The 57,671-nt window shown below is 67.3% G+C and carries 48 protein-coding genes (1 of these 48 running past the window's edge); 19 read left to right on the forward strand and 29 right to left on the reverse strand.

The window, feature by feature from the left end; translation table 11 throughout:
- Nucleotides 1–75 precede the first annotated feature (75 nt).
- Nucleotides 76–1,476: a glycosyltransferase family 87 protein gene (locus QN350_RS02990; protein ID WP_323515709.1), complete on the reverse strand. Its 1,401-nt coding sequence runs from the start codon at nucleotides 1,474–1,476 to the stop codon at nucleotides 76–78.
- Between the two features lie 132 nt (nucleotides 1,477–1,608).
- Here QN350_RS02990 and QN350_RS02995 point away from each other — a divergent pair, with 132 nt between their 5' ends.
- Together QN350_RS02995 and QN350_RS03000 are read left to right on the forward strand one after the other, a co-directional pair.
- Entirely contained in the window at nucleotides 1,609–2,919 is a 1,311-nt protein-coding gene (locus QN350_RS02995; protein ID WP_323515711.1) for a molybdopterin-dependent oxidoreductase, read from the forward strand.
- A complete protein-coding gene (locus QN350_RS03000; protein WP_323515714.1) occupies nucleotides 2,916–3,413 on the forward strand; it encodes a hypothetical protein in 498 nt (165 codons plus the stop codon). The genes QN350_RS02995 and QN350_RS03000 overlap by 4 nt, the downstream gene beginning before the upstream one ends.
- 225 nt (nucleotides 3,414–3,638) lie before the next feature.
- Here QN350_RS03000 and QN350_RS03005 read toward each other — a convergent pair whose 3' ends face one another.
- Genes QN350_RS03005 through QN350_RS03015 form a run of 3 tightly spaced genes read right to left on the reverse strand, consistent with a single transcriptional unit; the run spans nucleotide 3,639 to nucleotide 5,724 of the window.
- Nucleotides 3,639–4,355: a class I SAM-dependent methyltransferase gene (locus tag QN350_RS03005; protein ID WP_323515717.1), complete on the reverse strand. Its 717-nt coding sequence runs from the start codon at nucleotides 4,353–4,355 to the stop codon at nucleotides 3,639–3,641.
- Nucleotides 4,352–5,059 (reverse strand): TIGR04282 family arsenosugar biosynthesis glycosyltransferase, encoded by a 708-nt coding sequence (locus QN350_RS03010; RefSeq protein ID WP_323515720.1) that lies wholly within the window; start codon nucleotides 5,057–5,059, stop codon nucleotides 4,352–4,354. The genes QN350_RS03005 and QN350_RS03010 overlap by 4 nt, the downstream gene beginning before the upstream one ends.
- Complete coding sequence (locus QN350_RS03015) at nucleotides 5,056–5,724, reverse strand: glycosyltransferase family 2 protein (RefSeq protein ID WP_281534090.1); 669 nt, start codon at nucleotides 5,722–5,724, stop codon at nucleotides 5,056–5,058. The genes QN350_RS03010 and QN350_RS03015 overlap by 4 nt, the downstream gene beginning before the upstream one ends.
- A gap of 120 nt (nucleotides 5,725–5,844) precedes the next feature.
- Between QN350_RS03015 and QN350_RS03020 the strand changes: the two genes are divergently transcribed.
- Nucleotides 5,845–6,687 (forward strand): response regulator transcription factor, encoded by an 843-nt coding sequence (locus QN350_RS03020; protein WP_323515723.1) that lies wholly within the window; start codon nucleotides 5,845–5,847, stop codon nucleotides 6,685–6,687.
- A complete protein-coding gene (locus QN350_RS03025; RefSeq protein WP_323515726.1) occupies nucleotides 6,684–7,823 on the forward strand; it encodes a HAMP domain-containing sensor histidine kinase in 1,140 nt (379 codons plus the stop codon). Before QN350_RS03020 ends, QN350_RS03025 begins: the two co-directional genes overlap by 4 nt.
- Nucleotides 7,824–7,877: 54 nt before the next feature.
- Here the strand turns inward: QN350_RS03025 and QN350_RS03030 are convergent, their stop codons facing one another.
- The 7 genes from QN350_RS03030 to QN350_RS03060 form a co-directional block, all read right to left on the reverse strand.
- A complete protein-coding gene (locus tag QN350_RS03030) occupies nucleotides 7,878–8,942 on the reverse strand; it encodes an NAD-dependent epimerase/dehydratase family protein (RefSeq protein WP_323515735.1) in 1,065 nt (354 codons plus the stop codon).
- Nucleotides 8,939–9,898, reverse strand: a complete 960-nt coding sequence (locus tag QN350_RS03035) for an MTAP family purine nucleoside phosphorylase (protein WP_322139058.1) — start codon at nucleotides 9,896–9,898, stop codon at nucleotides 8,939–8,941. The genes QN350_RS03030 and QN350_RS03035 overlap by 4 nt, the downstream gene beginning before the upstream one ends.
- A 199-nt stretch (nucleotides 9,899–10,097) precedes the next feature.
- The gene (locus tag QN350_RS03040) at nucleotides 10,098–11,579 is read right to left on the reverse strand and encodes a DUF5719 family protein (RefSeq protein ID WP_322139057.1); all 1,482 of its coding nucleotides are present in this window, start codon (nucleotides 11,577–11,579) and stop codon (nucleotides 10,098–10,100) included.
- Entirely contained in the window at nucleotides 11,569–14,877 is a 3,309-nt protein-coding gene (locus tag QN350_RS03045; RefSeq protein ID WP_322139056.1) for a glycosyltransferase, read from the reverse strand. The genes QN350_RS03040 and QN350_RS03045 overlap by 11 nt, the downstream gene beginning before the upstream one ends.
- A gap of 119 nt (nucleotides 14,878–14,996) precedes the next feature.
- A complete protein-coding gene (locus tag QN350_RS03050; RefSeq protein WP_134531668.1) occupies nucleotides 14,997–15,335 on the reverse strand; it encodes a WhiB family transcriptional regulator in 339 nt (112 codons plus the stop codon).
- 181 nt (nucleotides 15,336–15,516) lie between these two features.
- Nucleotides 15,517–16,485, reverse strand: coding sequence for a UDP-glucose 4-epimerase GalE (galE, locus tag QN350_RS03055; protein ID WP_322139055.1), 969 nt, complete (start codon nucleotides 16,483–16,485; stop codon nucleotides 15,517–15,519).
- Between the two features lie 109 nt (nucleotides 16,486–16,594).
- Nucleotides 16,595–16,735 carry a hypothetical protein gene (locus QN350_RS03060; RefSeq protein WP_322139054.1) on the reverse strand — a complete coding sequence of 47 codons (141 nt, stop codon included), beginning with the start codon at nucleotides 16,733–16,735 and terminating at the stop codon, nucleotides 16,595–16,597.
- A 93-nt stretch (nucleotides 16,736–16,828) separates the two neighbouring features.
- Between QN350_RS03060 and QN350_RS03065 the strand changes: the two genes are divergently transcribed.
- On the forward strand, nucleotides 16,829–17,809 hold the full coding sequence (locus QN350_RS03065) for a GlxA family transcriptional regulator (protein ID WP_322139053.1): 981 nt from the start codon (nucleotides 16,829–16,831) through the stop codon (nucleotides 17,807–17,809).
- Between the two features lie 168 nt (nucleotides 17,810–17,977).
- Here the strand turns inward: QN350_RS03065 and QN350_RS03070 are convergent, their stop codons facing one another.
- Complete coding sequence (locus QN350_RS03070) at nucleotides 17,978–18,955, reverse strand: hypothetical protein (RefSeq protein ID WP_322139052.1); 978 nt, start codon at nucleotides 18,953–18,955, stop codon at nucleotides 17,978–17,980.
- A gap of 254 nt (nucleotides 18,956–19,209) precedes the next feature.
- A complete protein-coding gene (gene manA, locus QN350_RS03075; RefSeq protein ID WP_323515739.1) occupies nucleotides 19,210–20,547 on the reverse strand; it encodes a mannose-6-phosphate isomerase, class I in 1,338 nt (445 codons plus the stop codon).
- A 150-nt stretch (nucleotides 20,548–20,697) separates the two neighbouring features.
- Here manA and QN350_RS03080 point away from each other — a divergent pair, with 150 nt between their 5' ends.
- Nucleotides 20,698–22,848: a hypothetical protein gene (locus QN350_RS03080; protein WP_323515741.1), complete on the forward strand. Its 2,151-nt coding sequence runs from the start codon at nucleotides 20,698–20,700 to the stop codon at nucleotides 22,846–22,848.
- Between the two features lie 116 nt (nucleotides 22,849–22,964).
- On the opposite strand, the gene QN350_RS03085 is transcribed toward QN350_RS03080, so the two are convergent.
- The 3 genes from QN350_RS03085 to QN350_RS03095 are packed head-to-tail and all read right to left on the reverse strand — an operon-like array spanning nucleotide 22,965 to nucleotide 25,367.
- A complete protein-coding gene (locus QN350_RS03085) occupies nucleotides 22,965–23,285 on the reverse strand; it encodes a metal-sensitive transcriptional regulator (protein ID WP_322139049.1) in 321 nt (106 codons plus the stop codon).
- Nucleotide 23,286: 1 nt separating this feature from the next.
- A complete protein-coding gene (locus QN350_RS03090) occupies nucleotides 23,287–23,589 on the reverse strand; it encodes a rhodanese-like domain-containing protein (RefSeq protein ID WP_322139048.1) in 303 nt (100 codons plus the stop codon).
- A complete protein-coding gene (locus QN350_RS03095) occupies nucleotides 23,586–25,367 on the reverse strand; it encodes an FAD-dependent oxidoreductase (protein ID WP_322139047.1) in 1,782 nt (593 codons plus the stop codon). The genes QN350_RS03090 and QN350_RS03095 overlap by 4 nt, the downstream gene beginning before the upstream one ends.
- Before the next feature lie 92 nt (nucleotides 25,368–25,459).
- Here QN350_RS03095 and QN350_RS03100 point away from each other — a divergent pair, with 92 nt between their 5' ends.
- Nucleotides 25,460–26,764, forward strand: coding sequence for an O-antigen ligase family protein (locus tag QN350_RS03100; protein WP_322139046.1), 1,305 nt, complete (start codon nucleotides 25,460–25,462; stop codon nucleotides 26,762–26,764).
- A gap of 68 nt (nucleotides 26,765–26,832) precedes the next feature.
- Nucleotides 26,833–28,137: an O-antigen ligase family protein gene (locus QN350_RS03105; RefSeq protein ID WP_322139045.1), complete on the forward strand. Its 1,305-nt coding sequence runs from the start codon at nucleotides 26,833–26,835 to the stop codon at nucleotides 28,135–28,137.
- 3 nt (nucleotides 28,138–28,140) lie between these two features.
- Here QN350_RS03105 and QN350_RS03110 read toward each other — a convergent pair whose 3' ends face one another.
- From QN350_RS03110 to QN350_RS03120, 3 genes are all read right to left on the reverse strand, one after another.
- The gene (locus QN350_RS03110; protein WP_323515745.1) at nucleotides 28,141–30,096 is read right to left on the reverse strand and encodes a hypothetical protein; all 1,956 of its coding nucleotides are present in this window, start codon (nucleotides 30,094–30,096) and stop codon (nucleotides 28,141–28,143) included.
- 198 nt (nucleotides 30,097–30,294) lie between these two features.
- Entirely contained in the window at nucleotides 30,295–31,281 is a 987-nt protein-coding gene (locus QN350_RS03115) for a glycosyltransferase family 2 protein (protein ID WP_322139043.1), read from the reverse strand.
- Nucleotides 31,282–31,289: 8 nt separating this feature from the next.
- Nucleotides 31,290–32,624: a hypothetical protein gene (locus QN350_RS03120; protein ID WP_323515751.1), complete on the reverse strand. Its 1,335-nt coding sequence runs from the start codon at nucleotides 32,622–32,624 to the stop codon at nucleotides 31,290–31,292.
- Nucleotides 32,625–32,811: 187 nt separating this feature from the next.
- On the opposite strand from QN350_RS03120, the gene QN350_RS03125 reads away from it, so the two are divergent.
- From QN350_RS03125 to QN350_RS03135, 3 genes are read left to right on the forward strand one after another with little or no spacing between them, the layout of a single operon-like run.
- Nucleotides 32,812–33,729 carry a glycosyltransferase family 2 protein gene (locus tag QN350_RS03125; protein WP_323515783.1) on the forward strand — a complete coding sequence of 306 codons (918 nt, stop codon included), beginning with the start codon at nucleotides 32,812–32,814 and terminating at the stop codon, nucleotides 33,727–33,729.
- Between the two features lie 14 nt (nucleotides 33,730–33,743).
- Nucleotides 33,744–34,481, forward strand: coding sequence for a glycosyltransferase family 2 protein (locus tag QN350_RS03130; RefSeq protein ID WP_322139041.1), 738 nt, complete (start codon nucleotides 33,744–33,746; stop codon nucleotides 34,479–34,481).
- Nucleotides 34,478–34,870: a DUF2304 domain-containing protein gene (locus QN350_RS03135; protein ID WP_281534067.1), complete on the forward strand. Its 393-nt coding sequence runs from the start codon at nucleotides 34,478–34,480 to the stop codon at nucleotides 34,868–34,870. The genes QN350_RS03130 and QN350_RS03135 overlap by 4 nt, the downstream gene beginning before the upstream one ends.
- A gap of 39 nt (nucleotides 34,871–34,909) precedes the next feature.
- Here the strand turns inward: QN350_RS03135 and QN350_RS03140 are convergent, their stop codons facing one another.
- From QN350_RS03140 to QN350_RS03155, 4 genes are all read right to left on the reverse strand, one after another.
- Nucleotides 34,910–36,241, reverse strand: coding sequence for a hypothetical protein (locus QN350_RS03140; RefSeq protein ID WP_323502655.1), 1,332 nt, complete (start codon nucleotides 36,239–36,241; stop codon nucleotides 34,910–34,912).
- 105 nt (nucleotides 36,242–36,346) lie between these two features.
- Nucleotides 36,347–36,973 (reverse strand): hypothetical protein, encoded by a 627-nt coding sequence (locus QN350_RS03145; RefSeq protein ID WP_322139039.1) that lies wholly within the window; start codon nucleotides 36,971–36,973, stop codon nucleotides 36,347–36,349.
- A 48-nt stretch (nucleotides 36,974–37,021) separates the two neighbouring features.
- Entirely contained in the window at nucleotides 37,022–39,508 is a 2,487-nt protein-coding gene (locus tag QN350_RS03150) for a glycosyltransferase (protein ID WP_322139038.1), read from the reverse strand.
- 113 nt (nucleotides 39,509–39,621) lie between these two features.
- Complete coding sequence (locus QN350_RS03155; protein WP_322139037.1) at nucleotides 39,622–41,601, reverse strand: hypothetical protein; 1,980 nt, start codon at nucleotides 41,599–41,601, stop codon at nucleotides 39,622–39,624.
- A 225-nt stretch (nucleotides 41,602–41,826) separates the two neighbouring features.
- On the opposite strand from QN350_RS03155, the gene QN350_RS03160 reads away from it, so the two are divergent.
- The 8 genes from QN350_RS03160 (at nucleotide 41,827) to QN350_RS03195 (ending at nucleotide 50,753) form a co-directional block, all read left to right on the forward strand.
- Nucleotides 41,827–42,099: a hypothetical protein gene (locus tag QN350_RS03160; protein ID WP_322139036.1), complete on the forward strand. Its 273-nt coding sequence runs from the start codon at nucleotides 41,827–41,829 to the stop codon at nucleotides 42,097–42,099.
- Nucleotides 42,100–42,139: 40 nt separating this feature from the next.
- Nucleotides 42,140–42,922, forward strand: a complete 783-nt coding sequence (locus tag QN350_RS03165) for a rhamnan synthesis F family protein (protein ID WP_322139035.1) — start codon at nucleotides 42,140–42,142, stop codon at nucleotides 42,920–42,922.
- Nucleotides 42,923–43,126: 204 nt separating this feature from the next.
- A complete protein-coding gene (locus QN350_RS03170) occupies nucleotides 43,127–44,986 on the forward strand; it encodes a glycoside hydrolase family 99-like domain-containing protein (protein ID WP_322139034.1) in 1,860 nt (619 codons plus the stop codon).
- Between the two features lie 97 nt (nucleotides 44,987–45,083).
- Nucleotides 45,084–46,226 (forward strand): glycosyltransferase family 2 protein, encoded by a 1,143-nt coding sequence (locus QN350_RS03175; RefSeq protein ID WP_323515753.1) that lies wholly within the window; start codon nucleotides 45,084–45,086, stop codon nucleotides 46,224–46,226.
- 103 nt (nucleotides 46,227–46,329) lie between these two features.
- Entirely contained in the window at nucleotides 46,330–47,232 is a 903-nt protein-coding gene (locus tag QN350_RS03180) for an ABC transporter permease (protein WP_322139032.1), read from the forward strand.
- 20 nt (nucleotides 47,233–47,252) lie between these two features.
- A complete protein-coding gene (locus QN350_RS03185; RefSeq protein WP_322139031.1) occupies nucleotides 47,253–48,491 on the forward strand; it encodes an ABC transporter ATP-binding protein in 1,239 nt (412 codons plus the stop codon).
- 52 nt (nucleotides 48,492–48,543) lie between these two features.
- On the forward strand, nucleotides 48,544–49,389 hold the full coding sequence (locus tag QN350_RS03190; RefSeq protein ID WP_322139030.1) for a glycosyltransferase family 2 protein: 846 nt from the start codon (nucleotides 48,544–48,546) through the stop codon (nucleotides 49,387–49,389).
- On the forward strand, nucleotides 49,389–50,753 hold the full coding sequence (locus QN350_RS03195) for a glycosyltransferase family 4 protein (RefSeq protein WP_322139029.1): 1,365 nt from the start codon (nucleotides 49,389–49,391) through the stop codon (nucleotides 50,751–50,753). The genes QN350_RS03190 and QN350_RS03195 overlap by 1 nt, the downstream gene beginning before the upstream one ends.
- 19 nt (nucleotides 50,754–50,772) lie before the next feature.
- On the opposite strand, the gene QN350_RS03200 is transcribed toward QN350_RS03195, so the two are convergent.
- The 6 genes from QN350_RS03200 to QN350_RS03225 form a co-directional block, all read right to left on the reverse strand.
- A complete protein-coding gene (locus QN350_RS03200; RefSeq protein WP_322139028.1) occupies nucleotides 50,773–51,525 on the reverse strand; it encodes a hypothetical protein in 753 nt (250 codons plus the stop codon).
- 235 nt (nucleotides 51,526–51,760) lie between these two features.
- Entirely contained in the window at nucleotides 51,761–53,023 is a 1,263-nt protein-coding gene (locus QN350_RS03205) for an acyltransferase (RefSeq protein WP_322139027.1), read from the reverse strand.
- 168 nt (nucleotides 53,024–53,191) lie between these two features.
- On the reverse strand, nucleotides 53,192–54,064 hold the full coding sequence (gene rfbA, locus QN350_RS03210; protein WP_281534050.1) for a glucose-1-phosphate thymidylyltransferase RfbA: 873 nt from the start codon (nucleotides 54,062–54,064) through the stop codon (nucleotides 53,192–53,194).
- Nucleotides 54,065–54,066: 2 nt separating this feature from the next.
- Entirely contained in the window at nucleotides 54,067–54,675 is a 609-nt protein-coding gene (locus QN350_RS03215) for a dTDP-4-dehydrorhamnose 3,5-epimerase family protein (protein WP_281534049.1), read from the reverse strand.
- Between the two features lie 47 nt (nucleotides 54,676–54,722).
- Nucleotides 54,723–56,507 carry a cell wall-binding repeat-containing protein gene (locus QN350_RS03220; protein ID WP_322139026.1) on the reverse strand — a complete coding sequence of 595 codons (1,785 nt, stop codon included), beginning with the start codon at nucleotides 56,505–56,507 and terminating at the stop codon, nucleotides 54,723–54,725.
- An 81-nt stretch (nucleotides 56,508–56,588) separates the two neighbouring features.
- Nucleotides 56,589–57,671, reverse strand: partial view of a cell wall-binding repeat-containing protein gene (locus QN350_RS03225; protein WP_322139025.1) — the end only. Its footprint extends 1,281 nt past the window's final position; the window shows 1,083 of its 2,364 coding nt (coding positions 1,282–2,364); its start codon lies beyond the right edge, outside the window; it ends in the stop codon at nucleotides 56,589–56,591.

Genomic DNA, 57,671 nt, shown 5'->3' on the forward strand with positions numbered 1-57,671 from the left:
GTCACGACGAAGGTGCTTTGTCCGCAATTCGGCGTTAACCGGCCCGCTTCTGGGGACGGGTGCGCTGGCGGATGCTCAGCGCGGGGGGCGCAGGAAGCGCGCGGCGCGGAGGGGTGCTCCGAGCATCCGCGCCCGCACGGCGGGGTCGAGCCGGACGGCCGACCCTGCGAGAACGATGCCGAGTGCGGCCGTGATCGCCCAGGTGAGTTCGAGCGAGGGCAGGATCTGCCGGAGCGTCAGGGCGAGCGGGATGGCGAGCCACTCCCAGCGCCCGCTCAGCGCGACGAAAGGCAGCAACAGCAGCGCGTACCACGGGTACCGCGGGCTCAGGATGAGCAGGGTGCTGCCGATCATGACGAGCTGGCCGAGCCAGGGCCGGTCGGGGTCGGTCTTCCAGAACACGAGCGCCGCAATGATCACGAGCAGGCCGCCCGCGACAAAGATCGCGGCACTCCCGGGAACGATGAGCGAGACGAGCGCGAAGCGTTTGCCGTTGTCGTAGCCCTCCTCGCTGAGGTAACCGGGCAGGTAGCCGAGCACGCCGATCCCGGTCGTGAGCACGTACGGGACGTAGAGCGCGAAGAAGGTCACGACCGCGGCGAGGCCGACCTTCCAGCCCTGCCTGCGGAGCATCGCCGGGGCCGCGATCACGGGGACGAGCTTCACGGCGATCGCGATCCCGAGGGCGATGCCGCCGCGCCAATATCGCGCCCGGGTGACCAGGAGCGCCGCGGCGAGGGTGAACACCACGCCGAGCAGGTCGACGTGCGAATTCGTGATCGCCTCGGAGGCCACGAGCGGGCACCACGCCCAGTACGCGGCGAACCGCTGGTCGATGCCGCGGCGACGCATCCCGAGCAGCAGCAACACCGTCGTTCCGAGGCTGAGAACGAGCCCGCCGAGTTGCAGCGGCCAGTAGGTCGCCGTCGACGGAACCAGAAAGCGGATGCCCGCAAAGTAGAGTTCGGCGGCCGGCGGGTAGATCGTCGGGACCGTGGGCCGGTTGAGCGCGGTGCAGAGCACGGCGTCGGACGCGGTCTTGTGGGTTGCCACGATGCGCTGGCCCTGGCAGGTCTCCGGAACCGTGCCCGACGGCACCGTCGCCGGGAACAGCCACGTGGGCCGGAGCGGATCGAGCCGGTCGTCCGCGGGGACGTAGGCGTACGGCGAGATCCCGGCGTTCTGCACGATGCCGTCCCAGGCGTACCTCGCCGAGTCTGTGCTGGTGTTCGGCGGCCCGACCATCGCCGCGACCCCGATGCCGAGCGACCCGGCGAGCACGAGCACCACCACGGCGCGCCCGCGCACCCCGCGCAGCAGGAAAACAGCCGCGGCGAACAGCGCCCAGAGCACCCCGGTGCAGACCAGGAGGGGGACGGTGTCCCGCGTCGGTTGGAAGAGCGAGAAGACCAGGACGCAGTACCCGGTCAGCGTCGCACTCGCGGCCAGGAGGAGGGAGATGATCGTAATGCGCACGAGGCCATCCTGTCGGAGTTCCGCGGCGAGCGCCGCCGAATCCCGGTTCGGAGAGCAGAACGGACCCGCCCCGTCACGGAACCGTAAGGTGTCGACCCGCCCGCGGGCATCCGCCGGATGGTGCAATAGAACATGCGCCAAGTGATGTACGAAGCCCAGCGTGCGCTGGCCTCCCCCGTGCGAAACCCGCGGATGGCCACCGTGATCGGCCGGCTGCTCGGGCTCGCCTTCGTGCTGTGTTTCGGCACCGGGCTGTACAGCCATTTCCTGCAGGAGCCCCTGCCGGGCATGCACTTCGTCACCCGGCCGGAACTGCTGTACCAGTTCACCCAGGGCACCCACATCATCGCGGGCATCGCCTGCTTCCCGCTGCTGCTCGCCAAGCTGTGCATCGTCTTCCCCGACCTGTTCCAGCAGCCGCCGGTGCGGTCGTTCCTCAATTTCCTCGAGCGCGGCTCGATCGCGCTGTTCGTGGGCGCCTCGCTCGTGCAGATCACGATCGGCCTGCTCAACACCTACCAGTGGTACCCGTGGCCGTTCCCGTTCCGGGAGACGCACTTCGCGCTCGGCTGGGTGCTGATCGGCTCGCTCGCCCTGCACATCGGCATCAAGCTGCCGATCATCGCCCGGGTCTGGCGCAAGCAGGCGGACGACGGTTCCGGTCAGGACGACCACCTGACGGATGCCGTCTCCCGCGACCGCGCGGCGACGCCAGAGGCCGTTCGCCTGTTCGGTTCGAGTCGGCCGACCGGGGTCACCGGCCGACTGCTCGCCTGGATCGATGCGACGCCGGCGCTGCGCGTGACCGCGGCCCCGGCCCGGTCTTCCGAATCCGCCCGCCACCGGCTCAGCCGGCGCGGCTTCCTCACCACCGTGGGGGTGAGCGTCGGCACCATCGTCGTGCTGACCGCCGGGCAGACGGTCGCCCCGCTCGACGCGGTCAACGCCTTCGCTCCGCGGAAGAAGGGCGTCGGCCAGCAGGGGGTACCGGTCAACCGCACCTCGAAGCAGGCGGATGTGGCCGCCGATGCCCTCTCGGCCGGCTGGGTGCTGACGGTGGCCCACGCCGGAGTGGAGCGCAGCTTCAGCCGCTCCGAGCTCCTCGCCCTGCCGCAGACCGAGGTGGAGCTGCCGATCGCCTGCGTCGAGGGCTGGAGCCAGCTGGCGACGTGGCGCGGGGTGCGCCTGCGTGATCTGGCCGATCTGGTGTCTGCGGATGCCGCGGCATCCTTTCGCCTGACCAGCCTCGAGAAGAAGGGCGCGTACCGGCAGACCACGATGGGGTCGGAGTACGTGCGCGACCCGCTCACGCTCGTGGCGCTCGAGCTCAACGGCGAGACCCTCGACCTCGAGCACGGCTACCCGGCCCGTATGATCGCCCCCGGGCGGCCCGGGGTGCTGCAAACCAAATGGCTGAGCCGGATCGAGGCGATGGACGCATGAGCACCGCAGGTATTGCAGTGACTGGAAGCGGCGAAGCGTCCGGAGCCGACGGATTGGGTCCGGCGCTCCGCGTGACGCGGGTCGTGCTCATCGTGCTCGGACTCGCGGGCCTCGCCTGGGGTGCGTACGTGCTGCTGGACACCGTGAAGCCGGCACGGATCCCCGGCGTCGCCCTGTGGATGGGCGCGGCGATCGTGCTGCACGACGGGGTGATCTCTCCGCTCGTGTTCTTCTGCGGGATCCTGCTGCGCCGGGCCGGGCACCGGATCAGCGGCACGCTCATCCTCGTCGTGCAGGGCGCGCTCGTGGTCGGCTCGGTCATGACCCTGATCGTGGTGCCGTTGCTGATCGCGCAGTCGCGCGGCACCGGCAATCCGACCGTGCTGCCGCTCGACTACGGCGTGAATTTCGCGGTGTTCTGGGGCGTGCTCGCCGTGATCACCGCGGCCGTGTCGTTCGCGCTCTACGCGCGGGGCCGGAAGCGGCTGCGCTGACGCCCCGCGGCCTGGCGTCCTCGCGGCCGCGGCCCGCGCACGACGGCGCGCGCGAGATCCGAAAGGTCGGAGAAATTCGCGACACACCGCATCCGCTGCCGGAGGTGACGGCGTGTCGCGAAAAACTCCGACTTTGCACCGATGGGGACGCGAGACGGGCGCCCTGGCGCTGGTTCGGGTGCGAATTCCCGGCGAGCGCGGGTGTTGGTCGGGTCTCAGTCGGAACTAGGCGTGGTGGAGGCGAGCGAACCAGCGGCCGTCCAGGCGCCAGTCGTGGTCGATCCGGAGTCCGGCGTCGGTGGCGTGGCCGGCGAGGGCATCGACGCCGACCTCTGCCCAGGGGAAGACGTCGCTGAGCAGGCCGGAGGCATCCTCGAGCCTGCCGTCGTAGCGTTCATTGCGGGCCGGGTCGTGGCTGACCTCGACGAGGAGCGCGCCGCGGGGTGCGAGAAGCTCGGCGCAGCGGGTCAGGAGCGCGGTCACGTCGCCGCCGATACCGATGTTCCCGTCGACGAGGAGTGCGCCGGCCCAGCCGCCTTCGAGGGGCATCGGGTCGAAGACGCTGCGCTTGAGCACGCTGAGTCCGGCGTCGACGGCGATCCGCACGGCGGTCGGGGAGACGTCGATTCCGAGCGCGGACAGGCCGCGGTCCATCGCGGCACGCACCATCCGGCCGGGGCCGCAGCCGATGTCGAGCACGGGACCGGTCAGGCCGTCGAGAAGGCGCTGGTCGGTGTCGTCGGCGTCAGCGCTCCACCGGCCGGCGTCCATGGTCGCGGCGGCGGTGAGGCCGCCGTCCCGGGAGCGGCGCAGGTAGAGCACGTTGTCGGCGTTGCGGAGCGCGGCCGCGTACGGTTCCGCTCCGCCGGCGCCGAAGGTCGCGGGGGCGAGGCCGAGAAGGAGGTCCCGATCGCCGCGCCGGGCGGCCTCGACGGCGCTCACGAGCGCACCCGCGATCCGGCGGCGTGCATCGCGACACCGGCGGCCGGTGCCATCGCGGCGAGGGTGCGCGCGAAGCGCCCGTCCGGAACAGTGGCGGCGACGGAGTGCGCGTCGGCGATCGTATCGACATCGGTGAGCACGGGCAGGTGCCGCACCCGGAGGCCGGCCTCGTGCAGGCGATCGAGCTGACGTGCTCCCGTGTCGTCCATCGACATCGGGACGCCGCGAATCAGGTCCCCGCGCCGCGACTGGCCGCGCCCGGACTGGTCGAGGCGCACACTTTCGCGCGGCGCTGCGAGCGCGAGCGCCCAGAAGCCGCCGTCGTCCGCGAGGCCGAGCCAGGCATCCGTGTCGTCGGACCAGTCGGTGAAGACCGGCGCGAGCAGCTCGGGGGTCACCTGCGGGGTGTCCATGCCGATCAGGACGGTCGGTTCGTCGAGCCCGTCGAAGATGGCGGCGAGACGCTCGTCGAGGCCTCCGCCGACCTGGGGCAGGATCTCGAACTCCGCGGCCAGGCGCGGCGGGGTGACCCCGTCGAAGGCGAGGATGCGGCGCGAGGCAGGGAGGGCGAGCGCGGCGGTCAGGGTGTCGTCGAGGCTCGCGGCGGCGAGCTCGGCTGCCTGCTCGAAGGAGAGCGCCGGGTGCAGGCGGGTCTTGACCCGGCCCGGCAGGCACTCCTTGGCGATCACGACGAGGGCCGTCATTTCCGGGCCTCGCGCAGCAGGGCGGACATGTCGCCGATCGCGGTCACGGTGCCGCGGATCGTGCCGGTCACCTTGCTGCGCCCGACCCGCGGCGAATAGGCGGTGTCGACCTCGCGGATGCTCCACCCGGCGTCGGCCGCGCGCAGGAACATCTCGAGCGGGTAGCCGCTGCGTCGGTCCTGGAGGTCGAGGGACAGCAGCGCCGTGCGCCGCGCGGCCCGCATGGGGCCCAGGTCATGTATGTTCACACCGGTTATTCGGCGCAGGCGCCGGGAAAGACTGGAATTGGCCAGCCTGGCGTGGAGCGGCCAGGATCCCCGCGTCGTCGGGCGGCGGCGGCCGAGCACGAGATCGGCGTCGCCGGCGAGGATCGGGCCGACGATCCCCGGCAGTTCGGCTGGGTCCATCGAGGCGTCGGCGTCGCAGAACGCGACGATCGGGGCGGTCGCCGCGAGGAGCCCCGCGTGGGCCGCAGCGCCGAAGCCGCGGCGCTTCTCGTGCACCACGAGTGCGCCGGCCGCCTCAGCGACCTCGGCAGACCCGTCGGTCGAGCCGTTGTCGACGACGATCGCCCGGTAGCCCTCCGGCAGGCGCGAGAGCACCCACGGCAGGGCACCGGCCTCGTTGAGGCACGGGAGCACGAGGTCGACCTGGAACGGAGTCATCTTCCGACCCTAGAGGGGCACCCGCCCGGAACGGGCCCGAGAACATTACGGACTGAGGAAGAACGCCGGGACGTTCGCCGCGACGTTCCCGGCGGGGCGGAGCCACCGTATCCTGAGACCGTGACAGCCCCTTCCGCTTCCGCCTCCCCGGTCCCCCGCGCCCGCACGGAGGAGCGGCGCATCCTTGTGGTCGACGACGACCCGACCGTGCTCGAGATCGTCTGCCGATACCTGCGCGCCGCCGGGTTCCTGGTCGACGAGGCCCCGGACGGGCTGAGCGCGCTCCGCCTCGCCGAGGAGAAGCGGCCGCACCTCGTGGTGCTCGACCGGATGCTTCCCCTTCTGGACGGTATCGAGGTGTGCCGTCGGGTGCGCAGCACCTGGGCCATCCCCGTGATCATGCTCACCGCCCTCAACCAGGAGGACGACCGCATCGACGGCCTCGAGGCCGGTGCGGACGACTACCTCGCCAAGCCGTTCTCTCCGCGAGAGCTCGTGCTGAGGGTGCAGGCCGTCCTCCGGCGCACCGGGCAGGCCGCGGCCCAGGCGGCCGCAGACGCGGCCGGGCACGGCGAGGCTTCATCGGGCCTGCCGGCCGCGCCGCTCGCCATCGGCGACTTCACCCTCGACACCGCGGCGCACGAGCTGCGCCTGCACGGCGAACCGCTCGTGCTCACGGTGCGCGAATTCGACCTGCTCTCGCACCTGCTCCGGCACCCGCACACGGTCCTCGGCCGTGAGGACCTGCTCCGCTCGGTGTGGGGCTGGGAATTCGGCGACCTCTCGACCGTGACCGTGCATGTGCGGAGGCTGCGGGAGAAGATCGAGGCCGACCCGGCGCATCCGCTGCTGTTGCAGACGGTGTGGGGTGTCGGCTACCGGTTCGACCCGGTCCCGCTCGGCTCGGCGGGCACCCGCGGCGCACCGGATGCCGCAGCAACGGCAGACGGGACGGCCCTGTGACGACCGAGGTGCTCGTCATCGTCGCGCTCAACGCCCTCGCGTGCGCGGTCGTCACGGGCGCGCTCGGGCTGCTCGCGCTGCGGATGATGAAGCGGTCGTCGTTCGTGGTGCAGCTCATGCTCGTCGCCCTCGCGGCGATCGTCTCCGTCGTCGGGGGGATGTCGGCGGTCGCCACCCAGATGTACGTCTCGACCCACGACCTCGGCGTCTTCTACTCGGTCGCCGCCGTCGCCGGGCTCGTGTCGCTCGTGATGGCCGCGCTCCTCGGGCGCACCCTCGTGCGCGACAGCAGGCACCTGCGCAGCGCGGCCGAACGCCTCGGCCGCGGCGAATCGGTCGACGCCGCGGACGACGCGTCGGCGCCCCGGCACAGCACGACCGAGTTCAGCGACCTCGCCGGGGAACTCGCGGCGACGGGCGCCCGCCTCGCCGAGTCGCGGGCGCGCGAACGTCGCGTGGAGGAATCCCGGCGCGAGCTGATCGCGTGGATCTCGCACGACCTGCGGACCCCGCTCGCCGGCATCCGCGCCATGGCGGAGGCGCTCGAGGACGGGATGGTCGAGGACCCCGCCCGGTACTACCCGCGGATGCGCGACCAGGTCGACCGGTTGAGCGGGATGGTCGACGACCTCTTCGAGCTGTCGCGGATCCATTCGGGGACACTGCGCCTCGCGCTCGAGCCGGTCGCGCTCTACGACCTGATCAGCGACACCGTCGCGGGCTTCGGCCCCGTCGCCCACGCGAAGTCCCTCGACCTGCGGTTCGCGGGCGAGACGGGGTTGACGGTCCTCGCTGATCCGCGCGAGCTGTCGCGCGTGGTCGGGAACCTCGTGATGAACGCGATCCAGCACTCCCCGTCCGGCAGCCCGATCACGGTGTCGGTGCGGGAACGGGGGGACGGCGGGGCCGTGATCTCCGTCGAGGACGCGGCGGGCGGCATCCCGGAGCAGGACATCGCCCGGGTGTTCGAGGCGGGCTGGCGGGCGAGCGAGCCGCGCACCCCCGGTGGGGCCGGGCTCGGCCTCGCGATCGTGCAGGGCATCGTCACCGCGCACCAGGGCGAGGTGATCGTAAAGAACGTGCCGAACGGATGCCGCTTCGACGTGCTCCTGCCGCGGCGCGCGGTCGCCGTCTAGGCGCTGTCCGCTGCGACCGCAGTTGCCGGCAGTGTTCCGGCGCCCGGCGTCGGGTCAGCGGCGGACGGTGGCCCGGAGGGGAGCTGTCGCGAAGGCGCGCATGCCGTCCTCGAAGGTGACGGCGGGCATCCAGCCGAGTTCGGTGCGGAGCCGCTCGGAGGACGCGGTGATGTGCCGCACGTCGCCGAGCCGGTACTCCCCCGTCGTGACGGGGTCCGGGCCGCCGGCCGCGCGGCTGAGCGCCCCGGCCATGTCGCCGATCGTGTGCACGACCCCCGATCCCACGTTGAACGCCCGGAACAGGGCGGCGGGGGCCTCCCCGGTGTGCTCGAGCGCGGCCAGGTTGGCGGATGCGACGTCGGCGACGTGCACGAAGTCGCGCCGCTGCCTGCCGTCCTCGAAGACGCGTGGCGCCTCGCCGCGTTCGAGGGCCGACCGGAACAGGGACGCGACCCCGGCGTACGGCGTGTTCTGCGGCATCCCCGGCCCGTAGACGTTGTGGTAGCGGAGGGCGATCGCGCGCCCGCCCGTCGAGCGGGCCCAGCTGCTCGCGAGGTACTCCTGTCCGAGTTTGCTCGAGGCGTAGACGTTGCGGGGGTCGAGCGAGTCGTCTTCGGTGACGAGCAGCGGTTCGAGCGGCTCTCCGGTCTCCGGGTCGAGCGGGTCGAACCGGCCGGCGGCGAGGTCGGCCTCCCGGCGCGGGCCGGGACGGGTGAAGCCGTGCGGGCCGCGGAAGCTGCCTTCGCCGTACACGACCATGGAGGAGGCGAGCACGAGCCGGTCGATGCCCGCGGTGGTCATGCCGGCGAGGAGCACGGCCGTGCCGAACTCGTTGCTGCGCACGTAGTCCGGCGCATCGGAGAACGCGACGCCGAGGCCGACCTTCGCGGCCTGGTGGCAGACCGCGTCGACCCCGGAGAGAGCGAGGTCGACCGCCGCGGGATCCGTCGTGTCACCGACGAGCAGGTCGACCCGGGGGTCGACCACGGGCAGCCCGCCGTGCACGTCGGGGCGCAGGGAGTCGAGCACGCGGACGTCCCAGCCTTGATCGAGCGCCTGGCTCACGATGACGCCGCCGATGAACCCGGCGCCGCCCGTCACGAGCAGCCGGGGGCTCATCGGGCAGACCCGGGTTCGGTCGTCGGCCCGGGCACGGGATGCGGAACGGGCACCGGCCGGTCGAGCACGGCGCGGATCAGCTCGGGATCGATCAGGGGCCGCGGGGCGTATCCGGCGGGGATGCCGCGGAGGATGCCGTCGATGGCCGCGAGGATGCGGGGCTGCGCCGCGGCCAGCCGGGCGAACACGAGCTCGGCCGTGACGGCATCCGTCTCGGTTGCCTCGGGCAGGCGCGCCTCGAAAGCGGATGCCGCCGCGTCCGCGTCGGGTTCGGCGGGAGCCAGTCCGGCGTCGGCATCGGTGACGAAGGAGAGGTTCACCGTTCCGATGCCCAGTTCGGACGCGAGCACGACCTCGGGGTACTGGGTCATGTTGACGATGTGCGCGCCGGCCGCGCGGAACCAGAGCGATTCGGCCCGGGTGGAGAATCGCGGGCCCTGGATCACGACGACGGTGCCGGTGGGCGCGAACCACTCGCCGAGCGCGCCCAGGGCGGCGATCGCCGTGCGGCGGAGCACCGGGTCGAAGGGGTCGGCCGCCGCGAGGTGCGCGACGACACCCTCGTCGAAGAAGGTGTCGGCGCGACCGCTCGTGCGGTCGATGAACTGGTCGGTGACGACGAGCAGCCCGGGCGGGTACTCGGGGCTGACGCCGCCGACGGCCGAGGAGGAGATGATCGCGCGGACGCCGAGGGAGGCGAGCGCCCAGATATTGGCGCGGTAGTTGATCCGGTGCGGCGCCTCGGTGTGTCCCGCTCCATGCCGGGGCAGGAATGCGACCCTGCGGCCTGCGCGTTCGCCGACGGTGATCGGCGCCGAGGTCGGCCCGTACGGGGTGTCGACGACGAGCGAGCTGACGGTGCCGGCGTCGAAGAGCCGGTACAGGCCGGATCCGCCGATCACGGCGATCTCGACCGGGGCGTGCGCGAGCGGTTGCGCGGGAGTCTGCTCGGTCACTCGGTGCTCCTCGTTCGGCGGGCGGGGTGTCCAGTCTTGCATCCCGCGCGGCGCAACGCGCGGCGATGGCGCCCGCAGACTTCGCTAGGTCGGAGAAGTTCGCGACACGCGGCATCTGCTGCCCGCGAAGACGGCGTGTCGCGAAGAACTCCGACTTTGCGGCCCGTGGCAGGGCAGCAGTGGACCGGAACGGCGACGCTCAGTGGGCGTAGACGCGGATCGGCTCGGCGAGCGGGCCAGGTGGACGTACCGGGAACGAGGCGAGCATTCCGGCATTCGCATAGCCGACCGACGACACGGTCGCGGCGCCGCCGGACACGATATACCGCGTCGACGCGACCAACGGCAGGGCTCCGGCGGCTCCGGCCGCGACCTTCACGCTGCCGGTCGCACCGTTCTCGGCCGTCGCCGTGTACGTCACGTCCTTGGTGCCCTGGTTCAGCAGGCTGAGCAGCGGCGAGGGTCCGGGAGACGTGACGACGGCGAAGTCGCCGGTGAGCTGCGCCGAAGATGCGAACCAGGCGAAGTCGCGGCCGCTGGTTCCGGTGGCCGAGCTTTCGGCGGAGGCGACGACGGGCTGGTCGCTCGACACCCTCAGCGAATAGCTGCCGATGGCGAGCCCGGAGAGCGGCACGTCCGTCGCGAGTCCTGGCTGGAGCGTGACCTCGACGGAGGTGCCCGCCGCCTGGCCGTCCTCGCTCATCACGCCGATCTGAACGATCGCCGCCGTGTCGCCGGGGGCGAGCAGCCGCACCGACGGCGTGTCACTCGCGACCCCGCCCGCGTCGCTTCCGGCGTCGTCTGCCGGAAGATTCTCGACACGCAGGCCGGCGATGCTCTGCTCGAGACTGGGGTCGACGGATGCGCCGAGCAGGTCGACTCCGCCGGTCGCGAGACCGCGCACGATGCTCTGCTGGAGGGTGGCCACCACCTGGCCGCCCTGTGTCGTCACGTGCACGACGGGAGAGCGGAGGTTCGGCGCGAGGCCGGCGAGGGAGACGACACGCTGGGCGCCGGGTTGGACGAGGATCCCGGTGGAGCCGGGCGCGGTGACCCGGCCGGATTCGCCGAAGACGTCGAGGTTGACGGTTGCAACGACCGTTGTCGGGTTGCTGAGCATCACGAGCGTCGTGCGGCCGACATCCGTCGACCCGCCGACGAGCCAGGATTCGCCGCTGGCCTCGCCGCAGGCCGCGACGGCGAATCCGCCGAGGACCGCCTCCGCTGCGATGGACTGGGCCTGGCTGCCGCCCACGAGCGGCGCCGTGGACGCGCCGTTCGCGACCGGGATGTTGAGCTTGACGGGGGCTCCGTCTGTGGTCTTGCCGTTGTCGACGGCGCTGAGCAGGCTCGCGGACGGCGAGCTCCACTCGCCGGAGGGGACCGCGCTCTTCGACGCGGTCGAGGCGGGGGCCCAGGCGCCGGACACGGTGACCGGACGCCCGAGTGAGCTCGCGGCCTTCGCCTGGGTCGAGTCCTCTGCGAGAGTGAGCAGGGGACCAGGGCAGACCCGGACCTGCTCGCTCGGGACCGGCGAGACCGACAGGTAGGCCGGCGCGGTGCCGAAGGCGGGCCAGGGCACGACGACGGCGGCCGCTCCGAGCGCGCCGGCGACGCCGAGCACGCCGAAGGCGATGAGGAACCGGGCACCGGTCCGGGCGATGGCGCGCTTACCTGGCATTGTTCGGGTCCTCCTGTCCACTCGGACGGTCGGCAGGATCGGCGGGGTCCGTCGCATTCGCCTGGTCTGGCGCCCCTGCCGGCGGGACCGGCGAAGCGGCTTCGGGTGATGCCGCGCCGGCAGTCTCGTCGGCACCGTCGCCGTGAGGATCGTCGGGAGTGCGGCCGGTGGACTCGTGTACGCGGTCTGAGGTGTGCGCGAGTTCGACTGCGGCGGCGAGCTCGCCGGCCTCCGCGGCCTCCGCGGCCTCGGCGGCCTCGGCCGACTCGATCGCCTGGGCTGCCGGGGTGCCCTCTGCGGGCACGATCGCGCCGGCCTTGACACTGCGCTTGAGCGCAGCCCGAGCGTCGGACCGGGCCGTCCGCGCCTCGGACTTCGCACTGCGTTCCTCGCGGTGGAGGTCTCGTGCCTCGGCCTTGCGGTCCTGGGTGTCCGAGCGAGCCGAGCGGCGCATGGCGTCGCGGTTCGCCTGGCGCACGGCTTCTGGGCCCGCGCCGGTCGGGATCGACAGCAGCAGTGCCGAGCCGACCGTGATCGCGGCGAGGAGCAGGGCGGCGAGGGAGAAGATTCCCCCGGCATTGCCCGGGATCTCGCTCGCCGTGACGCCGGCGGCGGAGGCCGGCCCGTCATGGCGCCAGAGCCGACCGTATGCGGTGTCTCCGACGGGCACGAGTGCGGCCTCACCGTCGAGCGCGGTCGTCGCCCTGGCGAGGGTTTCCGTGGCCGCGACGCTGGCCTTCGCGGTTCCGCCTCCGGTGCCGGTGAGGGAGGCGGGCCGCAGCAGCACGAAGCGGATGCCGAGGTCGGAGAGTCCGGCCGAGGCATCCAGTCCGCTGCGCGAGGCCAGGTTTCCCGCGAGCGTGGCGAGCTCTTTGTCCGCCGCAGAGAGAGTGGTCGCGGTGTTGACCAGGGTGCTCTGCTCGTTGAGGGTGGTGCCCGCGCCGCGCACGATCGTGGCGAGGATGCCGCCGTTGGATTGCGGGACGATTTCGAGCGTCCCGACCCGGGCATCCGTCTGGGCCTCTGCCGTCACGAAAGCGGGCTGGGTGCGATCGCTGCTCTCTCGGACGGAGCTCAGGCCGAGCGGGAGCGCACCGGCGAGCGGCACGACGGCAACGGCGAGGAGTACCGTCGCTGCGACGGCAGGGGCGACGGCGAAGCGGCGCAGCTCGCGCAGGGCGAAGATGACGGCGCCGACGAGGCCGAGCCAGTAGAGGCTCAGGCCGGCGCCGGGCCAGATGACGACGCTTGCCGCTCCGGTCGTCGCGAGGCTCAGCTGCGTCGCTGCGATCGCGGTGCCGGCGCCGAGCAGGGCTGTCAGTACTGCAAGGCTCGCACTCCGGATGCCGGGCAGGAATAGCGAGAGCGCGGCGAGGATGGCGAGCGGGGCGAACAGGAACGGGATGATCCAGGCAAGCGGCAGGCCCTGCAATGCGGGAGCCTGGTCGAGAAGCGTGCTCCAACCGCCGAAGTCGCCGGTCGGGAAGCCGAGCAGCAGCTGCCAGTCCGGGGCTGGGCTGCTCGGCACCGGCACTCCGGGGTCGGCGAGGAGCGCGAGCCACGAGCCGCGGAGGCCCTGGTCGAGGATCAGCGGGAGCGCCAGGGCGAGGGCGGGCAGCGGGATGCCGATGAAGCGGAAGATGCCGCGTCCGCTCGCGACCGAGCAGAGCAGCCACGCGACGAGCAGCGCGGGCGTGAGGGAGGGGGCGCAGAACACCACCGCGGCGAAGAGCAGGGACGCGGTCGCTGAGGCGGACCACGACCGGCCGGCGGAATAGCCGGCGAAGAAGAGCCAGGGCAGCAGCAGGTGCGCAAGGATCGCGGCCGGGCGACCGGCCGAGAACGCTGCGAGGAAGGTCGGGGCGAGCACCCACAGCGCTGCGGCGGTGAAGCGGAGGAATCCACGGTCGGTCAGCCGGGTCGCCGCGAGCCACGCGCCGAGCGCGGCGAGCGGCAGGGCGAGGAAGTAGAGCAGCACGAGCGAGTACGACGGGGCCCAGAACGTGAGCGAGCCGAGCACGGCGAGCACCGCGGCGAAGGGATCCGCGGCGCCGACGAAGCCGAGGCCGAGGTCGCGCCAGCCGTAGCCGACGCTCGCCCAGAGTCCGGCCGGGGTGCTCGACAGCGGCAGCAGTCCCCCGCCGGCGATGTTCTGAGCGCCGAGCAGTGAGACGAACATGATGATTCCGAGGAGCGCTGCCGCGAGGACGGTCCAGGCGCCGCCGCTCGCGAAGAAGCGCAGCTCCGGCCGGTCGGCGCCGAGTCCGACGAGGACCGCTTCGCGCTTGAGGATGTTCCTGCGGCGGACCTCGGCATTCGTCAGGCGCAGGGAAGCGATCGAGCCCCAGCCGAGGGTGCGGGTCTCGGCGAGTCGACGGCGCGCGTTGCGCACCCGGGAGCCGCTGAACGCGGTGCGGAACGCGGCAGAGAACTCGCCGGGAATCGCGCCGGGCTCCTTCTGCAGCAGCGCTCCGACGGAACGGAAGAAGGCGAAGGGCACGAGCGCGATCCAGTGCAGCGGGATCAGCCACCCCGCGGAGTAGACGAGGCGACGGTGCAGCTGCGCGGCCCTGGCCACCCGGAGTCGCTTGCGGCGGGCGCGCCCGCGGGAGGACCCGCTGAGCCCGGCGACACCGTCGCCGGCAGAAGCGACGCGCGCCGCGGCGACGACGGACACCCGGCGGCCGGAGAGGCGCACGCGCACGCAGAAGTCGAGGGCGTCGTCTGCGGAGGGCAGGCCGGGGTCGAAGCCGCCGAGCTGGTTCCAGACGCTGTGGCGCACGAGCATGCCGCCGGCGTCGACGGCGAGCACGTCGCTCATGCCGTCGTGCTGGCCCTGGTCGAGTTCGCTCTCGACGAGGGTCACGGTCGCCCCGCCCGGGGTCATCGACAGGCCGACGTCGTGGATGTAGTCGTGGGCGCGCCAGTCCATGATCTTGGGCCCGGCGACCGCGACGGAGGGGGCGATCTCGAGCTCTCCGAGCAGCGCTTCGAGCGCGCCGGGTTCGGGGGCGCTGTCCTGGGCCAGCAGCCAGAGCATCTCGCTGTCGGATTCCGGCGGCGCCATCACGCGCACGGCGGCGGCGATCGCCTGCCCGAAGGTGAGGTCGGAGTCCGCCGAGATGAAGTGGGTGGGACCGTGCGCCGCGAGGAGCTGGGCCGTCGCGTCGCTGGATCCGCAGTCGACGGTGATGACGACATCCGGTTGACGGGTTTGCCGACTCAGAGCCTCGAGAGTGCGCTCAAGGTGTTTCGCGCCGTTGCGGGCGACAAGGATGGCTGTGACTCGTGCATGCATATCAAGCCAAGCCTAGGTTGCATCGTCGGTGGGCGGTTGCGCCTGGTCGGGCGTGCCCGATATGCGCGGTCGGATTCACACGGCCGATCTTGGTCGGGCTGATCGGCGTCGGAAGGGCGTCAGCTGGCGCGCTTGCGCAGTTTGCGCCGCTCGCGTTCGGACAGGCCGCCCCAGATGCCGAAGCGTTCATCGTTGGCGAGCGCGTACTGCAGGCACTGGGTGCGCACCTCGCACGAGGTGCAGATCTTCTTGGCGTCGCGGGTGGAACCGCCCTTTTCGGGGAAGAACGCCTCAGGGTCCGTCTGGGCGCACAGCGAGTCCGCCTGCCAGGCGAGGGCGTCGCCTTCGTCAGGAAGGGTGTGACCGGTGCTGTCTTTGCGAATTCCGGGAATGCCCAAGCGAACGGGATCGACGAACCAGTCCTCGGGTACTCCGGAACGATACTCGGCTTGCGGCATATCGTCTCCCACCCTTTGCAATAAGTGCCCAAATAACTCGTTCGCACTAATTACAGCCGTGTAATTCCCCCACGTCAAGTCGCCGATAATAAACCCTCAATGTCGGCTCGAGAGTTTCGACTCGCCCAAAGACAGAAAATGTGACCTTGCCGGGGGTCTTGACGAAAGTGCGGCGCACGGCCTATGAAACGGATGCCGCCTGCCGCGATTCCCAGGCGCTGCGCACCATTTCTTCGAGGCTGTGCCGCATCTTCCAGTCGAGGTCGCGGGCCGCGAGTGCGCCGCTCGTGACGATGCGGTCGGGGTCGCCGGCCCGGCGGGGACCGATGTCCGGCGTGAAGTCGATGCCGGTCACGCGGGCGACCGTCGCCATGATCTCGCCGACGGAGACGCCGTCGCCGCTGCCGAGGTTATACACGGGTTCGATCGCCGTGTCGGCGTCGAGGAGGCGCGCGGCCGCGACGTGCGAGACGGCGAGGTCGGCGACGTGGATGTAGTCGCGCACGCAGGTGCCGTCGGGGGTCGCGTAGTCGTTGCCGTTGATCCGCGGGGTGCGGCCGGCGAGGAGGGCGTCGAAGATGATCGGGAACAGGTTGTGCGGGCTCGTGTCGCGGAGCTCACGGGCGCCGGAGCCGACGACGTTGAAGTAGCGGAGCGCGGTGTAGCTGAGCCCGGCCGCGACGGCCTGGTCGCGGAGCAGCCACTCGCCGATGAGCTTGGTCTCGCCGTACGGGGACTCCGGGCTCTTCGCGGTCTCCTCGGTGACGAGCGAAGTCGTCGGGGTGCCGTAGACGGCCGCGCTCGAGGAGAACACCATCCGCTTCACGTCTGCTTCCTGCATCGCAGCGAGGAGGGTGGCCATGGCCGTGACGTTCTGCTCATAGGTGTGCAGCGGGCGCTGCACCGAGACCCCGGCGTACTTGAAACCGGCGACGTGCACGACTCCCGTGATCGGGTGATCGGCGAAGGTGTCGAGGAGAAGGGGGCCGTCGAGCAGGTCGCCGTGCACGAACGGCACGGACTCCGGGACGAATTCGGCGTGGCCGCTCGAGAGGTCGTCGACCACGACCACGTCGATGCCCTCGGCGAGGAAAGCGCGGACGATGTGGGATCCGATATAGCCGGCTCCGCCGGTGACAAGCCACGCCATGTTTACCCTCGCAGGATCGCTCGGCAACCCAAGCGATGCCGGTGCTGCCAGCCTAGCGTTCGGGCCGATTCCGGCGCAGGGGGCGCGAACGGCGCGAGGAGCGCGTGGGTCAGGGCCAGTCGTCGTCGAGTCCGTGGGTGCGCCGGGCCACCTGCGGGTCACCGTAGCCGTCACGGGTCACCGTGCTGAACGTCGCGACGGCGCTCCAGAGGGTGAGGAGGGCGAGAACGATTACCAGGAATGTCATCATGGCAGGAACTCTAGGCATTGCGATATCCTGCCGCGAGTGGCAGTCTTGCCAGTGTTCGACCATTTCCTGCCAACGCCTTTTCCGGAGGTTCGCATGCTCGCCGCGCCCGCCCCTGCCTCGCTCAACAAGGTCGTCTGCATCGCCCTGCCCGACATGGCGCCGTTCGAGTTCGGCGTGATCTGCGAAGTTTTCGGCATCGACAGGAGCGACACCGGCGGTCCCGTCTTCGACTTCCACGTCACGGCCGCAGAGCCCGGGCCGATCCGCACCAAGCTGGGCTTCGACATCATCGTGACGGAAGACCTTTCTGCGGCGGCCGATGCCGACCTGCTCGCGATTCCCGCCTTCGACAAGGGGACGCCGGTGCATCCCGCCGTGCTGCAGGCCGTGCGCGACGCCGAGGCCAGGGGCGCCTGGGTGCTGAGCGTCTGCAGCGGCGCGTTCGTGCTCGGCGAGGCGGGAGTGCTCGACGGCCGCCGCAGCACCACGCACTGGATGTACACGGATGCCCTCGCGCGCCAATTCCCGCAGACCCGCGTCGACCCTGACGTGCTCTTCGTCGAGGACCGCCGGGTGGTCACCGGAGCCGGCACCGCGGCCGGCATCGACGCGTGCCTGCACATCGTGCGGAAGGTGCTCGGGGCATCCGTCGCCAACAACATCGCCAGGCGGATGGTCGTGCCTCCCCAGCGCGACGGCGGCCAGTGCCAGTTCATCGAGGCGCCCGTCGTCGACTGCGACAGCGACTCGTTCGCGAGCGTGACCGCCTGGATGCTCGAGAACCTCGACCGCGAGCTCCCCGTCGAGGAGCTCGCCCGGCGTTCGCTGATGTCGCCGCGCACCTTCGCCAGGCGCTTCCGCGCGGAGCTCGGCACGACGCCGACGGCCTGGCTCAACCGGCAGCGCCTCCTGCGGGCCCAGCAACTGCTCGAGGAGAGTTCGCGCAGCCTCGAGGAGATCGCCGGCGACACCGGGTTCGGCGGGGCCGCGGTGATGCGGCACCACTTCCTCAAGGTGCTGCAGACCACCCCGACCGCGTACCGGCGCACCTTCGGGGCCCGCCGCGCCGGCTGACCGCCGGGCTCCTCCCCGCCCCGCCCCCTGACGAATTCGACGGAGATCTTGCCCGGAAAGCGCTTCAAACGCGTCTCAACGTGCCAAGAACTCAAAAAGTCCGTCGAATTGGTTACCACTCGACAACGGATGCCGCGGCGCGGGCCGGCCAGCCCTGCTCGCGCGAGGCTAGACGCGCGTTTCGCCCTCGGAAGACTCGGCGGATGTCCGGCGCGGCCGCATCCGCCCCGGGAAGGCCGGGAAACCCGTCACCCGGGAGAGCTGATAGTCATCGACGAGTGAGCACCGCATCGCGCGCTCGCAGAGTTCCCACTTGTGGCGCATCAGTTTGTAGCTGAAACGGAGCGTGCGCCCGTTCCGCGCAACCACCGCGAGGACTCGCTCGCGGTCGGCCTCGAATGCAGCCGAGTCGTTATGCCATTCCTCGCCGTCAACTTCGACGAATGTCGACGGGCCGATCTGACCGTCAAGGCGGCCGACTCCCACGACGACGGGTTGCGGCACGAAAGGGATGCCCGCGTGCAGGCATTTGAGTCGGAACTCTGTCTCGCCGCCCGCCTCGGCCCGCCCGTCGACCTCGGACCGCCACGATCGGGTGCGGCGCGGCGCCCTGGCAAAGATGACGTCGAGATCCTCCTCCGTGATACCGATCTGGTGTTCACGCGCACCATGCAGAGCCGCGTCGATACAGACAATCGCGGTCACCCGGTCGTGGGTGCAGAGGATGTGGACGAGCGTGTCGGTCAGGCTCGTTCGCCAGACGAAGGGGCCCCGGCGCGGGTTCGGCTCCTCGGTCCAGGTCACGCGGATGTTACTGTCGCCCACGTTCAAGCGAGCGCGCATATCGCCTGGCTGGCGCAAACCCCGTGCGGCGACCGGCACCGCAACGTGGAGCTTTCGCGTCTGCGGCGTCCAGAGGCCGTAACTGCGAAGTGCGCTCAGCCCAGTGAGCCGGCCACCGATCCGCACCGCCTCGACCGCGGACGGCGGTGCCCAGGGGACCGTGTACCAACCCTTGCGCACCCGGACGATCTCCCCGCGCAGCACCGCACCCCTCAGCACGCCATCGCCCCAGCCTCGGTCACGGAGCCAGGCCCGCTTGGCGAACAGGCCGAGGCCCACGATGTCGGCGGTGAGGGTGCCCATGCCGGAAGCCTGCAGTGCCAGGCGGACCCGGCCGCCGGCATCCGCCACTCTGTGGACAACCACGGACACCCACCCCCTGTCGAGGACAGCCGCGCCCGCCTTCCCCTAACGAATTCGACGGAGATTTTGACGGGAAAGCGCTTCAAACGCGTCCTAACGGGCCAGAAACTCAAAAAGTCCGTCGAATTGGTTGGGCGAATAGTCGGGGCGCCGGGGCACCTCGGAGCGGACCGAGGCTATGAGCCGAGCGGGGACTAGGGGGTGGTGGCGAGGAAGACGTCTCCCACACCCGCGAAGGTGAGGGTGCCCTCCTCGGGCGTGATGTAGACCGATTCGCCGCGCTTCAGGGCGACGGATGCCGTCGCACCGGCCACGAGGAAGCCTCCGGCCGTGCAGAGCGCGATTCCCGGTCCAGTGAGGGTGAACTGGCGCATCGGGACGCCGGCGACGGGAGCCGCGCCGGCGACGGGAGCCGCGCCGGCGACGGGAGCGGCAGCATCCGCCGCAGAGGCCTCGATGTGCACGAGCGCGAAGTCGGCCACGTCTGGCCGGTACTCGGAGACGCCGGGCGTGTGCACGATCGGAGCCAGGTAGGGCACCGGAACCGGGGAGAACTCGAGCACGTCGAGCAGTTCGTCGACGTCGATGTGCTTGGGGGTGAGCCCGCCGCGGAGCACGTTGTCCGACGCGGCCATGAGCTCGATGCCGAGTCCGAGCAGGTAGGCGTGGATGTTGCCGGCCGGCAGGTAGAGCACCTCGCCGCGCTTCAGCGACACCCGGTTGGTCAGAAGGGAGATCACGATGCCGGGGTCACCCGGGTAGGCAACGGCGAGGTCGCGCACGGTCGCGAGCTCGAGCGGGAAGCGGATCGCGGCCCCGCCCCCTGCCAGGTACACGGCGTCCTTCGCGAGGCTGACCACGCGTTCGACGAGCCAGGCCACTTCCCCGGTGTCGCCGCCGCGGCCGTCGCGCAGCAGCCAGTCCACGGTGTCGCGCAGGCCGGTGTCGCCGAGCAGCCTGCTCTCGAGGGCGTCGAGGGCCCCGGGCTGCGGGTTCTCCGACGCGGCGTCGAGGGCGCGCAGCTCCGCCACGATGCGCCGCACCTCGCCGAGCTCGCGGAAGCCGCAGAGCGCCTCGAAGGTCTCGCTCAACGCGAAGATGATCTCGGGCTTGTGGAACTGGTCACGGTAGTTGCGGTCGAAGGCATCGACGGGGATGCCCGCCGCGTTCTCGAGGGCGAAGCCGGTACGCGCGCGCTCGCTCGTCGGGTGCGCCTGCAGGGAGAGCGGGCTCGCGGCGGCGAGCACCTTCAGCAGGAACGGCAACCGCGGCGGCACCGTGCCTGCGTCGGTCTCCTCGGCCGCGAGCGCGGAGCCGAGCGCCCGCTCGGGGTCCGCGAGGATCCAGTCGACAAGGGTCCCGGCCCCGCCCGTGCGGGAGGGGTCTGCGATCACCGACGGCGACCCAGGGTGCGCCCCGAGCCAGATTTCGGCCTCCGGCTTGCCGGAGGGAGTCGTTCCGAGCAGCCCCGCGATTGCAGTCTTCGAGCCCCACGCGTAGTCCCGCGGTGTATTGCTGATGCCCACAAACATGACTGCTCCTGTACGTCTCGTGCGACTCGGTTGAGTCCAAACTATCAAGGCGCCCACGGATGCCCCGCGCCGGCCACTCTTGACACTCGTCACCTTAACCGGTTTAGTAGGGAGTGCTGAACCGGTTAAGTACTCGAAGGAGAGTCACGCATGACGCACAATGCCGTTCGTTTCCGTTCCACCCACCGCCGATCGACGCTCGGCGGCGTCGCCCTCGCGAGCGCGGTCTCGCTGCTGCTGTGGGGAGCGGGCACGGGAGCCGCGGCCGCCCAGCCGGGCCGGCCGGCCGCATCCGCTGCACCAGTCACCGCGACCGCGGTCGACAGCACAACCGCGACCCCGGCTCCCGCCACCGGCCGGCCGCTCACGAACCTGGCGCACCTGAACTTCCTGCTTGACGCGGTTCCGCTCGCGCAGAGCGCCGAGCACACGACCTACCGCCTCGCCGAGCAGCCGACCGCGCAGGCCCCGTGGACCTATGCCAACCGCAACGCCGACGGGAGCTACACCCGCATCGGCGGCGGCTCCCTGGACGCCGGCACCGGCCACTGGAGCCAGGGCGCGTACAACGCCGACGACATCGCCCGCACCGCCGTCGTCTACCTGCGGCACTGGAAGCTCACCGGTGACGCCACGAGCCGTGAGCATGCGGTGCAGACCCTGCGCTCCCTGACCTACCTGCAGACCGCGACCGGCCCGAACGCCGGCAACGTCGTGCTCTGGCAGCAGGCCGACGGCACCCTGACGCCGAGCGCAACGCCCAAGGAGCTGCCGGATCCGAGCGACTCCGCGGAGTCGTACTGGGTCGCCCGCACCCTCTGGGCCCTCGGCGAGGGCTACGCGGCCTTCGCGGGAACCGGCGCCGGCGCAGACCCGGCCTTCGCCGCCTTCCTCCAGGACCGGCTGCACCTCAGCCTCGACGCGCTCAACCGGCAGTCCCTCGCCAGGTACGGCACCTTCGACATCGCCGACGGCGTGAAGGTCCCGGCCTGGCTCGTGGCCGGCGGGGCGGATGCCTCAGCAGAGGCCGCCCTCGGCCTCGCCGCCTTCAGCGCGGCCAACCCCAGCGACACCGGGGTGCGCACCGCGCTCACCCGGCTGACCGAGGGCGTCGCCGCGATGTCCTCCGGTTCGCTCACCCAGTGGCCGTTCGGCGCGATCCTGCCGTGGAACAAGTCGCAGTCGCTCTGGCACGCCTGGGGCGGCCTCGCCCCCGCCGCCGTCGCGACGGCCGCGGCCGTGCTCGGCCGGCCCGACCTGTTGAAGGCCGCCGTCGTCGACTCCGCCCAGTTCACCCCGCAGCTCCTCGCCGCCGGCGGACCGGACAACGCGTGGAGCCCGACTCCCGGCGAGGCGCAGATCGCCTACGACGTCGACTCGCGGGTCGAAGGCCTCGTCGCGACCGCGAAGGCCGCGAACGCGCCCGGCCTGCTCGACGTCGCCGCGATCTACGCCGGCTGGTTCTTCGGCGCCAACCGCAGCGGCCTTCCCGCATACAACCCGGCGACAGGCACCGCGATCGACGGCATCGAGCGCGACGGCCGGGTCAACCCGAACTCGGGCGCCGAATCCACGATCCACACCCTGCTGACCATGCTCGCCCTCGACGCGAACCCAGAGCTCAGGGCCAAGGCGCTCGGAATCGAGAAGACCGTCGCAACCGCAGGACTCAGCGTCGTTGAAGCCGAGTCCGGCACGATCAGCGGCGGCTCGGTCGTCACACCCGCATCCGCGTGGACCGGCGAGGCCAACCTCTCCGGCGGCGCATACGTGAGCCTCACGAAGGACGGGTCGCTCAGCGTCCCCGTTCCGGCGAGCGACCAGGCCCGCAATGTCTACCCGATCGTGAACCAGACCGAAGCCCGATCAGGCAACACAAGCTGGGCATCCGCCCGGGGAGCGCTCGGCAGCACGGCGAACGGCGGGGCGGGGGCGCAGGGAATCACGGATGCCCCCGGCCGCCTGCTGCCGCTCTCACTGTCCCGCACCCTCCCGGCCGGCGCGACCGCCGTCACCGGCACGTCGAGCGGGGCTGCGGCGATCGACGCGCTGCTGCTGCAGCCGCTCGTCTCCACGGTCTCGGTCACCGGACCGGCCGGCGATTCGACGCTGTACGTAAGCGCCGCGCGGGAGTCCAGCGTGCGGACCGTGCTCGTGCCGCGCGGGTTCCGGCTCGAGCAGGCCGCGTACGATGCCGCCGGCCGGCCCGTCGCCCACGCGGATGAGCGTGGGAACCCCGCGCGGGCATCCGTCACGGTCGCCCCCGGCGGCTTCACGGTCACGCACCTCGCCCGCCGCTGACGCCGCCCACCCCCTAACCAATTCGACAGACTTTTTGAGTATCCGGCACGTGAGAGCGCGTTTTAAGCGCTTTCCGGGCAAAATCTCCGTCGAACTGGTTAGAGGTGGCGCGATGGTCAGGCGAGGGTGAGGAAGAGTTTCTCGAGCTCGTCGACCGTGAGCGCGTTCGGGGTGTCCGGGTTGTCGATGCAGTCGCGCATCGCGGTCGACACGATCACGAAGCCCGCCTTGTCGAGAGCGCTCGACACCGCGGCGAGTTGGGTCACGACGTCCTTACAGCTGCCGCCGGACTCGACCGCGGCGATCACCGCGCCGAGCTGGCCCTGGGCCCGGCGCAACCGGTTCAGGATCTTCTTCTGGTTCGCGGCGTGCGCAGCCCCCTGCACGGCGCTGGGCTGCACGGCGGCGCCCGCTACGGCGACAGTTTCAGTAGTCATGTCAGGCCCTTCCGGAAACGGGCAGCCCGGCGCGCTGCCACGCGTCCATGCCGCCGACGACGTTGATCGCATCGATGCCCTGCGCCGCGAGGAAGCCGGCCGCCTGGGCGCTGCGCCCGCCGAGGTGGCACACCACGTAGACGGGTCCCGTGCGCGGCACCTCCTCGAGACGCTGCACGAGCTCGCCGAGCGGGATCAACCGCACTCCCTCGGCGTGGACAGTGTCGTATTCAGACTGTTCGCGCACGTCGACGACGGCGGGGTGGTCAAGCGCGGCGAGTTCCGTGACGGTGATTTCCTTCATGCGAGGATCCTTTCGGTGGCGGGAGTGGGAGCTACGGGGGAAACAGGAGGAGCAGACGCGACCGCGGCGCGCGGCGATGCGGCGAGCGCCGCGGCCCCCGCCGCCCAGGTTTTGTAGCCTCCGTCGAGGTTACGCACCTCTCGTCCGAGCTGGCTGAGCAGCCGCGCGGCGGTGTGCCCGCGCTGCCCGACCTGGCAGTGCACCACGAGCGGCCCGGTCGGCAGGTCGCCGAACCGGTCGCGGAGCTCGTCGAGCGGCACGTTGACCGCCCCCGGGATGCTCCCGGCCGCGAACTCCCCCGCCGTGCGCACGTCGACCAACGTCTCACCCGCGGCGAGCGCCCCCGCCAGTTCGTGCCACTGCAGGCTGCGGGTAGTGCCGGCCGCGAGGTTGTCTGCGACGTAGCCGAGCTGGTTGATCGGGTCCTTCGCCGAACCGTACTGCGGCGCATAGGCGAGCTCGAGCCGGCTGAGGGCGGATGCCGTGAGCCCGCCGGCCATCGCCGTCGCGATCACGTCGATCCGCTTGTCGACCCCGTGACCACCCACGATCTGGGCGCCGAGGATCGCGTCCGTCCCGGCGTCGATGAGGAGCTTGACCGACATCTGCTCGGCCCCCGGGTAATAACCGGCGTGGTCGCTGGGGTGGGTGTGCACGACCCGGTGCGCCCGGCCTGCGGACAGCAGGCGCCGCTCGCTCCAGCCGACCATCGCGACGGTCGTGCCGAAGACGCCGACGATCGCGACGCCGAAGGCGGGTTCCGCGGCGACGGCAACCCCGGGAGCACCGGCCGCGCCGTCGCCGGCACTGTCGGCGATGCTGTCCGCGGCGGCTCGGCCATGCCGGTTGGCGAGCCCGGCCATCGCGATCCTGGTCGGCCCACCGCTGATCGCATCGATCTTCTCGGCGCCGTCGCCGACGGCATAGATGAGCGGGTCGCTCGTCCGTTGGGTGTCGTCCACCCAGATCGCACCGCTCTCGCCGATCCGCAGTCCGGCCGCAGCGGCGAGCGAGGTGTCCGGGAGCACTCCGGTCGCCTCGATGATCAGGTCCGCCGCGACATCCGTGTCGTCGCTGAGCCGCACGCGGCCGGCGGATGCGCTCCGCACCGAGGTGTCCACCCGCACGTCCACGCCGTGCGCTCTCAGCACCGCGGCAACCGGGGCCGCCATCTCGGGGTCGAGCGGACCGAGCACCTGGCCGGCGAATTCGACGGCCGTGACGTGCACGCCGCGCAGGACCAGGTTCTCCACCGCTTCGAGGCCGATGAAGCCGGCGCCGATCACGACGGCGGCGACCGTGGCGGAGGGACCGGTGACGGCGGAGCCCGGCCCGGTCGCGCGCGTGAGGAGCGCGGTGATCTGGTCGACGTCGTCGACCGTGCGCAGGGTGTGCACGGGCATCGAGGACCCGGCAGGGAGCACGCTGCGGGTCGTCGCCCCGGCCGCGAGAACCAGACGGTCGTAGCCCTCGGTGGTGACGTTCCCCGTGACCGTGTCCCGCACGCTGACCGTCCGGGCCGCACGGTCGATGCCGGTGACCTCGTGGTCGATGCGCACGTCGAGGCGGAAACGACTCGCGAGTGACTCCGGCGTCTGCAGGAGCAGCGCCGACCGGTCTTCGATGAGGCCGCCCACGTAGTACGGCAACCCGCAGTTCGCGAAGGACACGTAGTGCCCACGCTCGAATACGATGATTTCCGCCGCTTCGTCGAGCCTGCGCATTCGCGTCGCAGCCGACATACCGCCGGCCACGCCGCCCACAATGAGAATCTTCATGGCTGAACTATACCCCCATGGGTATAAAAATGTCCGCGTGGCTGAAGATTCGGCAACGGCCGGGCGGTAACCCCGGCAGTACTCTAGGACTCATGCCAGCCGTCCAGAGCCGTTTCGTCGTCCGGTCCTTTGCGACGCTCGTGTTCTTCACCGCCCTCGCCGGTCAATTCTGGCGCAACCTGCTCGGCTGGTGGGGCTTCGGCGCCATTGCGCTCGTGGTGCTCGTCGGCAGCGTGGTGTTGCTCGTGCGCCTGAAGCCGGACTGGGTATGGTCGAAATTCCCGCGCTCGACCGGCGTCTTCCTCGTGATCACGACGCTGTCCATCGCCTGGTCCTTCTACCCGGGCGCCTCGGCCATCGGCGTCGCCGTGCTCTGGGCCACGACGATCGCCGCGCTCTTCCTCGCCCTCGTGCTCAGCTGGGCCGAACTGCTCCGCACCCTCGCAGCGGCGCTGCGCTGGGTGATCGCCCTCTCGCTGCTCTTCGAGGTGATCGTCGGCGCCTTCGTGCGACAGCCGGTGCTGCCGCTCTGGGTGTCCTACCCCGGCGAGAAGATCCCGGACGCGTTCTACTGGTCCCGCGGCCTGCTCTTCGACGGCGGACCGATCGAGGGAATCGTCGCCAACCGCAACCTGCTCGGCTTCGTCGCACTCCTCGCGGTCATCGTGTTCGCGGTGCAGCTCGCGGCCCGCTCTGTTCGGCGCGGCTGGGGTATCGCCTGGCTCGCTACGGCCGCGCTCGTGCTGGTGCTCACCCGCTCGGCGACGGTCACCCTCGCCGCCTGCTTCGTCGCGATCGTGCTGATCTTCGCCCTGTGGACCCGCCGCCGCGGACCGCAGCGCCGCCGGCCCGTCTATGTCGCCGCCGCCGCTCTCATCGTCGCCGGCGGGGTCGCCCTCGCGACCCTCTCGCCGTGGCTGCTCAGTCTGTTCGGCAAGAGCGAGGACCTCACCGGTCGCCTCGACATCTGGGCGAGCGTCACCGACCTCGCCGCGCAGCGTCCGGCATTCGGCTGGGGCTGGGTCAGCTATTGGGTGCCGTGGACCGAACCGTTCGCGGGCCTCGCGAGCCGCAAGGGCGTCGTCTACCTGCAGGCGCACAACGCCTGGCTGGACGTCTGGCTCCAGGTCGGCGTGATCGGCCTCCTCGCCTTCCTCGCGATCGTCGCCGGCGCCCTCTGGCGGTCCTGGTTCCTCGCGGTCGACCGCCCGCGCACGACCGTCTCCGACACCGCCCCGTACACCGTCTCCGCCCTGCTCCCGCTGCTCCTGATGGCCGCGCTCATCGCGCAGAGCTTCGCCGAGAGCCGCCTGCTCATCGAATACGGCTGGGTGCTCCTCGTGCTCATCAGCGTCACCACGAAGAGACAGCAGGCGCTGAACCGGCCGATGCCCTAGGCATCCGGGTGGCCGCCGAACAAACAGAACGGGGCCGGGCGGATGCCTGCGGGTAGCCTAGGAAGCCCATGAACTCCCGCGAGCACTCCCCCGAACTACCGAGGGCACTCATGCGGCTCTTCCGGGGCCCGCACTTCGCCACGGCCCTGACCCGGGCGACGATCGCGACGGCGTTCGGCGCCGTCTTCCTGCGCGGACTGATCGGCTGGCCCGGCGTGATCGGCGTGCTCGGCGGGCTCGTGGTGCTCGCCGCGTTCTCGCTCGTCGCCCGGAGGAAGCAGATCGAATGGCACGGCCTGCTGCCGATCTCGATCCTGGTGTTCCTCGGCTGGTGCGCCCTGTCCCTGCTCTGGACCGGGTACCCGTTCGCGACGGCGATCGGGCTCGTCTACCAGCTCGCCTTCGCCTTCCTCGCGCTGTACATCGTGCTCGCGCGCAACATGATCCAGATTGTCCGGGCGACCGGCGACGTGCTCCGGCTGCTGCTCGCGACCTCCCTCGCCCTCGAGGTCGTCGCCGGCCTGCTGCTCGATGCGCCGATCCGGTTCCTCGACATCCAGGGCCACCTCGACGAACTCGGCCCGATCCAGGGGATCTTCGGTTCCCGCAACGCGCTGGGGTTCGCGGCCCTCATCGCGGGCATCACGTTCGTCATCGAGCTGCGGACCCGGTCCGTGCGGCGCGGGGTGGGAATCGTCTCACTGATCGGGGCGACCGTCTGCCTCATGCTCACCGGGTCCCCGGTCATTTTCGTCGTCGCGGTCTTCGTCGGCCTCGCCGGACTCGCCCTGACCTGGCTGCGCAACACCCCCCAGCCGCGCCGCCGGCTGCTGCAGTTCGCCCTCCTGGGCGTGACCGTCGTCGCAGGCATCGTGGCGTTCCTCACCCGCGGGGCCATCGTCGAAGCGCTCAACGCCCGCAGCGAGTTCGGTGTGCGCGCCACCCTGTGGCGGGAGATGTGGCGCCTCGTCGGCCTGCATCCGCTCGAGGGTTGGGGCTGGTCCGGCCTGTGGCCGGGCACGGCGACCCCGTACGGCTGGCTCGACTTCAGCACCCGCCGCCACTACGAAACCGGACTGAACGCCTTCCTCGACGTGTACTTCCAGCTCGGACTGATCGGCTTCCTGAGCTTCCTGATCCTCGTCGTGCTCGCCTTCTGGCGGTCCTGGGTGCTCGCCTCCAACAAACGCACCCTCGTCTACGCGTGGGCGCCGCTCGTCCTCGTGGTCCTGATCGTCACGAGCCTCGCAGAAAGCACCGTCCTGGTCGAGGCCGGCTGGCTGCTGCTCCTGATCTGCGCACTCACGGCGGCCCAGGGCAAGAGCTGGAGGAGCGCCCTGCCGCCCAGGCCCCGCCCACCCGAAGACGAGTGACTCTCAGCGGGCAATCACTTCGTAGATCGTCAGGCTGGCCTTCGGAAGATCGAAGCTCTCGATCGCACGAAGGCAGCTGAGGTCCAGGCTGTGGTCGTCGGCAAGAACGTACCCCACGTTCGCCTGGGCGAACGAGGAACACCCATCGAACGTGACCATGATCTGGTCCGCGGCGGGGTTGGATACCGTCGGCTCGCCGGCCCCTGCTTTCCAGTTCACGCCGGCAAGCCGGTTCCACTGGTCGGCGAAGGCTCCACCAGGGTCGATCGCGTCCCAGACAATCCGTGACGGTGCTCCCTGGAAACCGTTGTATGCCCGCACTCCCGATTCGAGCAGGACCGCCGTCGTCAGCCCCCCGCCTACGCCGACCCAGGTCTTCGGCGCGGCGCCATCGGTGAGAATGACGCCGTGCGAGACCGCCGTCTCTCGCAGGTCGAGTACGCCCCGGTACAGCGGATTCGTCAGACCGGAACCGGCCACGGTGACGATGAAGAAGGCGATCGCCGCGAGAAGAGGACGACGACGTCCGGCCAGGTAGATTGCGGCCGCCGAAATGAGCGCCCAGAGCCACCAGAGTTGTACCGCCTGAATCATCATGGGCAGGTTGCGCACGGCCACATAACCGATCGCGGCCTGTGACAGGGCGAAGAGGCCGGCGCTCAGGCCAACCACCCAGCGGCTCGCGCGAACGGCATTGTCATCCAGGTAGCGGATCGTGTAGGCGAGCAGTCCCAGGGAAGCGAGCCCCATACCGATGCGTACCCGGGTGCCCGTGGTCAGGTCCAGGAGCAGGATCCGGGCGAGAGTATCCCAGCCGGGAACGTACATGTAGGCCAGCAGCAGCAGCACAACGCCCGTGAGGCCGATAAGAACCCACGGCAGTGACTGGCGTCGTCGCGCCTGGCGCACGACGATCCAGCCCACGACGGGGATCAGGAAGATTCCGATGTAGAAGAAGGTGGACGCCTCGGACGAGTTCGGGCCCAACAGCCCCGGGCGCTGCGCGTTGAGCGCCTGAGTGAAGGAAGAACCGATGGCGGACACGAAGCTCAGCACATCGTTGCCGCCCGTGGGCGTCGATCTGTGTCCCGGATAGGCCGTGCCGAGAAAGGCCTCGACGGTTGTGATCTTCGTGAGGAGCCAGACTCCCGTGACCATCGATGCCGCAACGCCCGCGCTGAGAACCGGAACCGTCCTGGCCAACGTCGACCGCCACCGGTTTCCGAGCCCTCGTTGCTCCAGCAGGAGACCCACTGCGAAGAAAATCACGACGAGCACCGCCGGCACGATGAACGGTACGTAGATACCCGTCGCCATCATGACCGTGATGTACGCGACCACCGCCGCCCACGCCCAGCGCGACCGACGGGAATCTCGTTTGAACGCCCAGACCAGAGCGGTCATCGTGGTCAGTGCCCACACCGCCGGATAGAGAGTCGTCGTCAGGTACCACCATTGGAAGAACGGGCTGAACAGGAATCCGACGGCAAGAAGGCCCGCGACAAGAGGCCTCCTGGGCAGCACGGTGACCACGAAGACATAGGCTGCGGCCGCGAGGGCCAGGCCAGGGAGCCACCACTTGAATGCGATGGCGCGGCCGATGTCCAGGAGCATGAAGCCCCAGAGGTGTGGCCGGAAGGCGACAGTCCAGTCGATCCTGGGCAGGTCCTGCGGCAGCGTCGTGTCCATGCCGCCGGGGAAACTCTCATTGATCGCGGGCAACCCCTGCTGGACCGCCGCGATCGCCCAGACGGTTTGCACGTTCCATTCGTCCGAGCGGGTGGCCTGTGGTGTGCCCAGGACCAGGGCGGGGTCCTTGCCGTAGGCGATCTGGCTGTGGAAAACTCCCGAGGAGGTGCCGCTCACATCGAACGCGACAAGGACGATGCCGACGAGCAGCAGGAGGGCTGGGAAGGCGAGCAAGACCCGCATCCGTGGCAGGCCATCGCCGGCGGGCACGGTTGCACTACGAAGCCGGCTGCCGAGGCCACGCGCCCCCGAGTGGCCAGCGACGTACGCTCGCTCTTTTCGCACCGGGAGTCCTCCATAGCTCGTTCGGGGTTCAACACGGCGCGAGGCCGCGACATTCGGCCTGTCCCCGCCGAGTTCCGTCGCCCGTGCAATCAGAGTAGACGAATTCCGTCGGACGCCACGACCTCAGACCGGCTGGACGAGGTCTCGCAAGACGTCCTGGGCACCCCGTCCGAATCGGGAGTACCGACCGGTGCACCATTCGCGCAGCACCGGGACACCCCGCAGCATCCGAGCAGCGGGGAGCATGCTTCGCGCCTGTTCATGAGCACGTTTCTCCGTCACCGCCCGGATCACGTCGGGTGCGGGTTCCGGCACAAGCAGGGGCGCGCGCTCGGCGAGGGCCTCCGCGCGAGCCAGGAGGCGCTCGTTGCGCAGGGTGCGAGGCGCACGCAGTCGTCCGGCGCGACCGTTGATATCGAGGGTCGTGACGCCGATCTGGTTGCCGCCGTGCTGGCGGTAGTCGACGAGCTCCTCATCGAGCACATCGACTCCCCCGCCGATGGCGGCCGTCATAGCGAGCCATTCGTCGTGCACCCAGGCATCAGGGAAGGGCCGGGACCTCTCGAAGAGTGCACGCCGGAGCATTGTCGTGGCCCCGGTGACGATGTTGCGTCGCAGCAGCAGCTCGAAGGCTCGGCCCCCATGCTCGACGCGCTTGACGGCATCCGTCACGCCGAGCGTTTGGAACAGGGTGAGACCGAGAGGCTGACCGTCGCCGTCGATGAGGCGTGCATCGCTGTGCAGCAGTGTCAGTGAGGGGCGGCGCTCGAACTCACGGGCCATCCGTTCCAGACGACGCGGATGCCAGCGGTCGTCCTGGTCGCAGAGGGCCAGGAGGTCGCCCGTGCAAGCGCCGAGGGCCTGCTCGAAGTTCGCCACGACACCGAGGCCCACGGGGTTGCGCAGGATCTTCAGTTCGAGCGGAACCCCGGGGTGTCGTGTACGCCAGTCGCCGAACACCCGGCTGACGACCGCAAGTGTGGAATCGTTCGAGGAATCGTCGGACACAACGATCTCGGCGGGGGGCTCACTCTGCTCGAGCACGCTGACGAGCTGCTCTTCGATGAACGCGGAACCATTGAACGTGCACAGGGCTACCGAGACGCTCAATGAGGAACTCACTGGAGAGGACCGGTCGAGGCCGTTTCGGGACGTGCGGAGTCGACGTGCCCCGCCTCGGCTTCGCTGCCGTCGGCACGCCCGCCGCTGGAGAGGCGCCACAGGGCGAACAGGTGCACGATGAGGCCCGCGACCGGACCGACCGACAGGGCGAGCGCGGCCTTCGCCTCGAGTCCGACAGGCAGGAACAGCATGGCGACGGCAACGACGGATGCGATGACCCACCCGAACGCATAGCTCCGATGACGCCCCAGGGCCAGGAGTGCAGGGCCAGTGACGCAGAGGGAGCCGATGAACCCGGACGAGACGACCAAAGGAACGAGTGCGACCGTGGACAGCGCGAAGTCCGCACCCATGATCGCAGCGAACACGGTCGTTCCCCACAGCCAGGTCCCCAGGCCGAGCACGAGCATCACTGCGCCGATGATTCCGAACGCACGCCCGATGAGCGGCCACGGGCTGGCCGTCATGCCCGTGAAGCGGGTGACGAGGTAGCTCTGCAGGGCCATCATGGGCACGAGGATCGGAGCACGGGTGATCGTGATGGCGAAGATGAGCGCACCGAGCAGCGCCTTGTCCCCCTGCGCCGCGAAGAACGCGAGTACCAGCGGGAAACCATTGATGATGATGGCCGTGGCCGAGGCCGCGAGCATCGTCTGGGCAGAGTTCGCGATCAGGCGTCCGTACCCGAGCGGCGAAGCCGAGAAGCGGATGAGCGAGCGCGGCGAGGCAAGGAAGACCAGCCCCAGCGACACCGGGAAGGGCAGCACAACCGCCCAGGCGAGGGCCGCCGTGTTCCCGCCGACCGCGAGCACGCCGACGACGGCGAGCAGACGCACAACGCCGTCGATGGCGATGATGGCCGCCAGGTGTCGCCACAGGTGCGCACCCGCCAGCACGCCACTTATGGTCGCAACGACGGCGTTCGCGGCGGCTCCGAGAGACATCTGCACGATGAGGGTCGTGTTTCCCGTCCCGAGCGTGAGCGGGGCCCACCACAATCCCGACAGGAAGACGACGACGCAGACGACGGCTGCCGCAGCGCCGGCGAACACCCAGAGGGAGCTGCGCTGCACCCGGCCGGGAGTCGCCTGATGGAGATCCGCAGCGGTCGCGCGGGTGGTTTCCTGTTGGATTCCGAAGAGCACGCCAACGAAGAGGAACAGTCCGGACCAGAACACGCCGAAGACCGCGTAGTCGGTCGTGCCGAGCGTCTTGCCGACGAGAGCCATGACGAGAAAGCCGCTGGCACCCGAGAGCCCGGTCGCCGCCAGCACCCAGAGGACCGACGGACCACGCTTCGCTTGAGCGACACTGGTGTGCGCGTCTTTCATCCGCTTCCTCTTTTCCAGCTGCCCCGGCAGCGTCCACGGCCTGACTAGACTGTCTGAGGAACTGCCCCGGTGGCACGAGAGCGTGGGTCACCGGCAAATATCGAAGCCGTTAGAGAGTCTAGTCAGAATGCCAGGTATGCACCCGCTCGATCGATCCGAGACGGGTTTGCACACACTCGACTTGATGATGCCCTTCTATGGGGATCCCGCCTTGTTCCGTCTCGCGGTGCAGAGCGTTCTCGACCAGGACGACCCACGGTGGAGACTCGTGGTGATCGACGACCTCTACCCAGACACCGGACCGGGCGAATGGGTGATCGGGCTTGACGAGCCGCGCATCACCTACATCCGGAACGAGGTGAACCTGGGTGTGAGCGGCAACTTCCGGAAGTGCACCGAACTCGCCACGGCCGAATTCACGACCATCGTCGGATGTGACGATCTCCTTCGACCCAACTATGTCTCGAGAATCCACAAGCTCCTGGACGATTTTCCCGACGCCGATTTCGTGCAGCCGGGCGTGAGCGTCATGGACGCGTCGGGTCACGACACGTTGCCGCTCGCCGACCGGGTCAAGGGTTGGTATCGCCCGAACGTCGCCGGGGCCACCGCGCTCTCCGGTGAACCGCTCGCTGCGAGCCTGCTTGCCGGCGCCTGGACCTACTTCCCATCCATCGCCTGGCGCACGGCCCGTCTCAGACGACATGGCTTTCGCACCGACCTCGACGTCGCGCTGGACCTCGCATTGATGATCGACATCGTGGCGACCGGGGGCAGGCTCGTGCTTGATGACGTGCCCAGTTTCCAGTACCGACGCCACTCGGGGAGCGTCTCCTCGTGGAAGGCCAACGACGGTTCGCGTTTTATTGAAGAGAGCGACTTCTTCGCGGAGTGCGCACAACGGATGACCGCACTCCACTGGTCGAAAGCCGCACGCATCGCCAGGCGTCACCTGTCGTCGCGTCTCAACGCGCTGACGCGCCTGCCGTCGTCGATCGGGGCGGGAGACAGGAACGGCACCGCCCTGTTGCTTCGACACGTCATCGGTCGGGCAACACCCAGCTCCGCACCTATTGCATATAACAATTCCAAGGGGCCCCTATGATCCGCGCAGAAAATATGCCTTCGATTCTGGGGCGCACGCTCATCGTCATGCCCGCGTTCAATGAGGAAGAAGCCGTCGGAGATGTGGTCAGGGAGGTCTACGCGACACTTCCCGGCGTTCACATCCTCGTTGTGAACGACGGGTCCAGCGACGAAACGACCGCCGTCGCCCGGGCGGCGGGCGCGACCGTGGCAGAGCTCCCGGTGAACCTCGGAGTAGGCGGCGCGATGCGACTCGGCTTCAAGTACGCAATCGATCACGGCTGGGAGAACGTCGTTCAGATTGACTCCGATGGCCAGCACGACCCGGCGAACGTACTCTCCCTTCTCGAACAGCTCGACTCGGCCGACCTGGTGATCGGCGCCCGGTTCGCCGGTACCGGCGACTACTCGGCAAGCGGTCCCCGCCGCTGGGCGATGCGATTCCTTGCCGCCATCCTGAGCCGCACCGCACGGACGACGCTGACGGACACGACGTCCGGCTTCAAGGCCACGGGGCCTCGCGCCGTCCGGCTCTTCGCCTCGCACTATCCCGCAGAATACCTCGGCGACACGATCGAGGCCCTCGTCATCGCGGCTCGTGCCGGCTGCACCATCGTTCAAGTGCCCGTGTCGATGCGAGAACGGGCCGGCGGCCAGCCGTCGCACAACCCGATCCGCAGTGCCGCCTACCTCGGGCGCGCCTTCGTCGCCCTGTGTTTCGCCCTGATCCGCCCGTCATATTCCCTCGAACCGAAAGCCCGCCCCGCATGAGCATCTCCACCTATTTCTTCGGGATTCTCGTCGCGGTGGCGACCCTCGTCGTCGTCGTCGAGATGCTCCGTCGGCGCCGCCTGCGCGAACGGCACGCCGTCTGGTGGGTCATCGCCGGCCTGTTGGCACTGATCGTGAGCGTTTTTCCCAGCGTCCTGTACTGGGCGGCGAACTCGCTGGGCTTCGGGGTTCCGTCCAACCTCGTCTTCTTCGTGTGCATCACCGTGCTGTTCCTGGTCTGCATCCAGCACAGCGTCGAGCTCACAGACCTCGAGACGAAGACTCGCACCCTGACCGAGATGTCGGCGCTGCAGGACCTCAGAATCCGCGATCTGGAGTCGCGGGCCACGGGCACTGGTGTGAATGCCGAACAGGAACCGCGGGTTTGACCTGACCAGGACACCCTGGCGCCTGTCTTCGAACTGACGTCACATCAGCAGGGCAGCCAGAGCGGCGAGGCTGCCCAGTCCCAGAACGACGGACCGCCCGAACCTGGAGAACCGGTAGAAGTACAGTCCAAGGGCCGCGAGAAATCCGGGGACCAGGACGAGACCGTACCGAGCCGGAAGCGGGAAGTAGAACCCGACACTCGCGCGCACAGCGAGCGACAACGCCGGCCCCATTGCCAGCGCGGCGAGCAAGACCGCCAGTGCGACGCTGGTGTGAGCCACAGGGCGCGATCTCCAGTCGATCAGGATACCGATCAGCGCAGCGATCACGAGGATCGTGAGCAGATTCCCCGTGAGCACCCCGAGGACGTTTGCGACAGCATCCGTGGATCCGATGGACCTCAGGAATCTGAAGGCTTCCGTGACCAGGGAGGTGAGTGAGAGCGGCTGACGTACGGAGTCGACGACCGCAGATTTCGCGTTCGCCGGGGTAGCCAGGACTCGGAAGACCAGCCAGGCGGCCTGGGCGCCGACGCCCGCGATGAGGGCGACGACGGCGGCGATTGTCCGGCGGTCCACCAGGGACCGCACCACGACCGGGTGTCGTGAACCCCCGCGTTCGGAACGATGCGCCTCCATGAACGTCCAGGCCACGACGCCGACGACCGCGGCCCCCACTGCCGCAAGATTCTGAACCTTGAAAAGAACCGCGACCGCGCTGATCGCGGGCAGCCACGCAACGTGAATGCGCCGCCGCGCAACCAGAACCGCTACGCACCCGACGGCCGCCGCGACGGCCAGAGTCGGAGCATCGGTACTCAAATATGTTGTCGCCCACAGGACCACAGGCGTGGCGATCAGGCTGAGTGAGAGACCGAGGGCTATCGCCTTGTCCACCCTCAGGAGGCGGAGAAGCGCGTACGTCAGGCTGAGTCCGAGAGCAAGCCAGAGGCCGCCGACGAGGCGCCCCGCGTCGAGCAGATCGACCCCGAACCAGGTCAGGGGCTGAGCTGCCACCCAGGTGGCCGCGAAATAGAGCGGGGTGTAGATATCGGCGCCCGTCCCGCCGTTGTACGGATATTTCTTGTCGTCCTGGTGAGTCCCGGTATTGCAGCCCTCCCCATACGCACCGTAGTTCAGGACGCCTCGACAGCTGATGGCGTTCCGCGCCACGTCCCCGGTCTCCTCGCCCGACCGCACCAGGCCCTCTGTCGGGACCTTCGCCAGGTAGTCCAGGTAGACGTACTCGTCAAAAGGAGAGATCGGGCCATGAGCCGTTGCGTGCACGGTGACGAATCCGAAGGAAACAAGGATCAGAACGATGAAGGGTAAGACCGAAGACCTGAGGATGCGAGTGACGGAAGTGCTCATTGAACTCAATCTAGTCGACGCGAGCGCAGCTCAAGCGGACTCTGGCGGCCGTGGCACCGGACGCCCGCCTGAACGGACCGGTGCCCGAGGCCGATGGTCGGAAGGTCAGGGTGCGGGTGGCAGGGTGCAGGACAGTCCCGCCAGTGCTCCGGGGTCGGAGCTCAAAGCGGTGACACGCACAATGCCGTCCACAAGGACCGTGCAGCTCGAGTGGGTCTGGGTTCCGTCCAGCATGACGTAGGCGACGAGGGAACCGTAGGGAATCGGGCCGCGAACGGTGGCCGTGACTGTCCACGGGCTGCCGTCGTGAGGCATGAGTTGGCCGAGTGCGTCGCCGCTCCTCCAGCCGGGAGAGTCGCCGTCTCTGAACCACGCGACGTCGGTCAACGCCAGTCCGTCGCTCGCGATCTGATAGGTGTACACGTGGGTGGCGTTCGGGTCGTTTGCAGGCTCCGATTCGCCCACAGGCGGGGTTTCCAGGGCCGGCGGCGACGTTATCGCTTCCCCGGCCGTGACGGCCTCCGGCGCGGAGGTGTGCGGCGCGGTCGTGACCTGAGGCGACGCGGCCAGGTCAGGTCGGGGTGTCCCTGTCGAAGAAGCCGAGGGATGGGAAGACGCCGCAGAAGGAACGGCGGCAGGCGTCCCGCCGGCGCACCCCGCCAACAGGAGGCCGCCTATCAGGAACGTCGCCGTTCGGATGATCGTCTTCATGCCTGCGCTGCCGTTCCCCATGACTGGATCGTATCGTTCTCACGCGGAATCCATGGTCCCCACTAGTGGTCACCTGCTGTGCCGGATGCGACTCCTGATCTTCTTGATCACCACGCGGGGGCCACCGGCGTTGAGATAGTGGACGAAGAGACCCACATCGTGACGGATGCCGTGCTTCTTGCGACGAAGCTTCGGCGCGCGCTTGCGCGAGCCGTCCCCGGCCCCGACGACACCGCTCTCGATGAGGTCCGGTGCGTGCACGGGGTGCTCGACGAACGCGACGAGGGGTGCAAGCACGGTGCCCCACTCGTAGGAAGAACGCACTCGGTCGATATTCACGCGTGCGGCCCGAATGAAGTCCTCATCGAAGAGCACCTTCTCGATCGCGGCGGCCAGCGCGGTCGCGTCCTCCGGCGGCACGACGACGCCCAGTTGTTCCCGCGCGATGAGTTCCGCGAAGTGGTCTCCCTCGGTGACGACCATCGGAAGTCCGGCCCAGAGATAGTCGAGGATGCGAGTTCGAAACGAGAAGGTCGTCTCGACATGCACAAAGTGGGTGCTTACGCCCGCGTCGGCCTCACCGAGGAAGTTGTGCCTGTCGGAATAGTCGACCCAGGAGGGATTGAAGAAGACGGAGCGATCAAGCGCACCGAGTTCGCTCGCCAGAGCACGCGATTCCGCAACGATTCCCATCTCCGGGACACCGGGATGCGGGTGCTTCGTCCCCTGGAAGAAGAGCCGGACGTTGTCGTGTCGCTCTCCCACTTTCGAGACCGCACGGATCAGGGTCTTGGGATCGAACCAGTTGTACAGTCCGCCGCTCCACAACAGAACCTTGTCCTCTCGGCCGATGCCCGGGAGCACTCCCTTGAGGACTGGCCGCGTTTCGGCGGGAAAGACCTCGTTCAGCCCGAAGGGCACGACGCAGATGAGATGCGTCAGGTCAGGGTCGTTCGCGTAGTTGGCCGGGTTGACCCGGCCGAGGGCGGCAAGCTGGCCCAGATAGAACTGGCGCTGGCGCTCGGACGCACACAGGAAGAAATCTCCTCGGCTCAACTGCTCGTTGAGCACCTCGGTCGCATCGGTGACCTGCCGGTCCCACTGTGCCTTGCCCAGTTCCCGACCCTGCTCGAGCTGTTCGAGGTGCATGGGGTCGTACACGTCCGCGACGATGATCTTCTTCGATGTCCTCAGCGAGTCGAAAAGCGCCATCGCCAGTCCCTGGAACACGATGACATCGCTGGCCGCTTCGAGGTTGCGCATGGCCCGGTCGTCGCCCGGTCGCACGTGCACCACGTCGAACGGAGCCGAGACGGCCTCCACCCCGGCGAGGCTGACGAGAGTGACCACGCTCTTCTTCGACAATGCCTCGGCGATGTTCCACGCACGGATGGCCGGGCCCGCCATCTTGGCACCGATCGGGTCACCGGTGATGACCAGCACTCTCGTGACCTCAGGCGACTCGGTGACCCCGAATGCCGTCGCGATCTTGTCGTAGCCCTCGAGGTAGTGCTCGGATTGGTAGGAGGGCGCATCGACTTCCCCGAAAAGCTCCCAGATCCGGTTGTCCGCCACGACCCGGCTCGACTGGATCTCTTCGCGAGAGGCCGTCAACGACGGCAGGTTTTCCACAAACTGGTCGATGGCGAAGACACCGGCGACGCTTTCCCGTGAGATCTCGATCAGCGGATCGTTGTCGCCGCCCTTGCGCAGGTCGAACGACGTCGAGTCCAGATCGCCTCGTGACACTGCGCGGCGTACCGCCAGGGCAAGAGTCGCGGGCAGCATCCGCGCCAACGCTTCGGAACCCAGGTTCTTGTACTGCGTGAACAGAGCGTTGCGCTCGAGCAGATACGTCTCTTTGAACGATCCGAAGGAAGACATCGAAGCGTGGTGCTTGTGGTACGCGAGCGATGCAGGCTCATAGACGTACCGCCAGCCGCGCAGGTTGAGCCGCCAACCGAAGTCGACGTCCTCGAAGAACATGAAGAACCGCTCGTCGAATCCGCCGAGCGCGTCGTAGACGCTGCGGCGTACGAACATGGCCGAACCGGTCCCGAAGAGCACGTCGTGCACCCGGTCGGCTTCCGCCGGGATCGACTGTGCGGTGAGGGGCTTGTACCCCTGCCCGAACCACGTCATTGCCGATCCGATGTAGTCGACCAGCTTGCCGTCCCAGTCGAGTACCCGGCTGGCGACCGCCCCGATGGTCTGGCTCTCGTCGAAGCGCGCGACAGCAGCGCGGATCCACCCGGGATCGGGCTTGGCATCGTTGTTCAGGAAGGCCACAAACTCCCCGGAAGACTGCCTGACACCGAGGTTGCAGCCTCCCGCGAACCCGAGATTCTTCTTCGATTCCACGAGTGTGACCTGGGGAACGGCGGACCTAAGACGGGCAAGGCTGTCGTCCCCCGACGCGTTCTCGACCACGATGATCTCGAGGCGTTCGGCCGGCCAATCGAGTTCCCCGAGCTGACGGATGGCTTCGATGGTGTCGTCCGTCCCCCGAAAGTTCACGAGAATGACGGAGACGACTCCCTGCTGCTGATTTGGCATGCAAGCCTTCCTGTTGGTGCGGGCAGGTCGAATTCTACCAAGCGGCCGAAGCGAGCTCCGCAGCCGTCACTGCGCGACGGCCGGTTCCCCCCGCCCGTGCCGCGCGGCGGCGGCTACGGGGCAGTGACCGTCAGTGTCTTGCAGGCGAGCAATTTCTCGGTTCCGTTCACGCAGACGGAATATGTGCCTGCCGGCTTCTCGATCGTCACATCGAAGCCGTGGTTCGGTCCGCTGCCCGGGTAGTATCCGTCGAACCAGCTGAGGGGTGTGTCGGCCTTGTAGGCACCGCCAGCACCGTCGAAATTCACCCAGATGTAGGACGAGGATTTCGGCGTCGTGAGATCCACGGACCAGCCCCGGAGCCGAACGCCTCCGGGAACGGACTCAATCGAGTCGACGCTTCCGGCCGCGGACACAGCCACGGTGACATTCCTGCAACCGAGGAGCGCGACAGCTCCGCTGACGCACACACGATGCGTTCCTTGCCGTGCCGGTACGTGAATGTTGTAGCCGTTCCCCTGACCGATGCCGGGCAGATACCCCGGCAACCACCCGACCGACGTGTTCGTGCGGTACGCCGCGCCTATTCCGTCGACATCCACCCAGACGAACGACGAGTCCGGACGCGTGTAGTCAGCGGACCATCCTGACGCGACGATACCGCCGGTCTCCGCGGCGACGCTGTCGAGCGCGCCCGTGCCCCGCGGGACGACGACGGATTTACAGGAGAGCAATGTGCTCGTCGTTCCGTAAACCCCGTACACGCAGACGTTCCTCGATCCCGGATTCGCCCGGACGAGGGTGTTGAAGCCGTGGCTGACTCCGGAGCCCGCGAAATAGGAATTGGTCCATGGCGTCGAATCGCCGGCCAGGACTGGGCTGCCGACGCCGTCGACGTTGACCCAGATGTACGACGGTTGGGTCGTGCCGAAGTCGACAGACCACCCGGCGATGTCGACGCCACCCCACGTGCCCGCCGCACTATCGACCGATCCGGCCCCCGCGGGGACATTGACCCATCTGCACGCGATCAGGCTCAGCGTTCCCGTCACGCACACTTCGTGGTCACCGGCGGTCGCTGGGATCGTCTCTGAGAAGCCGTGGCTCGGTCCATAACCGGGGAAGACGAGGCCAAACCAGCCCAGGGACTGATCGGCCCGTGCCGGTGCGCCCTTGCCGTCGACGTTCACCCAGATATAGGACGACTGCGTGTTGTTGGGATCGATCGACCACCCCGACAGGGTGATTCCCTTGTACACACCGCCGACGCTGTCCAAACTGCCGTACGGGTTGGTCGTCGTGGAGCCGAACCAGTCCGTGTACATCCTCCAGAAGTTGCGATTCCCGTAAGAGGAACAGCCATCGCCCGTGCCATACAGATTGGCCACCGCGGCAGCGTTCGGCTGATACGGAGTGTAGTAATACAGTGCAGCCGTCGCTGCGTTCCGGATCCGCACGGGAGTTGAACCACAGGCGGCATCGGGGTGGAACAGGACGTTCGAGACGGCGCCGACGGGGTACCAGGTGAATCGCTGCGACGTTCCGGGCGGATTGCCGTACCGCTTGAATTGCCATGCCGAGTTGTACACCTGATTGTAAAATCCGAAGTACTGGGCGTCACACGGCGCCGTGTCCGGACACGCGTATCCCATGGCCCGGTCGTACCGCGACTGGGTGGGTGCGGAAGCAGAGACCAGTGACTGTTCTTTCTGCAGTGTGACCAGCAGCACCTTGGGGCTGATCGTGCATGCCGCAGCGACCTTCGCGATGATCGCCGCCGAGCTCTCGTTCGCAGCACCCTGATAGGAGCCACACATCTGGTCGCCCGACCGCGACCATGTCGATTGCCGGTAGTCCTTGAGGCAGGTGTAACCGGACGCGCAGTCCGATCCCTTGCTGTTGAGAAAACTCTGGATCTCGGCCTGGGACATTGCGGACCCGGCATAGAAATTCGCATCGCTGATGATGTACCCGGGGTCGAAGTCGCTCCCGGTCGCCGCAGACGCGGCATCCGTGCCGAGGGACACCGACAGCGGTACGAGCAGTGCCACAACGAATGCGATCGCTGCCGTCATGCCGATGGTCAGCTTCATGGCAGCTCATTTCGGTCGTCGATACTCGAGACGTCGAAGGACACTTTCGGGCGCTGAGTTCGACTGGAGAGGAGGCTCTCCGGTATGAGCCTACGTTGATAACAGGGTCTCGCACGAAATCCGACAAATACATCCCCAAGGCTGGGGGCAGGAGGGTCGATCGGCCCCGGGACTATCATCGAGAAGTAAACTTAGCCAGTCAGCACGTGCGACAGATCGGTTCTCATGACCTCAGACCCCAGCCCGCAGCCCGCAGAGGGCACGGACTTGTCGAGCGCTGCCGAGATTCGCGAGGCGCGCCTGGAAATTCGCGCGCTCCGCGCCGAACTCGCCACGGTCGCGCCAGAGATCGCCGACCTGAAGCGACAAATCACCGCGGCCAGAGCCCAGGGCGAGCGATACCGGCAGCAGGTGGAGATCCTTCGCCGTTCGAGGTCCTGGCAGATCACCCGCCCGTTACGCCTGTTCACCCGGCGCGCCAGCAATGCCCGTCGGTAGTCGACGGGGGTCCGCTTCGACGCGGGTCCTCGACGCGACCATGCCCTCTGTTCGCATCGAACGCGGTTCTGCGAAGCTTCCGGAGACCGAGCGGGTCGCCATCATCGCCAGCTACGGCCCGGACGATTCCGTCTCTAGGTCGCTGCCGACCCTCACGGCCGAATTCGAACGCAACGGCTACACGGTCATCATCGTCCGGGCCTCAGAGGACGACCGACCGCTGCGGTGGCCGGACGCACCGTCCACCAATCCGACGATCGTCGGCAGGTCCAACATCGGCTATGACTTCGGTTCCTGGGCCGTCGGACTCGCACTGTTCCCCGCCATCCGCACCAAGCCGTTCGTCATCCTGGCGAACGACAGCCTCGTCGGACCGTTCGCGAGCCTGACCCCCCTCATCGAGAGCTTCGAGGCCAGCACGTCCGATGTGTGGGGTGCGACCAACACGACCCAATTCTTCGCACACATTCAGAGCTTCTTCGTGGGCTACCGATCCGGGATCCTGAGCGATCCGGCCCTGCGCCAGTTCTGGTCGGAACTCGAGATAGAAACCGACAAGCGAATGATCATCCAGCGCTATGAACTGGGCCTGAGCCAGTTGCTGTTCGCTGAAGGGCTGACGACGTCGGCATGTTTCGAATCAGAACGCACCGTCATGGCCGGGCAAAATCCTACGATGCACGGATGGAAGAACCTGATCCAGTGCGGCTTCCCCTTCGTCAAACGGGAGCTCCTGACCAATCCGGCGGTCGTACCGGATGGCAACACTGTCCCGGCCGTCGTCCAAAACCACTTCGGGGTCGACCCCAGAGACTGGCTGTAGGCGCCAAGCGCCTGAGGAACCTAATCTATGAAATCACCCATTGTGTCCGAATTCAGACGAATCGCCAGCAGAACGTTCGGCCGGCTATCCAGAATCGTCGCTGAGCCCGTCGAGCCCAGACCGCACAGATCACATCCAGCGGACTTCCGGACCTGGGTCAACAGGCGATCCGGTCGCTTGAGGCCCAGCATTCCGCAACCCTGGGTGGGGCTGGCCCACACGCCCGCCGCGCACAGCCGAATTGCCGTCGTCATGCACGTGTACTACACCGATCTCGTCGACCAGATCCTCGCGGAGCTGCAGCACATCCCTGTGCCATTCGATCTCATCGTGACGAACGCGAGCGGGCAGGAACTCGATCTCGACACAAGCCACCTGCCGCTGCTGTCACATCTCACACTTCTGGATGTCGACAATAAGGGCCGCGACATCCTTCCCCTGATCTCGGTGGTCAACGCAGATCTCCTCGAAGCCTACGAACTCGTTCTCAAGATCCACACCAAGAAGAGCGAATGGCGACAGGGCCACGCCGAGCTTGGCGGCGATGGCGCCGGCTGGCGCGACGGTTTCATCGAGGGTCTCCTCGGTTCGAGATCCAATGTCGAAAGAATTCTGTCTGAATTCGCCGAAGATCCCAGCCTCGGAATCCTGACGACGGACGGGAACGTGTTGGGCGCGGAGTTCTGGGGAGGCGACCAGGAAATTGTCGCTCAGATACTTCTTCGGCTGCAGCTCGAGCTGGCGGACAGGCGCCTACGGTTCGCCGCAGGGTCGATCTACTGGGTTCGGGGCTTCGTCCTCCAGGGGCTGCGCGCGCTGAACCTGGACGCGGATGATTTTGATGAGGAATTGGGCCAGATCGACGGCACGACGGCCCACGCGGTCGAGCGGATCATCGGCATAGTGACCGAAGAGGCCGGGTATTCACTCCGCACGCTCGGCGACCTGGCGGTGGAAGACCAGCGGGCCTGGAAGCATTTCGAAGCCGATGTGGAACGAACGCCGAGGGCTCGCGTCGTCCCGTTCTACCTCCCGCAGTATCACGCCTTTCCCGAGAACGAGTCCTGGTGGGGCGCTGGCTTCACGGAATGGTCGAACGTCGCGGCGGCAACGCCCGTCTTCTTCGGCCACAACCAGCCGTTCCTACCAGCTGACCTGGGCTTCTACGACCTCTCCAATGACATCGTCCGGTCAAAGCAGTACGACCTCGCGCGTCTGGCCGGCATCGAAGGGTTCATGTACTACTACTACTGGTTCGCCGGTAAGAAACTCATGGACACCCCGGTCGAAAATCTCCTGGCCACCACGGACAATGCACCCTTCTGCATCATGTGGGCCAACGAGAACTGGACGCGACGATGGGACGGCAGTGCCGACAACGTCCTGATCGCACAGGACTACGACGCAGTCCCGGCAACTCAGTTCATCCATGACGTCTTGCCTCTCATTACCGACCCCCGGTACATCCGGGTGGACAACAAGCCCCTGATCTCCGTGTACCGGGTCACCCAGATTCCGGACCACGCCAACGTCCTCGCATACTGGCGAAAGGTGGCACTGGAGGCCGGGCTCGACGGGCTCACAATCGTCACGGTCGATGTCGGACGCAGCATGGACGGCATTGACGACAATCTTGCCGACAACGGTCTCGACGCCTTTCTTGAATTCGCTCCCCACAATCGGCAATGGACGGCACAGCCTCGCGAGCACCTGGGAGTGGAACCGCGATTCGAGGGCAACATCCTGAGCTATGCAGCGATGGCGAGCGATTCAGAACTGCAACTTCGGAAGCCCCTGGACGACCACAGGTACCCCGGCGTGATGGTCAACTTCGACAACACGGCCAGGCGCCAATGGCAGCCTGACCTTTGGTACGGTTCCAACCCGTACACGTTCCGTCGCTGGTTCAACTCGGCCGTCTCAGCGGTTTCAGAACGCGAGCGCGACCACAGGATCGTCTTTGTCAATGCCTGGAACGAATGGGCGGAGGGCACCGTGCTCGAGCCGTCGCAGCGTTTCGGCCGTACCTACCTCCTGGCCGTGCGGGACGTGCTCTTCCGCTGATCGAAATGCGGGATCCTTCACAACTCTGTGACAATTGGTGTGGCGAAGCCCCTCCCGCTGCAGATTCTAAGAAAGCTCCAAGTCTATGAAGATCGTTATGACACTCATGGTTCGTGACGAAGCGGACATCATCGCTCCCATGATCGACCATCATCTGAGTCAGGGTGTCGACCTGATCATCGCCACCGACAATGGTTCCGTGGACGGAACTGCGGAGATCCTCGAGGGCTACGCAGCCGAGGGCAGGGTCGTCTTGCTGCACGACCCCGTGCACCGCAAGCAGCAGGGAGTTGTCGTCACCCAGATGGCTCGCGATGCGGCATCGAAGTACGGAGCCGACTGGGTGCTCAATGCGGACGCAGACGAATTCTGGCTGCCGCGCCTGCCCGGCCGAACCCTCCACGATGTCTTCAGTGAGATCGACCCGGGCATCCGCTCCTTCCTCGTCAATGTGATCGATATGACGGGGCCACCCGCCCTCGTCGGAACAGGCCTGCAGCGACTCGTCTATCAGGACCTGCGCACCGTCGAGGAGATGAACGCGGTTGGCCTGCACGCACACTCGACCCCGAACGCCGTTCACGTGGGCGACCCGAACGTCTCCGTCGTTCAGGGAAACCATCTCGTGAGCATCGGGAGTCAGGGCGCTCCGCCACCCGAACTCGAAATCGAAGTCCTGCACTTCCCCTGGCGTTCGTGGGATCAGTTCAGCCGCAAGGTCGACAATTCCGGTCGGGCATACCTGAATTCGAGCGGATTGAAGCCCAGCCCGAATCACCACGGCATGCGCGACTTCCACCGGCTTCAAGACGGCACCCTGTACGCGTCTTACCTGTTCCGGCACCCGACGCCCGAAGAATTGACCGCCGGACTCGCAACGGGCTCCTTCGCACTCGAGCGCCGCATTGCGGATGCGATCGTCTCCCCCGTCGCGGACGCCGCCGTCGATGCTGAGCAGAGCACACACGAGCGGGCATTCGGCAAAGTCATCAGCGACCTGGAATTCCAGATCAGGAACCTGAATTCGGGGCTGTCCGATAAGACAGAGCTCACCATCGAACTTTCGGACCGCATTTCGGTCCTGACAGAGGAGATCGCCTCCCTGACCCGGCAATTGGCTGAGTCGGCCGCGGCCTCGGCGCACGTTCAGGAACTCTACGACGCGCTGCACAATCGGAAGGTCGTTCGGGCCGTCGATCAGGTCGCTGAGGCGATCGCAAAACACAGGCCACGCCGGTAACAGCCGCCGACTTCGGGGCTCGTGACGTCACAAGTCCGCCTCAGGAGGCAACGCGTATACTTACCCAGTCCCCCCGTTCCTCCCGGAAATGAAGTGAATGTCAATGTCTTCTGAACAGCGATTCGCGGATCTCGCACAACAAGAGCTGGTGATGGTTGGCTCCGGTGCGAACAAGGGACGTGGCACCTGGGAATCGATCCGGGAGATATTCGCCCATCGGGAGATGCTCGCACTGCTCGTCCGGCGCGACCTCAAGTCCCGCTACAAGGACAGTGCACTCGGTTTCGTCTGGACATTAATTCGACCGCTGACCCAGCTCTTCATTTATTACGTCGTGATCGGTAAATTCCTGTCCGCTGAGCGGGGAATTCCCGAGTTCGCGATTTACGTGTTCACCGGGCTGACCGCATACGGCCTGTTCAGCGAGGTCATCGGCGGAGGAACCGCCTCCATCGTGGGCAACAGCGGCCTGATCAAGAAGATCTATCTGCCCAGGGAAGTGTTTCCGCTCGCAAGCGTCGGGTCTGCTCTCTTCAATTTCCTGATCCAGTTCGTGATCATCCTGGTGGCCACCGCCGCACTGGGCAGCTTTCCGGCCACCCCCGATTTCATCTACTTCATTCCGTCGTTCCTCGTGCTGCTGGTCTATTCAACGGCGTTCGGGCTCTTGCTGTCTGCCGTCAACGTCTACCTTCGTGACGTTCAGTACCTCGTCGAAGTGATCCTGCTCCTTGCTCTCTGGGCCTCACCGGTCGTGTACTCCTGGTCCATGGTCAAGGGGATTCTCGGTGGCGGGCTCGCACTGCAGATCTACACGAACAACCCGATCACTCTCGGTGTCCTCGGCTTCCAGAGGTCGCTCTGGCTCGGCGGTCAGGGTGTTGCCGAATACCCGTCCGATCTCATGATGCGACTCGGCGTGGCCTTCTTCATCGGCGTGGTGCTGCTCCTCATCTTCCACCGCATCTTCACCCGGATCCAGGGAAACTTCGCACAGGCACTATGACAATCAATTCGGAGAACCCCATGACTCTTGTTGAAGACGAAGAGACCCTTTCCGTCCCGTCGACCCCGGACATTGTCGTCATCGACAACGTCTCCAAACGCTTCGTGCTCCGCAAAGACAACTCACTGAAAGAGCGCCTCGTCACCTTCGGGCGAAGCGGACGCCGGCACCGTGAGATCTTCTGGGCGCTGCAGAATGTCAGCACGACGATCCAGGCCGGGCACACCGTGGCGCTCATCGGGCACAACGGTTCGGGCAAAAGCACCCTGCTCAAGGTCATCGGCGGCATCCTCGACCCCACATCCGGACAGGTCTCGCGTCGGGGACGGATCGCTGCGTTGCTCGAGCTTGGTGCCGGCTTCCATCCCGACCTGACCGGCCGCGAGAATGTGTTCCTCAACGCCTCGATCATGGGCCTGAGCAGGCAGGAAACCGAAGACCAGTTCGAGGACATCCTGTCGTTCTCCGGCATCGGCGAATTCATCGACACACAGGTGAAGTTCTACTCCTCCGGCATGTATGTGCGACTGGCCTTCGCCGTCGCCGTACACACGAACCCCGATCTGCTCCTCGTCGATGAGGTCCTCGCCGTCGGTGACGAAGCATTCCAGCGGAAGTGCCTCGACAAGATCCGGTCCTTCCAGGAGGAAGGCCGCACGATCATCCTCGTGACCCACTCCCTCGGACAGGTCACTGAGCTCTGCGACCGTGCGATTCTTCTGAACAAGGGAGAGGTCGTCTTCGACGGAGAGCCCCGGGAAGCCGTTGCCCAGTTCCGGGACATCCTCGAAGGCCGGCGGATCGCCGAGGACACGACGAGCTCGGCCCCCGCCCCGACCAAGGAAGCCAAGATCCTTGCGGCGAGGGCGCACGCCGTGAACCGCGCACCCGGGCTGCCTCTCCGCCAGGGCGACGACCTCATCATCACAACCGATCTGGAATTCTTCCTGGACGCGCCCGACGACTGGATCTGCGCTGTCCAGATCGACAACACACTCGGCCAGGTGGCATACGGCACCACGACCAAACGCATCGGTATCCGGCTCGACAAGATGGCGGGCACTCATTCGATGCAGTTCACCCTCCACGACACGCGATTCGGAACCGGCAAGTACTTCGTGAACGTTTCGCTCATGGACTCGGCGGGCCGGCACTTCGCCGACTTCCCCCAGTCCTGCTCGTTCGTGGTCGCGAACAATCCGAAAGCCGCGGGCGGCATGACCTATGTCGAGCCGTCATTTGCGGTCCTCGGGTCATAGGCCGGACGAAGAACCGCACGACGCGTACCCTCTTCTAGCCGCGAAAGGCACCATGCCACACTCCGCCGTCGTCATCACGGTGACCCACAACACCGGGACGACCCTGGAGTCATTCCTTCAGTCGCTGATCGACTCCGACGGCGGGCGCCCCGATGTGATCATCGTCGACAACGCGTCAGACGACCTCAGCGTGGAGCGACTGGCCGCGAGCGCCTACGGCGCGCGCTTGATCGAACTGCCCGACAACCGCGGGTACGGAGCCGGTATCGCCGTCGGCGTCAAGGCCGCCGACGCAGTCGCCGATCTCCTCGTGATCGCGAACCCGGACGTCGTCTTCACGCCGGGCGCTCTGGCCGCCCTCATCGCCGCGGCGGACGACATTCCGGGCGCCGGCGCCATCGGACCGAGAATTCTGGACGCCACGGGCGCCGTCTATCCCTCTGCCCGACAGCTCCCGTCCCTCGGCACCGGGATCGGGCACGCCATTCTGGGGCGGATCTGGTCCACCAATCCGTGGTCGCGGAAGTATCGGGCCGAAGGTGAGTATGGGGCGGAGCAACGCGACGCCGGCTGGCTATCCGGTGCCTGCCTCCTCGTGCGCCGGACGGCATACGAGGCCGTCGATGGTTTCGACCCCAGCTATTTCATGTACTTCGAAGACGTCGATCTCGGCTCCCGCCTGTCCAAGGCCGGGTGGCGCAACGTCTACTACCCCGAATCCGTGGTGGTTCACACCGGCGCCCACTCCACGTCGAACAACGCACGTCGCATGGAACAGGTGCATCACGATAGCGCGTACACCTACCTGAGTCGCCAGTACCCCGCGTGGTATCAGCTGCCGGTTCGTGTCGCACTCAAACTCGCGCTCTCTGTGCGGCTGTGGTGGGTGACTCGCTGATGGCCGCCGACCTGCCGAAGAGAAGCAAGATCCTCATCGTCACACCGGACACCATCGGGACACGGATGGCCGGACCCGCCATTCGCGCCTGGGAGATTGCCCGGGTGCTTTCCGACGTCGGACAGGTTCGCCTGGCCTCCACGATCGGCGCTACGGGAACACATCCCGACTTCGACATCGTCTTCGCCGCCCACGACGCGCTGCAGCCGCACGCGGCATGGGCGGATGTCATCATCACCCAGGGACATATCCTGCGGAGCCACCCCTGGCTGAAAGACCTCGACACGATCCTCGTGGCCGACATCTACGACCCGCTGCACCTCGAACAGCTCGAGCAGGGCAAAGACCTTCCCGAGGCGGACCGCTACGCGGTCGCAGTCGACTCCGTCGAAGTGATGAACGACCAGATGGAACGGGCGGACTTCATGCTCTGCGCGTCCGAGAAACAGCGTGACTTCTGGCTCGGCCAGCTCGCCGGCCTGGCCAGGATCAATCCGGCCACCTACGACCAGGACCCGACTCTCCGATCGCTCCTCGACGTCGCCCCGTTCGGCATCGCCGGCACCCCACCGGTCCAGACGAGCCACGGCATCCGCGGAGTCGTCGACGGCATCGGCATGGACGACAAGATCATCCTGTGGGGAGGCGGGATCTACAACTGGTTCGACCCGCTGTCCCTCATCGAGGCGGTCGCCCGCATTGCGGAACGTCACGACAACGTGCGGCTCTTCTTTCTCGGCGTCAAGCATCCCAATCCGGACGTTCCACAGATGGAGATGGAGCGACGAGCGAGGGAGCTCGCGACGGATCTCAACCTGATCAATCGTTCCGTATTCTTCAACGAGACCTGGGTTCCGTACGAGCAGCGGGCGAATTTCCTGCTGGACGCGGACGTGGGAGTCAGCACACATTTCCCGCACATCGAGACACAGTTCAGCTTCCGAACGCGTCTGCTCGACTACCTGTGGGCTTCCCTGCCGATCGTGAGCACCGACGGCGACATCTTCGCAGACCTGATCCGGCAGTACGACCTGGGTGCCACTGTGCCCGCCGAGGACGTCGATGCGCTCGTCGAAGCGCTCGAAGCCGTGCTCTTCGACGAGACGGCGCTCGCGAAGCGCCGCGAGCGTGTTCAGGCTCTGGCGGAAACCATGACCTGGTCCAAGACCCTGCTGCCTCTGGTCGCCTTCTGCACCAATCCCCGCAAGGCAGCGGACCGTGAGTACGGCGTGATCTCGCAGCGCAATCAGATTCTCGCGGATGTCCGGAAACGTCTGGCCGGTGTGGAAACGAGCTCGTCCTGGCGGGTCACGGCGCCGTTGCGCTGGGCCGGGCGTACCATCGCCGGGCTTCGCAAGCGCTAGCCGCCGCCGCGGGTATGGCTCAACCCGCTGCGGACTCCGCACGCACTGCGTCCTGACGGATGGCTTCGACGGCCGCCGGGCTGTAGATTCGCTCCACAGCGGCGTCGTTCCCACCGTTCCACACGTTCTGCAGGTACAGGCCGGCGGCCTGGCTCCCTGGAACATAAGGGAATGTGATCGACTGGCGGCCGATCTGACGGGTGGCCACGTTCTGCTCGACGGTGCAGACGTGCAGCCACAGATCATCGGCATCCGGTACGAGCGTACGGAATTCGTCGCCCTTGGCCCGGATCGCGTTGACGACCGGTGCCGGAAACAGCTGGCCCGATACCGAGGTGCCCAGGTTGGAGATCCCGGCATGAAAGTCATTGCAGGGAGCCCAGGTCTTGTACGGGCCGAGCGCGTCCCCGACGACGGGAATACGGTGGGCTCGGAAGCAGATCACATCGTTCGGGAAGAGCGCGTGTTCCGCCTGCAGCGCCGAAAGCCACTCCCGCGGATACAACACGTCGTCGTCAGCCGTGACAAGAGGCATGACATGAACGTCCACAGACTTCACGTATGGATAATACTTGGTGTGGACCTTGTACTTGTTCAGGTCCAGGATGACCTCGAGTCCCCGGCGCTCCAGGCGACGCAGGGATTGCGGCAGGGCCCGGAAGATCTCCTCGTCGTCGAGCCAGAGCAGCAGGCGTGCCGGGCGCGCACGGCCCCTGGCGATGGACTCCAGGGCGATGTACGCCCGTTCAATCCGGGCACCGTGGGTGGTCACTGTGACAACCGTCGTGCCGTTCGGATCGATCGCTGGGCGACGCGAGAGCCGATTCGCAAGTTGCAGATGGATGAGGTCGTTTCGAACCTGGCGATTGGCAGGGGCATCCGCGCTTCGGGTTTTCGGAGCAGGGAGCAATCCTCGCAAACGACGCAGCACAGCGGTGTTCACGCGGGAAAAAAGCGATGTGACGGGCATTAATACATCATGCCACCCTGGGGGAACCGGTTCAGTGTCACGGTCGTCGGCGCAACGGTACACCGTGGTCGGCGCTGGTGCCGTGTGCCCGTACCCTGCGGCGCGCTCGGGTTCCGACGAACCTCAACCGGGCATATGCGTACCAAACGGGCCAACCGCGTCCCGGCCCCCGATCCTTGAGCGCCATTGCCTGCTTTTCCACGCCGTGCCAGCTCAGCCAGGCGCACCCGAGCGTGATCACCAGACAGATCATTGCGTAGGGCAGGTATCCGAGCTTGTACCATCCGAGGCTGGCGATGATTTGTTCTACGAGGAAGCCATAGATATAGACCCCATAGGAGTAGTCGTTCTTCGATCCGACCCAGTGCAGTTGCCTGGGCAGTCGCGCGGCAACATAGAACACAAAATACGTCCCCGCGACGGTGCCGATCGTCAGGAACCCTCCATACCTGAGAGTGAGGACCAGGACGAGGCCAGAGAAGAGTCCCAGGCCGTTGCTGTAGATGACTCGTCGGGAGTAGACCGCGAGCGTTGCGCCGAGCAGGAACGTAAGGGTCAGTGAGACCCGGTACTGGTCGGCAAGAAAGGGCGCGATTGCGCCAGGACCGTCTGGATTGGTGATTCGGACGATCTGCACCACGAGAAGGAACAGGGCCGAGAGGGGGAAGACGAGCTTTGCCTTCTGCATGAGGCCGAACGCAACGGCTGCAGCGATCAGGAGATAACACTGCCACTCGTAGATAAGAGTCCAGATGGACCCGTTGAAGACACTGCGGCCAGTGGCCAGGCCATATGGCGTCGAATCCCGCAGCTGATCGTAGATCCCCCAGGTACCGATGCTCAGGCCCCAGTTCGCATGGATGTAGTGGAATGGGTTCTGGGGGGCAAGTCCGAAGTAACCGCTCAGGTCGTGGCCCGACCCGATCCACAGGGCGGGTCCGGCGACGAATGCGGTCAAGAGAAGGACCACCCAGTACGCGGGAAAGATCCTCAGACACCGGCGCCAGAGGAACTGCACGACATCGGTCGCCAGTCCACTCTTGGCTATGAGGTATCCACTGATTGCGAAGAAGCCCGCCACTGCGAGACTGCCCAACGAAGCCTGGCCGTGCGTCTGGGTCAGTCCCGGGTCGCCGCCAAATCCACCCAGCGGGAATGCATGGTCAAAAATTACCAGGCACGCGAGGACCAGACGAATGAGACCAAGAGAGTTTCTGTGCCCGCCGAGAGCTTCAGCGATGGAGATCGGCGCCACGGCCCGCGCGCTCATGCCCGTCAACTTATTTTCCACAGCAGTCACGAGCTTCCCCCGGAAGAATCCACGATCACGTCCGAACCGACATGACTTGCGCACACTTCGGCCGTTTCGCTCAAAGCATGTTAAAGCTACACGTCATGGATCGAGCACGACGCCAGAGGCTCGGCGCGGCCCCTTTCGCCTCACAGGCAGCGTGCCGTGCAACGACGGTTAGCTATTGTCCTGCCACACGAGAGTCTTCAGGTACGAGCCGTAGCCGCTTTTGATGAGGGGTGCGGCGAGTTTGGCGAGTTGCTTGTCGTCGATCCAGCCTGCGCGCCAGGCGATTTCCTCGATGCAGCCGACCTTGAAGCCCTGGCGGTCTTCGATCACGCGCACGTACTCGGAGGCCTGCATCATGGACTCGAACGTGCCCGTGTCCAGCCATGCCGTGCCGCGGTCGAGGACCTGCACGTGCAGGTCGCCCTGCTGCAGGTAGCGTTCGTTGACCGTGGAGATCTCAAGCTCCCCGCGCGCGGAGGGCTTGATGGTCTTCGCGATCTCGACGACGCGATTGTCGTAGAAGTACAGGCCGGGCACCGCGTAGTTGCTCTTGGGGGTGACGGGCTTCTCCTCGATAGAAAGCGCCGTCATGGTCTCGTCGAACTCGACAACACCATAGGCGTGCGGGTCGGACACGTGGTACGCGAAGATGCGGGCGCCCTCGAGGTTCGCGTTGCCCCGCAGCGCCGAGCCCAGGCCCGCACCGTGGAAGATGTTATCGCCCAGGACCAGGGCGACGGACTCATCGCCGATGAACTCTTCCCCGATGATGAAGGCCTGCGCGAGGCCGTCGGGGGATTCCTGCACGGCGTACTCGATGCGGATGCCCAGCTCGGACCCGTCGCCGAGGAGGGCACGGAACTGGTGGTTGTATTCCGGGGTCGTGATGATGAGGATTTCCTTGATCCCGGCCATCATCAGCGTCGACAAGGGGTAGTAGATCATCGGCTTGTCATAGATCGGCATCAACTGCTTGGAGATGGCCTTCGTGATCGGCCACAGGCGCGTGCCCGAACCGCCGGCGAGGATGATTCCGCGCATGCTTACTTTCCTTCGTTCAGGGCCGCGTAGAACGCTTTCGCGTCCGCCCACGTGGGCAGCAGGCCACTCGCGGCGGACTCGGCGAGCCCGGGAGCATCCGTGTCCTTGGGCGAGAGCAGGAGCTCGCCGGCCTCGGGCGGGAACACGAGGCCGATGTCGGCGTCGAGGGGGTTGATACCGTGCTCACGGCCCGGGTTGAACGGGGCGGTCACGAGATAGCTCACGGTGGCGTCATCGGTCAGCGCGACGAAGCAGTGGCCGAGGCCCTCGGCGATGTAGACCGCACGGCGGTCGGTGTCATCGAGCAGCACACTGTCCCACTGGCCGAAGGTCGGCGACCCGACCCGGATGTCGATGATGTAGTCCAGGACCGCACCGCGCACGGCGGTCACGTACTTGGCCTGGCTCGGCGGAATGTCCGCGAAGTGGATGCCGCGCACCGAACCCCGCTTGGACACGCTCGTGTTCGCCTGCGCGATTTCCAAGCGATGCCCGATGGTCTCCTCAAGGCGATCGAAGCGATACCACTCGAGGAACACCCCCCGACTGTCACCGAACTGCTTCGGAGTGATCTCGTAGGAATCGGGGATAGAAAGCTCGCGGATCTGCACCTGTGCAGCCTACCAAACCGGGCGAAGGGGCGCCCATTCCCCGAACGCTATTGGCAGGAGACCAGCTGGGACACCTTGTTCGTCAGTGTTGTCGGACCACCTAACGGGTACACCGTTGCAACGTGCGTTGCAAGGATGCTCTCGACGGCGGGCGCCGGGACGCAGGCCGTCTGAGCCAGGTAGAGAGCGTCATGCCCTGCCCCGGCCGCGGCGGCACCCGCTAAAGCGTCGGGGAAGGAGAATCCGGTGGCCACATAGACGCTGTCGCCCGTGCTGGGTGCGGACTTGTTGAGCTTGATGTTCGTGTCGAACCGGTCGGATCCGGAGATCGGAAGGATCGGGACGAGTGCTGCGAGACTCTGCGAGTACGAAGGGGAGATGGATGGCGGACCCCCGACCACCGTTGCCTTCGTCGCGTTGAGTGCGGTCAGGAGAACGGCCGTCGGCGTGTCAACCGCGTCAGCACTCCCGTTGACCAGGATCACGGGTGCACCGATCGCTCCGGCGACCGCGCCGGCGGAGAGAGCATCGGGAAAGTTCGCGCCGGAGGCGACGTAGACGACTTCGACCTTGGACGGATTCAGATCGAGCAGCCGCTTGTATGCGTCCTGGGCGATCATTCGAGAGGTCTCGTATCGGTCGGCGCCGCTCAGCCTGGTGATCTGATTCTGCAGGGCCGCAAGTTGCGCGTACACCGCCGCGCCGATCGAGTCCGTCCCTCCGACGACGACGATTCTCTGCGGGGCCAGTCGCTTCACCTCGGCGAGGACGGAGTCAGGGAGTCGATCGGGAAGGGACAGCAGGAGCGGTCCGCCGAGGGCAGCAGCAGCCGGGGCAGCGCTCAGGGCATCCGGGAAGTTGGTGCCGGCCGCGAGGTAGACGACGGGGACTTTGACATTGACGCCTGGATAGGACTTCAGCGAGATGGCCGCTGCCGTGTCGTACCGGTCTTGTCCCGAAATCGCGTTGACGGTCGGAACGCTGCCGCTCGTTGATGAGTCAAACCAGCCGTTGTAGATCGCCCAGAAATTGCGGTTCCCATACGCAGAACAAGAATCGCCAACGCCGAAGAAATTCGCGGGCACTAGAGCAGCGGCGTTCGGCTGATAGGGGGTGTAGGTATAGAGCGCTGCTGTTGCAGCGTTCCAGATCGTGACCGTGCTCGAACCACAGGCCGGGCTGTTGGGAAAGTACTGGATGGTCACGGTCTTGCCTGCCTGGTATTGGGGGAAGAGCGTCGCGTCGCTGTAACGCTTGAACTGCCGGGCCGCGTAGTAGACCTGCTTGAAGAGACCGGCGTAGGCGATGTCGCATGTCGATGTGTCGGTGCAGGAATAGCCCGTGGCCTTGTCAAGAAGGGCTTTGGTCGGATCCGTCCTGGTGACCAGGGTCTGTTCCTTCTGGAGCAAAGTGAGCAGCACCCTCTGGCTGATTCCGCAGGCTGCGCCAACCTTCGCGATCATGTCCGCCGCTGATTGATTTGCGACTCCGGTGTAGGTGCTGCACCAGCTGTCGGCAGGCATGTCTGTCGTTGTCTGCACGAAAGACTTCAGGCAGAGCGTGCCCGTGCAGTCCACACCCTGTGCGGTCAGGAATGACTGAACGGTCGGAGTCGTCATGGCCGACCCGTTGTAGAAGTTCGCGTCGCTTATGAGGTTGCCGGGATTGAAGTCCTTGGCATAGACGTCGTTCGTGTCCGGGGGCGTGCTCTTCACGATCGCCGACGCCGGCCCGGCGGGCTGCGCCGCGACGAGCCCAGCGACAATAACGAGGCAGGCCGTAACAGCGGCCAGGCTTCGGAGCAGCTTATGCGGTAAACGACGTTGGCTCATGAATTTCATCCCCCAATGGAATCTCAACCGATAGCGTAACCAATCAGGCCAAAAAAGCTATGGATGGTGGACAATCAGCGACTAGGGGATGAGCGCGTTCAGCTGGGCGACGACCGCGTCACCGACGGCGTCCTGACTGCCGAGCACCACGAATCTGGTCGGTTTCAACCGCAGTATCTCTTTCTGCACGGCGGCCGGAAGACCGCCTGGCTGCACGAGCAGGATCGGCGCCTTCTTGGACCCCGCGACCGGGGCCGCCGACAGCGCATCAGGGAAATTGAAGCCATTCGCGATATAGACCACCGGGGCGCCGAGTGGGAAGTTCGCCGCAGAAATAGCGGCCGACGTCGCGAACCGGTCATCGCCGGACAAGCGCACGACGGGCGTGGCCGGGTCGGCGGTGTAGCCCTTCAGTTGCGCGACGACCGCATCACTGACCGAGTTCTGGCTGCCGAGCACCACGAAGCTCGTCGGATTCAGTCGATCAAGCTCTGCCTGGACCACGGCGGGGATGCTGTCGGCCGTCACGAGGAGGATCGGCGCTTTCGCGCTACCGGCGACCGGCGCAGCAGACAAGGCGTCCGGGAATTTCAACCCATTGGCGATGTAGACCACCGGGGCTCCGAGCGGGAAGTTCGCCGCAGAAATCGCGGCCGACGTCGCGAACCGGTCATCGCCGAACAGTCGAACGACCGGCGCCGCCGGGTCGACAGCAAAAGCCTTGACTTGAGCGACGGCCGCATCACTGACCGAATTCTGGCTACCGAGCACCACGATCTTCTTCGGGTGCAGTCGAGCCAGCTCTGCCTGGACGACGTTCGGCACGCTATCGGCCGTCACAAGAAGGATCGGAGCGTTCGCGGCACCGGCGACAGGCGCCGCAGACAAGGCATCGGGGAAATTCAACCCGTTCGCGATGTAGACGACCGGCGCATCCGCGGCGAAGTTCGCCCTCGAGATCGCGGCCGATGTGGCGAATCGGTTGTCGCCGAACACCCGGTCGACTGAGCTCGCCGTGAGCGTGACGGAGACAATGGCGGCGCCACCGGCGATGCTCTGCACAACCACCCGGATGCCGCCTGACCTGGTCGACAGGCTCTGCCCTGCGGTCAGGAAGAGCTTGTGCCCGGTATTGCTGGTCGAACTCGGACTCAACAACACGAC

The organism is Cryobacterium sp. 10I5 (genome assembly GCF_035019865.1).
Lineage (GTDB): Bacteria > Actinomycetota > Actinomycetes > Actinomycetales > Microbacteriaceae > Cryobacterium > Cryobacterium breve_A.

Coding starts and splice junctions, on each gene's coding strand:
- QN350_RS02995 (WP_323515711.1), top strand. CDS start 1,609: ATGCGCCAAGTGATGTACGAAGCCCAGCGTGCGCTGGCCTCCCCCGTG.
- QN350_RS03000 (WP_323515714.1), top strand. CDS start 2,916: ATGAGCACCGCAGGTATTGCAGTGACTGGAAGCGGCGAAGCGTCCGGA.
- QN350_RS03010 (WP_323515720.1), bottom strand. CDS start 5,059: ATGACGGCCCTCGTCGTGATCGCCAAGGAGTGCCTGCCGGGCCGGGTC.
- QN350_RS03015 (WP_281534090.1), bottom strand. CDS start 5,724: ATGACTCCGTTCCAGGTCGACCTCGTGCTCCCGTGCCTCAACGAGGCC.
- QN350_RS03030 (WP_323515735.1), bottom strand. CDS start 8,942: ATGAGCCCCCGGCTGCTCGTGACGGGCGGCGCCGGGTTCATCGGCGGC.
- QN350_RS03040 (WP_322139057.1), bottom strand. CDS start 11,579: ATGCCAGGTAAGCGCGCCATCGCCCGGACCGGTGCCCGGTTCCTCATC.
- QN350_RS03045 (WP_322139056.1), bottom strand. CDS start 14,877: ATGCATGCACGAGTCACAGCCATCCTTGTCGCCCGCAACGGCGCGAAA.
- QN350_RS03050 (WP_134531668.1), bottom strand. CDS start 15,335: ATGCCGCAAGCCGAGTATCGTTCCGGAGTACCCGAGGACTGGTTCGTC.
- galE (WP_322139055.1), bottom strand. CDS start 16,485: ATGGCGTGGCTTGTCACCGGCGGAGCCGGCTATATCGGATCCCACATC.
- QN350_RS03060 (WP_322139054.1), bottom strand. CDS start 16,735: ATGATGACATTCCTGGTAATCGTTCTCGCCCTCCTCACCCTCTGGAGC.
- QN350_RS03065 (WP_322139053.1), top strand. CDS start 16,829: ATGCTCGCCGCGCCCGCCCCTGCCTCGCTCAACAAGGTCGTCTGCATC.
- QN350_RS03070 (WP_322139052.1), bottom strand. CDS start 18,955: ATGGGCACCCTCACCGCCGACATCGTGGGCCTCGGCCTGTTCGCCAAG.
- manA (WP_323515739.1), bottom strand. CDS start 20,547: ATGTTTGTGGGCATCAGCAATACACCGCGGGACTACGCGTGGGGCTCG.
- QN350_RS03080 (WP_323515741.1), top strand. CDS start 20,698: ATGACGCACAATGCCGTTCGTTTCCGTTCCACCCACCGCCGATCGACG.
- QN350_RS03085 (WP_322139049.1), bottom strand. CDS start 23,285: ATGACTACTGAAACTGTCGCCGTAGCGGGCGCCGCCGTGCAGCCCAGC.
- QN350_RS03090 (WP_322139048.1), bottom strand. CDS start 23,589: ATGAAGGAAATCACCGTCACGGAACTCGCCGCGCTTGACCACCCCGCC.
- QN350_RS03095 (WP_322139047.1), bottom strand. CDS start 25,367: ATGAAGATTCTCATTGTGGGCGGCGTGGCCGGCGGTATGTCGGCTGCG.
- QN350_RS03100 (WP_322139046.1), top strand. CDS start 25,460: ATGCCAGCCGTCCAGAGCCGTTTCGTCGTCCGGTCCTTTGCGACGCTC.
- QN350_RS03105 (WP_322139045.1), top strand. CDS start 26,833: ATGAACTCCCGCGAGCACTCCCCCGAACTACCGAGGGCACTCATGCGG.
- QN350_RS03120 (WP_323515751.1), bottom strand. CDS start 32,624: ATGAAAGACGCGCACACCAGTGTCGCTCAAGCGAAGCGTGGTCCGTCG.
- QN350_RS03125 (WP_323515783.1), top strand. CDS start 32,812: ATGCCCTTCTATGGGGATCCCGCCTTGTTCCGTCTCGCGGTGCAGAGC.
- QN350_RS03130 (WP_322139041.1), top strand. CDS start 33,744: ATGCCTTCGATTCTGGGGCGCACGCTCATCGTCATGCCCGCGTTCAAT.
- QN350_RS03135 (WP_281534067.1), top strand. CDS start 34,478: ATGAGCATCTCCACCTATTTCTTCGGGATTCTCGTCGCGGTGGCGACC.
- QN350_RS03140 (WP_323502655.1), bottom strand. CDS start 36,241: ATGAGCACTTCCGTCACTCGCATCCTCAGGTCTTCGGTCTTACCCTTC.
- QN350_RS03145 (WP_322139039.1), bottom strand. CDS start 36,973: ATGGGGAACGGCAGCGCAGGCATGAAGACGATCATCCGAACGGCGACG.
- QN350_RS03150 (WP_322139038.1), bottom strand. CDS start 39,508: ATGCCAAATCAGCAGCAGGGAGTCGTCTCCGTCATTCTCGTGAACTTT.
- QN350_RS03155 (WP_322139037.1), bottom strand. CDS start 41,601: ATGAAGCTGACCATCGGCATGACGGCAGCGATCGCATTCGTTGTGGCA.
- QN350_RS03160 (WP_322139036.1), top strand. CDS start 41,827: ATGACCTCAGACCCCAGCCCGCAGCCCGCAGAGGGCACGGACTTGTCG.
- QN350_RS03165 (WP_322139035.1), top strand. CDS start 42,140: ATGCCCTCTGTTCGCATCGAACGCGGTTCTGCGAAGCTTCCGGAGACC.
- QN350_RS03175 (WP_323515753.1), top strand. CDS start 45,084: ATGACACTCATGGTTCGTGACGAAGCGGACATCATCGCTCCCATGATC.
- QN350_RS03180 (WP_322139032.1), top strand. CDS start 46,330: ATGTCTTCTGAACAGCGATTCGCGGATCTCGCACAACAAGAGCTGGTG.
- QN350_RS03185 (WP_322139031.1), top strand. CDS start 47,253: ATGACTCTTGTTGAAGACGAAGAGACCCTTTCCGTCCCGTCGACCCCG.
- QN350_RS03190 (WP_322139030.1), top strand. CDS start 48,544: ATGCCACACTCCGCCGTCGTCATCACGGTGACCCACAACACCGGGACG.
- QN350_RS03195 (WP_322139029.1), top strand. CDS start 49,389: ATGGCCGCCGACCTGCCGAAGAGAAGCAAGATCCTCATCGTCACACCG.
- rfbA (WP_281534050.1), bottom strand. CDS start 54,064: ATGCGCGGAATCATCCTCGCCGGCGGTTCGGGCACGCGCCTGTGGCCG.
- QN350_RS03220 (WP_322139026.1), bottom strand. CDS start 56,507: ATGAGCCAACGTCGTTTACCGCATAAGCTGCTCCGAAGCCTGGCCGCT.